This is a genomic window from Streptomyces sp. NPDC028991 (genome assembly GCF_055564775.1).
The window spans coordinates 221,941-279,063 of the sequence record NZ_JBVHVP010000002.1; the positions used below are offsets into that span (position 1 = coordinate 221,941).

Consider the following 57,123-nt stretch of genomic DNA (forward strand, 5'->3'; position numbering starts at 1 on the left):
TGGCTGCCAGGGGGGTGGCCTTGAGGCGGCCTGGCTGCCAGGGGGGTGGCCTTGAGGCGGCCTGGCTGCCAGGGGGGTGGCCTTGAGGCGGCCTGGCTGCCAGGGGGGTGGCCTTGAGGCGGCCTGGTCGCTGCCAGGGGGGCCTTGAGGCGGCCAATGGGCTTCCCGGTCGACTGGGCGGTGCGGCACCTCTCTCTACTACGGTCCCGCGGCGGATCACCTGGTCACCGGCTCGCTCCGCCACGGCAGCTCCGCGGTCACCCGTGTCGGTCCGCCGGCCGGCGAGTCCACCACGAGGATCCCGTCCACCGCGTCGAGCCGCTCGGCCAGTCCCGCCAGCCCCGACCCCGCCGACGCGTCCGCTCCTCCCACGCCGTCGTCCACGACCTGAAGCATCAGTCGGTTCTCCACCCGCCAGACCTCCACGGCGGCCGACGTGGCCCGTGCGTGCTTGCTGATGTTCTGCAGCAGCTCCGACACCGTGAAGTACGCGATCCCCTCGATCGCCGACGCCGGCCGCTCCACCAGATCCACCTCCACCCGCACCGGCACGGTGCAGCGGGACGCCACCGAGGACAGCGCCGCGTCCAGGCCGCGGTCGGTCAGGACGGCGGGATGAATGCCCCGGGCCAGGTCCCGCAGCTCCTGGAGCGCCGTCTTCACCTCGCCGTGCGCCTCGCCCACCATGACCGCCGCCGCGCGCGGGTCCTCCCTCAGCTTCTCCTTGGCCAGACCCAGATCCATGGCCAGGTTGACCAGGCGGGCCTGTGCCCCGTCGTGCAGGTCGCGCTCGATGCGCCGCAGGTCGGCCGCCGCCGTGTCCACCACGACGCCCCGGTCCGACTCCAGCTCCACCACCCGCGTCGCCAGCCGCGACGGCCCGAGCAGCCCGTGCACCATCAGCCGGTCCACCGTGGTCAGCGCCCGGACGATCCACGGCGTCGCCAGCGTGAACAGCAGCCCGACCAGGGCGGTCACGGTGATCTCGAAGGGGTTGTCCAGGTAGACCCGGTGTGTTTCGTCGCCATACAGCTGGAGCCCGTCCTGGCCCGCGTACATGGGGAACACCCAGAACCACAGCGGGTACGTCAGCATCGCCCAGCCGAACGCCCAGACGTTCACGGCCACGACGAACGAGAACACCGACCACGGGAACTGCAGCACCGCGTACAGCAGGCTCCGCCAGGAGGCGCCGCTCTTGAGCACGGCACCTATCCAGCCCATCGCACCCCGCTTCTTCAGCCGCAGCGGCTCCGGGTCGGACACCCGCAGTCCCAGCAGGGCACGGGCCCGCGCCCGCTCCATCGCGCCGAAGCCCCGGCACCCGGCGAGTGCCGCCGCCAGCACCGGGACCCCCAGGAACGTCACCAGCAGGCCCGCTCCCAGCGACACCATCGTGACGGCGTACGTGAAGAGCAGGACGCCGATCGGCAGGCTCAGCAGCACAAAGCCGAACTCGCGCCAACTGCGTGCCTCGAGGGGTGCCCGCAGACCCGCCGGCAGCCGGTGACGTCGAGCACCGGCGTCCCCGTGGCCGGAACCGCTCCCGAACCCGTAATCCTGTCCGTAATCCGTGGCCATCGGTGCCGTCCCTCTCCTCGTCCTACGGCTGTGCCGTCGTAACTCCACCCTCCTCGACCGCACACCCACGGGCCATGGAGCTCGTCGGCGTCTCAGGAGGGGGGTTTTCCCCACCCCGGGGTCGGGAGGCGATGCCCCGCTGCCTCGTGACCCGTCACCCAGGGCCGGAGGCGCGGAGTCACCCAGGGCCGGAGGCGCGGGGTCACCCAGGGCCGGAGGCGCGGGGTCACCTAGGGCCGGAGGCCCGGGAGGCGGCGTCGGCGGTGCTGCCGGCGGCCTCACGGTCGCGCCAGGGCAGCTCGGCCGTCACCGTCGTCGGGCCGCCCTCCGGCGAGTCGACGACGAAGAGACCGTCGACGGCGGTCAGCCGGTCCGCGAGGCCCCTCATACCCGTACCGCCGTCGAGGCGTGCGCCTCCGCGGCCGTCGTCCTCCACCTGTATGAGCAGTCGGTCGGACGACCGCCACACCTCCACGGAGGCGGACCTCGCCCCGCTGTGCTTGCTGACGTTCTGCAGCAGCTCCGAGACGGTGAAGTAGGAGATGCCCTCGATGGCCGCCGCGGGGCGCTCCGCCAGGTCGACGGTCACCTTGACCGGCACGGTGCAGCGGGAGGCGACCGAGGACAGCGCCGCGTCCAGGCCGCGGTCGGTCAGGACGGCGGGGTGGATGCCGCGAGCCAGGTCTCGCAGCTCCCGCAGGGCCAGCTTCACCTCGCCGTGCGCTTCGTCGACCATGGCCGCCGCCGTGTCGGGATCCTCCAGGAGCTTCTCCTTCGCCAGACCCAGCCCCATGGCCAGGTTGACCAGGCGGGCCTGTGCCCCGTCGTGCAGGTCGCGCTCGATGCGCCGCAGGTCGGCCGCCGCCGTGTCCACCACGACCCCCCGGTCCGACTCCAGCTCGGCGATCCGCCGCTCCAGCTCGTCGGAGGGGGACAGCAACCCGCGCACCATCGCCCGGTCGGCGTTGGCCAGGCCCCGCGCGATGAACGGCAGCACCGGCCACAGCACGAACAACGACGTCAACGTGACGACGAAGGTGAGGATGCCCCAAGGGAGCCGTATGAAGTCGTACAGGACGGTGCGCCAGCCCACCGGATCCTTCAACGCCATCCACAACTGTGCGAAGAACCCGTCCCCGCTCCGCCACGGCAGCCGGCTCGGCTCGTCCACCCGCACTCCGAGCAGTGCCCGGGCACGCGCCCGCTCCAGCTTGCCCAACTGCCGCGCGCCCAGAAGCCCGGCCGCCAGCAGCGGCAACCCGATCACCGTGGCCGTCAACCCGGCGCCGACGGCCAGCATCGTCACGACGTACGTGAATCCGATCAGCGATGCCGGGAGATTCGCCAGCAGGTGGGCGATCTCCTTCCAGGTGTGCCGGTCGTAGGCGAAACGGGCCGGCGGCAGGCGGTCTCCGGTCGCTGCGCCGGTGGTACCGGCGGGATTCGATGTCGAGAGGCGTTCGGTCATACGAGTCAGCGTGCCGTGCGGCACGACGCCGCGCCATGAGGTGGACCGCCAGGATGTACTGAGGAAAACCCCACCCCCCGCGTCCCAAGGTGTGACGGGCTGCTTACCGTCTCTTTATCAGGGCCTAGACTCCCGTACGCACAGATCGTCGAACAACAGCGTTCAGGACAGGGAGCGAGGGACGCACGTGCCGGAACCGACCGTCGGGCTCGCCGCGGACTATTTCCAGTCCTACTCGGTCGTCGGACTGCTCGCCGTCGTGGGCGTGCTCTTCGTCGCCGTCGCATTCGGGGCCGGGCGCCTGCTGCGGCCCGTGGTCCCGACTCCCGAGAAGCTGCTGACGTACGAGTGCGGTGTCGACCCCGTCGGCGGCGGCTGGGCCCACACCCAGGTCCGCTACTACGTCTACGCGTTTCTCTACGTCATCTTCGCGGTCGACTCGATCTTCCTCTTCCCCTGGGCGACGGTCTTCGCCGATCCTGGTTACGGAGCGACAACCCTCGTGGAGATGTTCATCTTCCTCGGATTCCTCGCCGTGGGTCTGTTGTACGCATACAGGAAGGGCGTCCTGTCATGGACGTGAATCCCGCCGAACCCGTGCCGCTCCCGGAGCCCAAGCGGCTCGGCGCGCTCGCCCGTCTCGCCCCGGAACCCATGAAGGTCGTCCTGAACTGGGGCCGCCGGTACTCCCTGTGGGTCTTCAACTTCGGCCTCGCCTGCTGCGCGATCGAGTTCATCGCCGCTTCGATGGCGCGCCACGACTTCATCCGGCTCGGCGTCATCCCGTTCGCGCCGGGCCCCCGCCAGGCCGACCTGATGGTGGTCTCCGGCACGGTCACCGACAAGATGGCGCCGGCCGTCAAGCGCCTGTACGAGCAGATGCCCGAGCCGAAGTACGTCATCTCCTTCGGCGCCTGCTCCAACTGCGGCGGCCCCTACTGGGACTCCTACTCCGTGACCAAGGGCGTCGACCAGATCATCCCGGTCGACGTCTACGTCCCCGGCTGTCCGCCGCGCCCCGAGGCGCTCCTCCAGGGGATCCTGAAACTCCAGGAGAAGATCGCGCGCGAGTCGCTGGGGGAGCGGTACGGCACTTCGCCCCGGCCGTCGGCGGCCGCGCTGCGGAGCGGCCTGGTGCGGCCACCTGCCCCGGACACGGCTCCGGACTCGGCTCCGGATACGTCCCCGGATACGTCCCCGGGCCCGGCCCCGGACTCCGCCGTGGACCAGGGCTCGCGCTCGGGGGAGGCCCGATGACCGCGGTCGGCTGGCTGCCCGCCGGCGCCGAGGAACTCTTCGGTACGCAGGCCACGGCCGAGGAGTCGTACGGCCTCCTGACCGTGGACGTGCCGCCGGCATCCTGGATCTCCGCCCTGGAGACCGCGCGTGACCGGCTGGGCTGCACGTACTTCGACTGGCTGAGCGCGGTCGACGAACCGGGCACGGGGTTCCGCGTCGCGGCGCACGTCGCGGCCCTCGGCCCCGTGCGCCGGCTGCTCCTGCGCACGACGGTCCCGCACGAGGCCCCGGTCCTGCCCACCGCTGTCGCGGTGTACGCGGGCGCTGCCTGGCACGAGCGCGAGACCCATGAGATGTTCGGCGTCACCTTCGAGAACCACCCCGCGCTGGACCACCTGCTCCTGCCGGAGGGCTTCGAGGGCCATCCCCTGCGGAAGGACTTCGTCCTCGCCGCCCGCGTGGCCAAGGCCTGGCCCGGGGCCAAGGAGCCGGGCGAGTCCGACCACGGCGGCCCCCGGCGCCGCCAAATGCTGCCGCCTGGCGTCCCCGACCCCAACGAATGGGGCCCGTTGAAGGGACAGCTGCCTCCCGCTCCGGCCCGCCCCGCACGTGGGGCGGGGCGGGCGGCTGGGGAGCGTCCGGCCCGCGCGGCAGGTGACCGCCCGGCCCGCCGGACCCGCACGGCCGGCGAGGGTTCCGCCAGCCAGTCGGTGCCCGGCACCGACGCCCCCGCCACCCCCCGCCGCTCCCGCACGGCCGGCGAGGGTTCCGCCAGCCAGACGCCCCCCGCCACCGAACCGTCTGCCGCCCCACCGGCCCGGCGCGCGCGAAGCGCGAGCGAGGGCTCGGCGTCCCAACGGACGGACGCTCCGGCGGACAAGCCCACCGTGGAGACAGCGGCTGAGCGGGGAACGGCCGAGTCGGCAGCGTCCGGGCGGGAACCGGCTGAGTCGGCAACATCCGGGCGGAACTCGGCTGGGCAGGCGTCGACAGGGCAGGCATCGGCTGGGCAGGAATCTACTGGGCCGGAATCGGCTGGGCAGGGCGTCGGTGGGGAGACCGCCCCGCCGACTCGACGCGCGCGCAGCGCCGGTGAGGGCTCGGCGTCGCAGCGGGCCGGATCGGGCGGTACCGCAGGTTCCCGACGTGCCAGGAGCGTGTCCGAGGGCTCGGTGAGTCAGCGCTCCACCTCCGATGCCGGGGCGCCAGACCAGACGGCCGCCGGTCCGACCACCCCTGTCGGCGACGACCCCGCCACGTCCCCGCGCACCGAGGAACCGGCCCCGAAGGCCGCCCCTTTCACACCCCGCAGCCCGGATGCCCCGTGGCACCACGCCCGTCCTGCCTTCGGCGAGGGCGGGCCGGAGTCGCTTCACGGGTCCGGACCGCGGACGAACAGGGCCCCGGGCGCCACGGCCGAGCAAAGGCCCGGGCACGGGCAAGAGCGGGAACAGGGCCAGGAGCCGGTGCCGGGACACGGGCCGGGAGGACAGGAGCCGGAAGCCGGGCAGGACGCCGAGGCGTCCCCAGGCCCCAAGCCGGCCGCAAGCTCGGAAGCGCCCCAAGCCGCGGGAGCGACGCAAGCGACAGAAACAACGCAAGCGACAGAAGCCACGAACGAGTCCGGCACCACCGACGAGTCCGGCACCTCCGACGAGTCCGGCACTACCGATGAGCCGCAGGCCGCCGGAGAGCCACGAGCTCCCGGAGACCCGCAGACACCCGACGACTCCGACACCCTCCAGAACCACAACCACAACCACAACCACAACCACAACCACAAGCACAACCAAGACCGCCCGAAACCGCCAGGAGGCTCGCAGTGAACGACGCGCTCGACGTCACCCTGCGCCTCCTCGTCGTCTTCGCCGTCTTCCTCACCTTCCCCCTGCTCGTCGGCCAGACCGAGCACAAGGTGATGGCCCACATGCAGGGCCGCCTGGGCCCGATGTACGCGGGTGGTTTCCACGGCTGGGCCCAGCTCGTCGCGGACGGCGTGAAGTTCGCGCAGAAGGAGGACGTGGTCCCCGCCGACGCGGACCGCCGCATCTTCCAGCTCGCCCCCGCCGTGGCCCTGCTGCCGTACCTACTGGTTCTCCTGGCCATCCCCATCGGCCCAGGAGAAGGCGCGGTCGGCCAGGTCGTCGATGCGGGCATCTTCTTCGTCCTCGCCGTCATGGGCGTGGGCGTCCTCGGCTCGCTCATGGCAGGCTGGGCGTCCGCCAACAAGTACTCCCTCCTCGGCGGCCTGCGGACGGCCGCCCAGCTCCTCGCGTACGAACTGCCGATGCTGCTCACTGCGGCCTCGGTGGCCATGGCCGCCGGCACCGTCTCGCTCGTCGGGATCCTCGACGCCTTCGAGTGGTGGTGGCTGCCCTGGCAGATCGTCGGCGCGATCGTCTTCTTCGTCGCCGGGCTGGCCGAACTGCAACGGCCCCCCTTCGACATGCCGGTCGCCGACTCGGAGATCATCTTCGGCGCCTACACCGAGTACACCGGCCTGCGCTTCGCCCTCTTCCTCCTCGCCGAGTACGCCGGGATCGTCGTCCTGTGCGGGCTGACCACCGTCCTCTTCCTGGGCGGCTGGCACGGCCCCTGGGGCGCCGACGGCCTCGGCTGGGTGTGGACCCTGCTGAAGACGGCCGTCCTCGCCTTCGTCGTGATCTGGCTGCGCGTGACCTACCCGCGCCTGCGCGAGGACCAGCTCCAGAGGCTTTCCTGGACCCTCCTCGTCCCCCTCTCTCTCGCCCAGATCGCCCTCACCGGCATCGTCAAGGTGGTGATCCAGTAACCATGTCCCACTCGTCGTCCGACCACCGCCCCGCAGCGACGCCCTCCGGGCCCCGCCTGTCGATCCCCGGCTCGGGCCTGGCCAAGGGCCTGGCCGTCACCCTCCGCACGATGACGAAGAAGACCGTCACCGAGCAGTACCCCGACGCCCAGCCCGAGCTCCCGCCCCGCACCCGCGGTGTGATCGGTCTGTTCGAGGAGAACTGCACGGTCTGCATGCTGTGCGCCCGCGAGTGCCCCGACTGGTGCATCTACATCGACTCCCACAAGGAGACGGTCCCGGCGGCGACGCCCGCAGGACGCGACCGCAGCCGCAACGTCCTCGACCGCTTCGCCATCGACTTCTCCCTGTGCATGTACTGCGGCATCTGCATCGAGGTCTGTCCTTTCGACGCCCTGTTCTGGTCCCCGGAGTTCGAATACTCCGAGACGGACATCCGTGACCTCACCCACGAACGCGACAAGCTCCGGGAGTGGATGTGGACGGTTCCGGCACCGCCCGCCCTCGACCCCGGTGCTGAGGAACCGAAGGAACTCGCCGCAGCCCGCAAGACCGCCGACAAGCTGGCCGCTCAGCAGGAGACCGCTCAGCAGGAGACCGCTCAGCAGGAGTCCGCCCACCAGGAGGCGGACCGGGCGAGCGAACCGCACGCCGACGAGCAGGTCCGCGCCGCCGAGCAGCCAACCCGTCCGATGGGCGCCTCCAAGCAGCAGACGGACCAGCCGAGGCCGACGCCGGATCCGTCCAAGCCCACATCGGACCAGCCGGAGCGGGAGGACTGGGAATGACCCTCGCAACGACCGTCGGCCACCTCGCCGCGGACTACACGACCAAGGCCGCCGAATCCCAGGGCTTTCTCTCCCCGACCGGCGTGGAGATCGCCTTCCTCCTCGTCGGCCTCGTCACCTTCGGCGCCGCCGTCGTCACCGTCACGACCCGGCAGCTCGTCCATGCGGCCCTGTGGCTGGTCGTGGCCCTCGGCGGGCTCGCCGTCGAGTACCTGCTGCTCACCGCGGAGTTCATCGCGTGGGTGCAGGTCCTCATCTACGTCGGTGCCGTCGTCGTCCTCATCCTGTTCGGCCTGATGCTCACCAGGGCCCCCATCGGCCGGTCCCCGGACGCCGACTCCGGCAACCGCTGGGCCGCCCTCACCGTGGCCGTCGCCGCCGCCGCGGCCCTGGTGTGGGTCGTCGTCGACGCTTTCCGTACCACGTGGATCGCCCTGGACGGCCCGGCCGCCGGCTCCACGGCCGTGACCGGGGCGAGTCTCTTCCAGAACTGGGTCCTCCCCTTCGAGGCCCTCTCCGTCCTCCTCCTCGCCGCCCTGGTCGGCGCCATCGTCCTCTCCCGCAAGGCCAAGGCGGACCGCTCGGCCGGCGCCGGCCGAGCAACCGGCACCAGCCGTGCCGCTGCCCCACGCCGTACGACCGACGCCGCCAGTCCTACGACCGGCGCCAGTCCTACGACCGACGCGGCCAGTCCTACGACCGACGCCGGCCGGCCGGCCGACCCGAACGGCTCCGGCCAGGGTGGTGTCCGCTGATGCACCTCGCCTATCCCGCCGTTCTCTCCGTCCTCCTGTTCTGCACGGGCCTGTACGGCGTCCTCGCCCGCCGCAACGCGATCCTGGTGCTGATGTCGGTCGAGCTGATGCTCAACGCCGTCAACCTCAATCTGGTCGCCTTCGACGTCTGGCTCAGCAAGGCCGCCGAGGAGACCCTGCACTCAGGCCAGGCCCTGACCCTGTTCACGATCGCCATCGCGGCCGCCGAGATCGGCATCGGCCTGGCGATCGTGCTCGCCGTCCACCGCAACCGCGGCACCTCCGACATCGACAAGCTCCGCGACACCGCCGAGGGCCAAGAGCCGGACGGCCCCGACACCGATGCCCCCGCGACCGGGACGGCCGCCGAGAAGGCAGAGGCCACCGCGTGACCACGACCACCCTCGCCGTACTCGTCCCCCTTCTCCCCTTCCTAGGGGCAGCCGCCGGCCTCCTCCTGGGACGTACGGCGCCCGGGTTCGTCCGCCCGCTCGCGGTCCTGCCGATGCTGGCGGCTCTCGTCCTCGCCGTGCTGGTCGCGTCCCGTCAGGGCGGTGGCCGGGCCGTCGACGCCGTCACGGAGCTGACGCCCACCGGTTCGGTCCCCATCGAACTCGCCCTGCACATCGACGGCTTCGCCGCCCTCGTCGCCGTACTGGTCGGCTGCGTCGCCACCTGTGTGCAGATCTACTCGACGGGCTACCTGCGCGACGATCCCCGCTACGCCTCGTACGCCGCTCTCGTCTCCCTGTTCACCTCCGCCATGTTCCTCGTCGTCTACTCGGGCGACCTGATGGTGCTGCTGGTCGGCTGGGAGATCATGGGCATCTGCTCGTACTTCCTCGTCGGCCACTACTGGGAGACCCCCGAGGCGCGCGCCGCCTCCCTCAAGGCCTTCCTGGTGACCAAGCTCGGTGACGTCCCCTTCCTGATCGGCCTGCTGGCGCTGGCCACCGAGGCCGGCTCCTTCCGCATCACCACGATCCTCGGCGCGGTCGCGAACGGCTCACTCGACCATCCGACGCTGATCGCCCTGCTGCTCCTGGCCGGTGTCGCGGGCAAGTCGGCGCAGTTCCCGTTGCACACCTGGCTCCCCGACGCGATGGCGGGCCCGACGCCCGTCTCCGCGCTGATCCACGCCGCGACGATGGTCGCCGCCGGCGTCTACTTCGTCGCCCGGCTCCTTCCGCTGTTCCAGGCCTCACGGGCCGCGATGGTCGTCCTCGCCGTGATGGCCGCGGTCACGATGGTCGGCTCGGCCCTCGCCGCGCTCGCCCAGGACGACATCAAGCGCGTCCTCGCCTACTCGACCATCGGGCAGCTCGGTTACATGACCGGCGCCCTCGCCGCCGGCGACCGCGGTGCCGCCGTCTTCCACCTCCTTTCGCACGGCGCCTTCAAGGCGCTGCTGTTCCTCGGCGCCGGCGTGATCATCCACGCCGCCGGCACCAACTCGCTGGCCGCCATGTCCCGCATGCGGGGCCTGCGCGACCGGGTCCCGGACGCCTACTGGACGATGACCGTGGCGCTGCTCGCGCTCGCCGCGATCCCGCCCTTCAGCGGCTTCTTCTCCAAGGAGTCCGTCCTCGGCGCCGCGGAGCACGTCGCCACCGGCCACACCGGGCAGGCGCCCGGCGCCGCGGGCTGGACCGTCCTCGTCGCCGGCCTGGTCACGGCCCTGCTCACCGCTGCGTACGCGACGCGTCTGTGGCTGCTGGTCTTCCGCGGGCGGGGCGCCGAGGCACCCGACCACGGCAAGCAGCCAGTGGCCATGAACGCCGTGCTCTGGGTGCTGGCCCTCCCCTCGCTCGCTCTCGGTGGGCTCGCCTTCCGCCTGCTGCCCGACTGGTTCGACGGTCACGACCTCACTCCCACCCTCACCACCTCCGTGCTCGGCACGGGCGTGGCCCTGGTCGGCGGCATCGTCACCTACGCCGCCTGGCGCCAGACCACGGCGCTCGCGGACCGCACGCCGCTGGGCGCCGTCGCGGCCCACCCGGAGGGCGACGCCGCGCTGGTGGAGGCCGAGGCCATCGCCAGCCACAAACCCGCCTACGGAGACGTCGCCCACGCCCACGACCCGTCGGACCCCGGACGACTCCTGCTGGGGCCGCTGCACCGGCACGCTGCCGTCGGCTTCCACCTGGACACGGTGTACGCGACTCTCTTCGTCCGCCCGGTCCAGGCCGGCGCGAGCCTCGTCCGGTTCCTCGACCGCGAGGTCGTCGACACCTACGTACGCGGGGCGGGAACCCTGCCCCGCTGGCTCGGCGCCGCCGTACGACGGGCCCAGACCGGCAATGTGCAGACCTATGTGAGCGCGCTGCTCGCCGGCACCGTCGTCCTCGCGGTCGCCGCCGTCCTCGTCGCCACGGGAGCGTGAGCAGGCGTGATCGATATCAACGAGTCCGTGATGCAGTTCCTTCTGGCGTTGATCGTCGTCGGCCCGCTCCTGGGCGCCGCCGCCGCTCTCCTGCCGGCCCCGCCCGGGCTGAAGGGGAAGTCGCCCGACCAGGCAGTCCTCCGGCACGGCGTCACCGTCACCGGGGCCGTCCTCATCGCCGCGATCGTCCTCGTCCTCGGCTTCGACCACGACCATCCATCGAAGATGCAGGCCAGCACGGACATCAGCTGGATCCCCGCACTCGACGTACGCATCCACCTCGGCATCGACGGCATCTCCCTCCCCCTGCTGGTCCTGACCGCGCTCCTGACCTTCCTGTGCGCGCTCTACACGTACTTCAAGATGCCCGCGGGCCCGAGCCCGAAGGCCTTCGTCGCACTGCTGCTCGTCCTGGAGTCCGGCACTCTCGCGACCTTCGCCGTCCTCGACCTGATCCTGTTCTTCCTCGCCTTCGAGATGGTCCTCATCCCGATGTACTTCCTCATCGCCCGCTGGGGCGGCGAGGGACGGGCCGGGGCCGCCTGGAAATTCATCCTCTACACGCTCCTCGGCTCCGTCGTCATGCTGCTCGGCCTGCTCCTGATCGGAATCACGGCGGGCACGTTCGACATGGTGGCACTCGCCACTGACAATGGCCGGTCCCTCACCACATCCGTGCAGGTCACCGCCGTTCTGGCGATCGGGATCGGGCTCGCGGTCAAGACCCCGATGTGGCCGCTGCACAGCTGGCTGCCCGACGCCCACACGGCCGCGCCGACCGTCGGTTCGGTCCTGCTGGCCGGTGTCCTGCTCAAGATGGGTACGTACGGTTTCGTCCGGATTCTCCTCCCGGCCGCGCCGGACGGTTTCCAGACCTTCGCGCCCTACCTCGCCGCCTTCGCGGTCGTCGGTATCATCTACGGCTCACTGGCCTGCCTGGCCCTCGCCAAACGGGGCGCGAAGGGCGACCTCAAGCGCCTCATCGCCTACTCCTCCGTCGGCCACATGGGCTTCGTCCTGCTCGGCATCTCGACCATGACCCCGACCGGCGTGAACGGCGCCCTGTTCGCCAACATCGCCCACGGCCTCATCACCGGCCTGCTCTTCTTCGTCGTCGGTGCCCTCAAGGACCGCACCGGCACCACCGACCTCGACACCCTCGCCGAGGAGACCGGAGCAGCCCTGTACGGCAAGGCACCGCGCCTCGGTGGCCTGCTCGCCTTCGCGGCGGTCGCCTCGCTCGGCCTGCCGGGCCTGGCCGGATTCTGGGGGGAGATGCTGGCCCTGTTCGGCGCCTTCGACCCCCACGACGACCTCAGCCGCCCCGCATACCTCACGTTCATGGCCGTCGCCGCGTTCGGCACCCTGCTGACCGCCGCCTACATGCTGATCGTGGTCCGCCGCGTCTGCATGGGCGCCGTACCGCGGGAAGCCCCGAAGATCACCGACGTACGCACGTACGAGTTCGCCGCCTGGACGCCGCTCGTCGCCCTCACCGTCGTCGCCGGACTCTGGCCCAAGGTCCTGCTCGGGCTGACCGACCCGGCCGTGCAGCAGCTCCTCTCAGGAGGCACCCGATGAGCTACCCGGCCCAGCTCGTGGCGGCGCCACCGGCCCAGAACCTCGTCCAGTCCGTCGACTGGCTCGCCATCGCGCCACCCACCATCGCCGCCGTCGTCGGACTCCTCGTCCTGATCGTCGACCTGTTCCTCAAGGACGCCCGCAAGCCGCTGCTCGGCTGGGTTTCGGTCGCCGGACTCGCCGTCGCCGCGCTCATGCTGCTGCCCCTGGTGAACGGCGACCGTTCGACGTTCTGCCTGACCGGCGACGCCGACGTCTGCAGCTACACCGCGGACACCTTCACCCTCGCCATCCAGTTCCTGGTGCTCGGCGGGGCTCTCCTGACCGCCCTGCTGTCCGTCACCGCCGTCAAGGACGCCGACCGCGGACTCCCCGAGGGCGAGTTCTGGTTCCTGCTGCTCTCCTCCGCGGCCGGCGCCGCGCTCCTGCCGGCCTCCCGCGACCTCGCGACTCTCATCGTCGCCCTGGAGGTCGCCTCCCTGCCCGCCTTCGCCCTCGTGGGCCTGCGGCAGGGCGACCGACGGTCCTCCGAAGCGGCCCTGAAGTTCTTCCTGTCGTCGGTCACCGCCACCGCGGTCAGCCTCATGGGCATCAGCTTCGTGTACGCCTCCACCGGCACCCTCTACCTCACCCAGGTGGCCGAACGCATCCAGCACGTCGACGGACAGCTCACCACGCTCGCCCAGAGCGGCGTCGTCCTCACGCTCGTCGGCTTCGCCTTCAAGACGGCCGCAGTGCCCTTCCACTTCTGGGTGCCCGACACATATGTGGGCGCGCCCCTGCCGATCGCCGCCTACCTGTCCGTGGTCGGCAAGGCGGTCGGTTTCACCGGCCTGATCCTCGTCACAGTCATCGCCCTCCCGTCCTACGCCGACGTCTGGGGACCGGCCCTCGCGGCACTGGCCGCGCTCACCATGACCGTCGGCAACGTCGGAGCCCTCCGCCAGCAGGCCACGCGCGCGTACAGCGCGGTACGCCTGCTCGCCTGGTCGTCCGTCGGCCAGGCCGGCTACCTCCTGGTGCCGCTCGCCGCCGCCGCGTACTCCGACGACCCCGAGCGCTCGATCGGCTCCACCGTCGCCTACGCCCTCATGTACGCCGCGGTGAACCTCGGCGCCTTCGCGGTGGCCGCGCTCGTGAGCCGTACGAAGTCCCGGAACCGGGTCGCCGACTACCGCGGCCTGTACGCGTCCAACCCGCTGACCGCCCTGGCCCTGGCGTTCTTCCTGCTCAGCCTCGCCGGACTGCCACCCGGCATCATCGGCCTCTTCGCCAAGGTCACGGTCTTCTCCGCGGCCGTCGACGCGGGGCTCGGCTGGCTGGCCGTCGTCATGGCCGTCAACGTCGTCATCGCGCTGTTCTACTACCTCCAATGGACTGCCCTGCTGTTCCGGGCGCCCGCCGACGCGACCGAGAAGCACCGGGTCCCCGCCCCTCTCACGGCGGCGATCACCGTGACCGCGGTCCTCGCAGTCGCCCTCTCGGGAGCGCCTCAGCTCATCCTGCGCTTCGCCGACACCGGGCTCTTCTGAGCAGCGGCCGCTTCACACACGCGCGCGTCCGGCACCCGGTCTCCACGCGCGCGTGCCGGACGCCGCGCGGCCGTCACCCGTTCGGACCACCCGCGCTGCCGCGGACGCCAGGGAACTGGCGGCCCTCGCCTGGCGTTGACCAGTACGGAAGGGTCCACTGGACGTGACGCCACGGCACCGGTGGCGACGGAGACCAGGAAGCAACCACAGCGAGCGACACCAGCAAGCAAAGGGTTCCCCTGCTGCACCACTTGGAGGGCGTACCGTGCACCGCCGGCACAACGGGCTCAGGACCGCAGTACTCCTCGGGGGACTGTCCGCGCTCATCATCGTCATCGGCAGCTTCTTCGGCCGAGCGGGGCTCGTCGTCGCCGTCCTCGTCGCCCTGGGCACGAACGCGTACGCGTACTGGAACAGCGACAAGCTCGCGCTGCGCGCGATGCGCGCCCGGCCGGTCAGCGAGTTCGAGGCCCCGGCGCTGTACCGCATGGTCCGCGAGCTCTCCACCCAGGCGCGCCAGCCCATGCCGCGCCTGTACATCTCCCCGACGGAGGCACCGAACGCCTTCGCGACCGGCCGCAACCCGCGCAACGCGGCCGTGTGCTGCACCGAGGGCATCATGCGCCTGCTCGACGAGCGAGAACTGCGCGGCGTCATCGGACACGAGCTGAGTCACGTCTACAACCGCGACATCCTGATCTCCTCCGTCGCCGGCGCCCTGGCCTCCGTGATCATGTTCCTGGTCAACTTCGCCTGGCTTATCCCCATCGGCCGCTCGAACGACGATGACGGACCCGGTTTGCTGGGCATGCTCCTCATCATGATCCTCGGTCCGCTCGCCGCCTCCGTCATCCAACTGGCGATCAGCCGCTCCAGGGAGTACGAGGCCGACGCCTCCGGTGCCCAGCTCACGGGGGACCCGATCGCCCTCGCCGGCGCCCTGCGCAAACTGGAACTGGGCACGAAGCAGCTTCCGCTGCCCCCGGAGCCCAGGATCGAGACCGCCAGCCACATGATGATCGCGAATCCGTTCAGGCCGGGACAGGGGCTCTCGAAGATGTTCTCCACCCACCCGCCGATGGCGGAGCGAATCGCCCGACTCGAAAAGATGGCAGGTCGTCAGCAGTGAAGACCATCCTCAACGTCATTTGGCTCGTGCTCAGCGGCTTCTGGCTGTTCCTCGGCTACCTGGTCGCGGGCGCGCTGCTCTGCATCACGATCATCGGAATCCCATTCGGCATCGCGGCCTTCCGCATCGGTGTCTACGCGCTGTGGCCCTTCGGGTACACGGCGGTCGAGCGCCGCGACGCGGGAGCACCCTCCTGCATCGGCAACGTGCTCTGGCTGGTCCTCGCCGGCTGGTGGCTCGCCATCGGCCACATCGTCACCGGCATCGCGTTGTGCGTCACGATCATCGGCATCCCGCTCGGCATCGCCAACTTCAAGCTGATCCCGGTCTCGCTGCTCCCGATGGGACGCGAGATCGTCCGGACGGACCAGCCGTTCACGGCTACCGCCGGTACGCAAAGGACCGGCTGGTAGGAACCCGTCGCTTCTGCACAACCGCAGGGTTGTCCACAGGCCCGCCCGACTGTCGGTGGCGACCTGCATCATGAGCCCATGACCGAGAACGAGCAGTTGCTGGCACGGGTGGCCGCCAAGGCACGCAACACCCGTTCGTGGGGCTGGGCTTCCCTGCCCGAGCCCGTGGACGAGGCGACGTCGGCCCGTGCCGAGGCCGCCCTGGGCTTCTCCCTCCCACCCCTGCTCGCCGAGCTCTACTCGCGGATAGGGGACGGTGGGTTCGGCCCCGAGTACGGTCTGCTGCCCCTGCTCGACAGCTCGCCTTCAGGCGAGCCCGCCGCGGTGGCCCAGTACCTCGCCAACCGCGAGGGCGCGCTGAAGGACCCAGACTGGCCCTGGCCCGAGGGAGTTCTGCCGATATCCCACTGGGGCTGCGCGATGTACGCGTGCGTGGACTGCCGCTCCCCGCAGGCCACCGTTCTGCTCTTCGAGCCCAACCCCGGAGACGTCGACCAGGCCTGGTTCGTCGACGCCCCGAGCCTCTCGGACTGGCTGCGCGCCTGGATCGAAGGCACGGGCTGGTACGAGGAGGCCAACGAGGGACTGGAGCTGGCTCCGTGGACCGACTTCCCCACCCGCACGGCGAGAAGGCCCACGACGACACCTACAGCGCCCGTGCGGGCACCCTGAGACACGGCACGGCCGACAGGAGCCCGGCCGGTGATCACACCACACTGATCAGCGCAACCACCGGGCGTGATCGGAACGTCTTCCTCACCAGCAGGACATGAACACGCGCGGAGGACGAGCCCACAGCGAGGGGACAGCGCGGGCACAGCGAGAAAGGGCAGGGACACGGCATGACCGTCATCGGCTGGATCATCCTCGGACTGTTGGCCGGAGCCATCGCCAAGTTCCTGCTGCCGGGCCGCGACCCGGGAGGGCTCGTGGGCACGACCCTCATCGGCATCGCAGGGGCGTTCACCGGCGGCTGGATATCGGCCCGCTGGCTGGACCACCCGGTCAGCAAGGACTTTTACGACGGTGCCACCTGGGCGGCGGCCATCGGCGGTTCCCTGGTGCTCCTGATCGCCTACCGGCTCCTGTTCGGCAACTCCCGCGACTGACCACGCCGGAACCACGGCCGGCCGACGGACAGCGGCCGAGCACCGGGACGAACACCGGGACGAACACCGGACGAGGAAGGGCAGGCACCTATGTGCCCGCCCTTCCTCGTCAGCGGGGGCCGTTCCCGCGCCTGGCGTTTCGCGCGTCGTCGAGGCGCCGGCTCAGCAGCTCACCGGTAGTTCACGAACTGCAGAGCGAAGTCGAAGTCCTGGCCCTTCAGCAGGGCGATCACGGCCTGCAGGTCGTCCCGGCTCTTGGAGGTGACCCGCAGCTCCTCGCCCTGCACCTGGGCCTTCACACCCTTGGGGCCCTCGTCGCGGATGAGCTTGGCCACCTTCTTCGCGTTCTCCTGGGAAATGCCCTCCTCGATCGACGCGAAGATCTTGTACTCCTTGCCGGAGAGCTGGGGCTCGCCCGCGTCCAGAGCCTTCAGCGAGATGCCGCGCTTGATCAGCTTGGACTGGAAGACGTCGAGGACAGCGTTCACCCGGTCCTCGGAGTTGGCCTCCATGAGGATCTTCTCGCCGGACCAGGAGATCGAGGCGCCCACGCCCTTGAAGTCGTAGCGCTGCGAGATCTCCTTGGCGGCCTGGTTGAGGGCGTTGTCGACCTCCTGCCGCTCGACCTTCGAGACGATGTCGAAACTGGAGTCGGCCATGTCCTGTGGCTCCTTGTATCTGGGTGCGTGTCGGGCCGCGTATCGGCTCCGTACCGGCGTACAACGGCGGCCGCCGAGCCCCGCAGGGGTCCTCGGCCGCATTCGGACCAGCCTAGCCACCCGCCGCCACTCCAGCGGCGATCAATCGGGTGGCGAAGCACCCCTCCACATCAGGTATTGTTTACGTCGTTGCCACGGAGCACCGCCGGAAGGCGGGTCGACGGGCAGCGAACCCCGGCGGTGTGCCCGAGCGGCCAAAGGGAGCAGACTGTAAATCTGCCGGCTCAGCCTTCCCAGGTTCGAATCCTGGCGCCGCCACACGGGAACGAGAGGCCCCGTGACCTGCCTGAACGGTAGGTCACGGGGCCTCTCGTCATGGGTGGGCGCGATGTGGTGTCCCGAAACGGAGCTCGTGCTGCGGGCAGACTGGTGCCATGGCCGACTCCTCCTCCCGTCGCAGAACCTGCCCCGAGTGCCGTCGCGAGATCGCCGTCGTCGCGGGGCGGTACGCGCGTCATGATCCGCCCGGGGTGCGGCGGAGCGGCGAGCTGGTCTCCTGCCCGGGGTCGCGTCGGCCGGCGCAACTCGATGCGGTGCAGCCGTCTCTGGACGGGTACGTAGTCCCTGACTTTCCAGGGCAGTTGCCGCTGTTCTGACCGTCCGTGCCGGGGAGCTCCGCGCACCTCGTGCGCTCAGTTGCCGGCCACCGACTTCACCGCCACCGACACGGGCGTCGAACCGCTGATCAGCTCCAGAGTCAGGCCGTTCGTGGCCGGGGTGTCGACCAGTTCCGCCAGTACTGCGGCCACGTCGTCGCGCGGGACCGGGCCTCGGCCGGTGTGGGCCTCCAGGCGTACGAGGCCGGTGCCGGCGTCGTCCGTCAGCGCGCCCGGGCGCAGGATCGTCCAGTCCAGCGCGTCCAGCGAACGCACGTATGCGTCGGCCTCGCCCTTGGCGCGCTGGTAGACGTCGAAGATCTCGTCTCCCTCGTGGTGCGGGTCCGCGCCCATGGAGGACACGACCACCAGGCGCCGCACGCCCGACCGGACCGCCGCGTCCGCGAAGAGGACGGCTGCCGCCTTGTCCACGGTGTCCTTGCGGGCCGCTCCGCTTCCGGGGCCCGCGCCGGCCGCGAAGACCGCCGCGTCCGCGCCCTCCAGCCGCTCCGCGACCTCCTCGACCGAGGCCGACTCCAGGTCGAGCACGACCGGTTCGGCGCCGACCGCACGCAGATCGTCGGCCTGCTCGGCCTTGCGGATGATGCCCGCCGCCTCGTCGCCACGCGCGGCGAGCAAGCGCTCCAGCCGCAGCGCGATCTGTCCATGACCACCAGCGATGACAATGCGCATGTCTTCGACCGTACGCCCCGACGGCCGCCCGCGCCGCACGACTTCGGCCGCATCCCACCGGACTCCGCATGCCACCGGACTCCGCATGCCACGGGACGCCGCATGCCACGGGACACCGCATCCCCACCGGACGCCGCACCCCCACCGGACGCCGCATCCCATCGCATCGGAGCGTTGTCCGTTCCCAACGCACCGCAGGGACGCCCGTCCCCGCCGCACCGGACGCCCGCGTCCCACCGGACGCGCACCGCGCTCCCTCAGGACGCTTCCCCACAGCCCCCACGTCCCCCGCGCCCCTGCCGAGGCAGCCCGAGATCCGTCGCGGTCGTCGAGTCGCCGTACTCCCGTACCGCGCTGGTCCGCGCCACCACGCGCCCCCGGTGCACCACGATCCGGCTGTACGCCAGTGAGAGCGCCCCCGCCAGGCGGTCACCGCGTACCGCGAGGAGCTCGGCCGGAAAGCCCGCCTCGACCCGTACCTCGGGCAGCCCCAGGGCCGCCCGCGCCGCCGCGCTCACCGCGTCGTACGCGTCCTCGGGGCCCAGCCCGTGGCACGAGGCCAGCAGGTAGGCCGCCTCCAGGGGGTCACCGCGCCCGACCGGGTTGGACACATCCCGCAGCGCACCGCTCCCGGCGGCGACCCGTACCCCGGCCGCACGCAACAGCCGTACCGGAGCGGTGCCGTCGCGGTGGTCGACGGCTCCGCAGACGCCCTGCGGCAGGCACACGACCGTCACTCCGGCCGCCGCGAGCTGGTCCGCGGCCCGGGAGGCCGCCTCGGCGGGCAGCCGGCCCAGGCCGTCGCACGGGCCGAAGGTCACTCCGGGGCGCAGCCCGCCCGCCATCGCCGTCAGCCGGGCCAGCCGCGCCGGGTCGGCGGCGTCCGTGTGCAGGTCGACCGGACAGCCGTGCTCGGCGGCGACCTCCAGGGCAGCTTCCACGTACCCGGTCGGATCGGGGTCCAGGTCCGGACACCCGCCCACCACGTCCGCGCCCATCTTGACCGCGTCCCGCAGTATCGCTACCCCGTCGGCCCCCGCCACGCCGGTCAGCACCCGGGGCATCGCCACCGCGGTCAGCTCCGCCAGCCCGCGCAGCGAGCGCCGCGCCCGCAGTACGGCGGTCAGCGCGCCGAGCCCCGCGACGTCGCCCACACGCACGTGGGCCCGTAGCGCGGTCGCCCCGTGCCCCAGCTGGAGCAGGGCGGCCTCGGTGGCCCGGCGCTGGACGTCCAGGGGGTCGTAGGAGACGGGGCCCGCGGTGCCGGCCGTCAGTGCCGTGTCGCCGTGGACGTGGGGTTCGGCCGGGGCGGGGAGGAGCAGGTAGCCGGTGAGGTCCACTCGGGCGCCGGGGCCGGGCGGGTGCGCCGGCGTCAGACTGCCGGCCGTGCCGACCGCCTCGATGCGCCCGCCGTACAGCCGTACGTCCACGGTCCGGCCGTCGGTGAGCCGCGCCCCGGACAGCAGGAGCGAGCCGCGGTCGGCGGGGTCCGAGGGGGAGGGCGAGTGGGGCGGCTGCGGCTGGCTGTCGGGCATCGCGCTCCTCTGGGCTCGGGACTGCGCAGTGGTGGGACGCAAGATCACGCAGAGTGAGGCGAGCCTAGGACGGTGATCAGCCCGTGGCGCGGAGGAGCGCAATAGTCGTACCGGTGCGGTCCGCTGTGTCGATGGCCCGCTGGAGGCCCCCCGGGGACGGGTGGGCGGGAGGCCGACAGGTCTGGGCGGGGAGGGCGGGGGCAAGGAGGGGGCGGGGCGAGGCGAGGCGTGGAACGGGACTGGGACGGGGCGAGGACGAGGCGAGGACGGACGGGGGGACGGGCTGGGACAGGGGCGGCGAAACGGATTTGGGCGAACGGCGGGCGACCGTGTAATGTCTTCATCGCTCGCCCCAATAGCTCAGTCGGCAGAGCGTCTCCATGGTAAGGAGAAGGTCAACGGTTCGATTCCGTTTTGGGGCTCTGGTGTGAGAGGTACCCGTCGCGAGGCGGGGCCCGATCGCATCACAGCGGTGTAGCTCAGTCGGTAGAGCAAGCGGCTCATAATCGCTGTGTCACCGGTTCAAGTCCGGTCACCGCTACTTTCAGTAGCCGATTGCGGGGTCGGTCCTTCAATCGGCTACTCTTTCCTGCGTTAATACCATCAATCCGTTCGTCAAGGAGCACTCACGTGGCTGCCACCGACGTCCGCCCGAAGATCACGCTGGCCTGCGTGGAGTGCAAGGAGCGGAACTACATCACCAAGAAGAACCGGCGTAACAACCCGGACCGACTGGAGATGAAGAAGCACTGCCCGCGTTGCAACGCGCACACCGCGCACCGCGAAACGCGATAAAACAGGCTCGTACACGAGGCCGTCCCCGAGGCTTGGGGGCGGCCTCGTGTCGTTTTGGGCAACGGTGCCGAGGCGGCACCGGCACCCGCAGGCCGGCCACCCCAACCCATAGTTCACCTAGCTCACCCAGCTCACCAATAGCCGCAAGCGAGCAGCAGGAGGTTGCGAGTCCATGGCGCTCGACCAGTCGTTCGTGGGGCGGACGTATCCGCCGACCGCGCCCTACGAGGTGGGCCGGGAGAAGATCCGCGAGTTCGCGGAGGCGGTGGGTGACGCCAACCCGGCGTACACGGACACGGCGGCCGCGAAGGCGCTCGGTCATCCGGACGTGATCGCTCCGCCGACCTTCGTGTTCTCGATCACGTTCAGGGCGGCGGGTCAGGTCATCGAGGACCCGCAGCTCGGCCTGGACTACAGCCGGGTGGTGCACGGCGACCAGAAGTTCGCTTACGCCCGTCCGGTGCGCGCCGGTGACCGGCTCACGGTCACCTCGACCATCGAGGCGATCAAGTCGATGGCGGGCAACGACATCCTGGACATCCGCGGCGAGGTCCACGACGAGGCCGGCGAGCACGTCGTGACCGCCTGGACCAAGCTCGTGGCCCGCGCGGCAGAGGAGGCGTGAGCGTCCCATGACACAGCCATCGACACAGCCCACGACACAGCCCACGGCGCAGTCCGTGAAGCAGCCCGGGACGGCTCCCATGACGGCGAAGGTCGCGTACGCCGACGTCGAGGTCGGCACCGAACTGCCCGTGCGGAGCTTCCCCGTGGACCGCGCCACCCTCGTGCGGTACGCGGGCGCCTCCGGCGACTTCAACCCGATCCACTGGAACGAGAAGTTCGCCAAGGAGGTGGGCCTGCCGGACGTCATCGCGCACGGCATGTTCACCATGGCCGAGGCGATCCGTGTGGTCACCGACTGGACCGGCGACCCGGGTGCGGTCGTGGAGTACGGCGTCCGGTTCACCAGGCCCGTCGTGGTCCCGGACGACGGCCAGGGCGCCGTGATCGAGGTCAGCGGCAAGGTGGCGGCCAAGCTCGACGACAACGCGGTTCGCGTCGACCTGACGGTCACCAGCGCCGGCCAGAAGGTCCTCGGCATGTCCCGGGCGGTCGTACGACTCGCCTGAGACCGCCAGCGGCGGGCCCTCCTGCTCCTGGTAACGACGGGAGCAGGAGGGGCTGGCGGGTACGGCAGAGGGTTGACGGGTGCAGGCTGAGGCCAACCGGTGTGGCCGAGGCCGACGGGGGCCCATCCGGGCCCGCCCCGCTCCCTGGGCGACCGATGAGTTCGGACGGCGGACCGGGTCTGCCCTGACATGACCCGAATCATCGCTGACATCTCGGTCTCCCTCGACGGCTTCGTCACCGGGCCCGACCCCGGCCCGGGCGCGGGTCTGGGCGCCGGCGGAGAAGCCCTGCACACCTGGGTGTTCTCCGATGACCCCGACGACCACCGGGTCGTGCGTGATGCGACCGCCCGCTCGGGTGCCGTCGTCCTCGGCCGTCGGCTCTTCGACGTGGTCGACGGGCCGAACGGCTGGGACGACACGTTCGGATACGGCGCCGGTGAGGTCGGCAAGCCCGCGTTCGTCGTCCTGACGAGCTCGCTGCCCGAGTCGGTGCGCCTCACGGGCCTCGACTGGACGTTCGTCACCACCGGTATGCCAGACGCCCTCACCGCCGCGCGCGAGCGTGCCGAGGCGGCGGCTTCGGACAGCGGCAAGGAGCTCGACGTCGTCCTCATGGGCGGCGGCGCCACGATCGGCTCGGCGCTCGACGCCGGCCTGGTCGACGGCCTGACACTGCACCTCGCGCCCGTGGTGCTGGGGGCCGGGACGCCGCTGTTCACCGGAGGAGTACCCCGCACGCTGGTGCAGCGCAGCGTGATCCCGACAACGACCGCGACGCACCTGACCTACGACATCCTGTGAGTCGGCACCCTGTGAGGAGGGCGGTTGACCACGGCGGTTGCCGAGGCGATTGACCAGGTGATCGACGAGGGCGGCCGGGTGCATCCGCAGGCGGTAGTGGGAGGTAGCGGGCAGTTGTGCGGCCGGCCCGGGTCTGCTGATTGACACAGTTAGTGATTGAGCACTAACTTACTCGCATGGTCAGGATGAGCGCAGAGGAGCGGCGTGAGAGCGTCATTCGCGCGGCGATGAGCGAGTTCGCCCGGGGCGGCTATCACGGCACGTCCACGGACGCCATCGCCAAGCGGGTGGGAGTCTCCCAGCCGTACCTCTTCCGGCTCTTTCCGGGCAAGAAGGCGATCTTCCTCGCGGTGGCGGAACGCTGTCTCCAGGACATGCGCCGGGTCTTCGAGGTGTCGTCCGAGGGCCTGCACGGCGAGGACGCCCTGCAGGCCATGGCCGAGGCCTACACGCGGCTGATCAGCGAGCAGCCCGAGCAGCTCCAGATGCAGTTGCAGGTGTACGTCACGGTCGCGGCGGCGGAGGCGGCAGGGGATCGCGAGTTCGGGGAGATGGTCCGCAGGGGCTGGCTGGATCTCTGGGACGCCGTACGTCTGCCCCTGGGCGGCGATGTCGGCGAGGCGACGACCTTCATGGCGTACGGCATGCTCATCAACGCACTGGCCGGCATGGGCTTCCCGCCGGAGCACCGGATCTGGGACGGCCTCCACATCTCGGCGCAGGTCAGGCGGAGTGGGGAAGACGCGTAGGGATGCATCGGTGCGCGACACGCACGGAGGCATGCGGATCTGCGTGGATCTGCGTGGATCTGTGCGGATGCGGAAGCGGAAGCGGAAGCGTGCCGGCGGGCAGGGAACTGCCGGATTGAGCCCTTTCGTATGCGCCAGAAAATTAGTTATTGATCACTAATCAAAATGACCGCAAGCAGTGAGCACCTTGTGGGGGAGAGATGTCACGACAAAGCGCACGTCGCGGGGGAGCGGGATGGGCCCTCGTCATCACCAGCGTCGCCGGTTTCATGGCGGCCCTGGACAACCTCGTCGTCACCACCGCCCTGCCATCCATCCGGGAGGATCTGGGCGGGGAACTGCACGACCTGGAATGGACCGTGAGCGCCTACACGCTCACCTTCGCGGTGCTGCTGATGTTCGGCGCGGCCCTCGGTGACCGCTTCGGCCGCCGCAGGCTCTTCGTGGTCGGTCTCACCGTCTTCACCGGCGCATCGGCCGCCGCGGCCCTGGCGCCCGGCATCGACTCGCTCATCGCCGCCCGCGCGGTCCAGGGCGTCGGTGCGGCGATCATGATGCCGCTCACGCTGACCATCCTGACGGCCGCCGTGCCCGCCGAACGGCGCGGAATGGCATACGGAATCTGGGGCGCCGTCAACGGGCTCGCCGTGGCGTCCGGCCCGCTGGTCGGCGGCAGCCTCACCGAGCACATTTCCTGGCAGTGGATCTTCTGGCTGAACGTTCCGCTGGGGCTCGCCCTGCTGCCGCTCGCCCGCCTCCGCCTCTCCGAGTCGTACGGCACCGGCGCCCCGCTCGACATTCCCGGCACGTTGCTCGCCAGCGGCGGACTCTTCGGCATCGTCTACGGGCTGGTCCGCGGCCCCGTCGACGGCTGGACCGGCCCTGTCGTACTGACCGCTCTGTTCGCCGGCGCGGCGCTGCTGACCGGCTTCGTCCGTCACGGCATCAACAGCAAGAACGCCATGCTCCCCATGAGGCTCTTCCGATCCCGTGCCTTCTCCGGAATCAACGCGGCGAGCCTGCTGATGTTCCTGGGGATGTTCGGTTCGATCTTCCTTCTCAGTCAGTACATGCAGTACGTGCTCGGCTACACGCCCACCGAGGCGGGGCTGCGCATGCTGCCCTGGACCGGCATGCCGATGTTGGTCGCTCCGATCGCCGGCATCCTGTCGGACCGGATCGGAGGGCGTCCGGTCCTCGCCACCGGACTCTTCCTCCAGGCGGCCGGCCTCGGCTACCTCGCCTCCGTGATCACGGCGGACGCCTCCTACGCCGTCCAGTTGCCGGGGCTGATCCTCAGCGGCATCGGCATGGCCCTGTTCTTCGCACCCGCCTCCGCCCTGGTGATGTCCAGCGTCGTCCCGAAGGAGCAGGGCGTCGCCTCCGGCGCCAACAACGCCCTGCGGGAGGTGGGCGGTGCGCTCGGCATCGCGGTCATGGCCTCGATCTTCGCGGCACAGGGCGGCTACGAGTCCGGGCAGTCCTTCGTCGACGGGCTGCGGCCGGCGGTCGCGGTGGGCGCCGGGCTGGTGGCACTGGGAGGCCTCGCGGCACTGCTGGTCCCGTCCCGCCGCCGGGACGGCCAAGCGCCCATGGACGAGCAGGGGCCCGCGGACGAGCACGGGCCGGAGTCGGTGACCGAGCCGGCGCTCGTCGCGGCCGGTGGAGCGACCGGTGCACCGGCCGGTGGAGCGACGGGTGCAACGGCCGGTGCAACGGCCGGTGCGCCGGCCGGTGGAGCGGCCGATGGAGCGCCCTCCCGCTGACCGCCTGACATCCGAGAGCCAGGACATGGACGGCACACGGACGACCCACGGAACGAACCGCAGAAGCACCCACGGAACGAACTACGGAACGAACCGCAGAACAACCGCAGGACAAACCACGGAACAAGCCGCAAAAGGAGCCCGAGATGCCCACCCTCCCCTGGACCGTGCCGAACCGGCCGCCGCAGGCCACCGAGGTCCACGTCTTCGCCTCCCGTTTCGAGACCCGCTCGCTGTGGGGAGCGCTGAGGTTCCTGGCGCGCACGCCGGGTGTGTGGCGCCAGATCAGGGGCGCGCCCGGAGCGTACGGCGCTTCCCTGAAGGCGGAACCCTTCAAGCGGACCTTCTGGACGCTGTCCGCGTGGGAGTCGCCCGAGGCGCTCAAAGCGTTCGCCCACTCCGGTGCCCACGCGCCGATCTCCCGCGGGCTGTCCGCGCAGATGCGGGACTCGAAGTTCGCCTCCTGGCCGGCACCGAGCGACGAGCTCCCGGTGAGCTGGGCCGAGGTACGAGAGCGCCTGAAGTGAGAGCCGGCTGCGGACGGATATGAGGACGGAAACGCCCCGGCCGACCGGTCGGGGCGTTTCCCGCTGCCCGGGGCTGTCGGTGCGGTCTCGTAGTCTTGAGCGCGTGCAGGAACTCCACGACGCTCCCCTCGCCCCGCTGACCACCTTCCGGCTGGGAGGACCGGCGACCCGGCTGGTCACGGCCACGACCGACGCCGAGGTGATCGCCGCCGTCCGCGAGGCCGACGACACCGGCGCGCCCCTGCTCCTCATCGGCGGTGGATCCAACCTGGTCATCGGCGACAAGGGCTTCGAGGGCACCGCCCTGCGCATCGCCACGCGCGGCCTCTCCCTCGACGGCACGACGCTGGAGCTTGCGGCCGGCGAGACCTGGACCGACGCCGTCGCCCGTACCGTCGAGGCCGGGCTCGCCGGCGTCGAGTGCCTGGCCGGCATCCCCGGCTCGGCGGGCGCCACCCCCATCCAGAACGTCGGCGCGTACGGCCAGGAGGTCTCCTCCACGATCACCGAGGTGATCGCGTACGACCGCAGGTCCCGCGAGACGATCGCCCTCACCAACACCGACTGCGGCTTCTCCTACCGCCACAGCCGATTCAAGGCGGAGCCCGAGAGGTACGTCGTCCTGCGCGTCCGCTTCGAGCTGGAGAACGCCGACGGGCTCTCCGCGCCCCTCCGATACGCCGAGACGGCCCGCGCCCTCGGTGTGGCGCCCGGCGAGCGGGTACCGCTGGACGAAGCCCGTGACACCGTGCTGAAGCTGCGGGCCGGCAAGGGCATGGTCCTGGACCCCGAGGACCACGACACCTGGTCGGCCGGGTCGTTCTTCACCAACCCGATCCTCACGGAGGAGGAGTTCGCCGCCTTCCGCGCCCGCGTGGACGAGCGCCTCGGCACCGGCGTCGAGCCGCCCGCCTTCCCGGCCGGGGAGGGCCGTATCAAGACCTCCGCGGCCTGGCTGATCGACAAGGCCGGCTTCACCAAGGGCTACGGCACCGGCCCCGCCCGCATCTCCACCAAACACACCCTCGCCCTCACCAACCGCGGCGAGGCGACCACGGAGGACCTGCTCGCACTGGCGCGCGAGGTCGTCGCCGGGGTCCGTGAGGCCTTCGGCGTCACACTGGTCAACGAACCGGTGACGGTCGGCGTCAGCCTCTAGCCGAGTCCCGAGTCCCGAGTCCCGAGTCCCGAGTCCCGAGTCCCGAGTCCCGAGGGCGTCAGTAGGCCACCCCCACGCCCTGCTTGACGGTCCCCGCGTCCTCGACCATCGCGAGCATCGCGTGGGCGACGTCGGCGCGGCCCACGAAACGGCCCTTGGACGGGAAGCCCCCGACCACCGTCCGGTACCGGCCGGACAGGGGCTTGTCCTGCAGCCGCGGTGGCCGGAGAGCCGTCCAGTCGGTGGCGCTGCGCGCCAGTTCGGCCTCCATGGCGCGCAGATCGGCGTAGACGTCCTTGAGGAGGGCGGACACGACGCCGCGTGCGCCCCGGTCCAGCAGGCCGGCGTCCCGCGGCTCGGGCCCGACCGGGGCGGCACTGACGACCAGCAGCCTGCGCACGCCTTCCGCCTCCATCGCTCCGAGCACCGTCCGGGTCAGCCTGGTCGCGACCCCGGCGTCGGCGCGGCGGCGCGGGCCGAGCCCGGACAGCACGGCATCGCGCCCGGCCACCGCCGGCCGTACCGCTGCCGCGTCGCCCGGATCCGCGCGGAAGACCTCCAGGCGCTCGCCGGTCACGGACAGCCGCGCGGGATCCCGCACGACGGCCGTGACCTGGTGTCCGGCACCGAGTGCCTGCCGGACGACCTCCTGGCCGATGCCTCCGGTGGCACCGAAGACGGTGAGCTTCATGGCGTACTCCGTTCCGCGCGGCGGCGTGGCCGCGCTCTGACTGATGCGCCTGGCTGGCGTTCCTCAGTGGGTGAGTACTCACTCACCACTCGCTACCTTAGGGTGAGTAAGTACTCACCCATTCGTCAAGCCCGACTGGAGCAGTCATGCCGCCCGCCAAGCCGGTCCGGGAACGCATCCTGGACGCCGCCCACGAGCTGATGCTGACCGTCGGGCTGGCCCGCGCCACCACGAAGGAGATCGCGAGGGGAGCCGACTGCTCCGAGGCCGCGCTGTACAAGCACTTCGCGAGCAAGGAGGAGCTCTTCATCCGCGTGCTGTCCGAACGGCTGCCGCGGCTGACCCCCCTGCTCCGAGGCCTCGCCGCCGAGCCGGACCGTGCCGACCTGGAGGAGAACCTCACCGAGATCGCCCGCCAGGCCGCTCTGTTCTACGAGCAGAGCTTCCCGATCGCCGCCTCGTTGTACGCCCAGACGCAGCTCAAGCGACGGCACGACGACGCGATGCGCGAGTTGGGGACCGGGCCGCACCTGCCGATCGAGGGCCTCGACGCCTACCTGCGCACCGAGCAGGCCGCGGGGCGCGTCCGCGCCGACGCGGACACCTTCGCCGCCGCGTCGCTGCTGCTGGGTGCCTGTTCGCAGCGGGCGTTCGCGTACGACGCGACGCGGAGCGGTGTCCGGCCGCCGGTGGACGAGTTCGCGCGGCGGCTGGCCCGGACACTGCTCGCGGGGATCTCCTGAACTGACGCCCGGCGCGGGTGCGGGGCCCGGACGCGGCCCGGAACGCGAGACGGACGAGGACGGACCCGGACGGACACGGACGGACGCGGACGGACGCGGGACGGTCACTACTCGGTCAGCCAGGCGTCCACCCCCGCCAGCAGCTTCCCCTTCACATCCTCCGGAGCGGCCGACCCCCGCACCGACTGGCGGGCCAGTTCCGCCAGCTCCGCGTCCGTGAAGCCGTGGTGGTCCCGTGCGATCTCGTACTGGGCGGCCAGCCGCGACCCGAACAGCAGCGGATCGTCCGCGCCCAGCGCCATCGGCACCCCCGCCTCGAACAGGGTCCGCAGCGGCACGTCCTCGGGCTTCTCGTACACGCCCAGGGCGACGTTCGACGCCGGGCACACCTCGCACGTCACCTGCCGGTCCGCCAGCCGCTTCAGCAGCCGGGGGTCCTCCGCCGCCCGCACCCCGTGCCCGATCCGGTCGGCCTCCAGGTCGTCCAGGCAGTCCCGCACGGACAGCGGCCCGGTCAGCTCGCCCCCGTGCGGCGCGGAGAGCAGCCCGCCGTCCCGCGCGATCGCGAACGCCCGGTCGAAGTCCCGGGCCATGCCCCGCCGCTCGTCGTTGGAGAGCCCGAACCCGACCACGCCCCGGTCCGCGTACCGCACCGCGAGCCGGGCCAGCGTCCGCGCGTCCAGGGGGTGCTTCATCCGGTTCGCGGCGACCAGCACCCGCATCCCGATCCCGGTGTCCCGCACGGTCGTCTCCACCGCGTCGAGAATGACCTCCAGCGCCGGGATCAGCCCACCCAGCCTCGGCGCGTACGACGTCGGGTCCACCTGGATCTCCAGCCACCCCGACCCGTCGCGCAGGTCCTCCTCCGCGGCCTCCCGGACCAGCCGCTGGATGTCCTCCGGCTCTTGCAGGCACGACCGCGCCGCGTCGTACAGCCGCTGGAAGCGGAACCAGCCCCGCTCGTCCGTCGCCCGCAGCTTCGGCGACTCCCCGCGGCCCAGTGCCTCGGTCAGCGTCTCGGGCAGCCGCACGCCGTGTTTGTCGGCCAGTTCCAGCAGGGTCGCGGGCCGCATCGATCCGGTGAAATGCAGGTGGAGATGGGCCTTCGGCAGTTCAGAGACATCACGTACACGCTCCATTCCGTGATCCTGCCGCACGACACGCCCGGACCGACAGCACTTTCCCCGTACGTGGTCTTGCTCGCACAAAGAAACAGGGGCCGCACCTCGACGCCGAGGTGCGGCCCCTGCCGGGGAAGCGGGAGAAGCGGTGCTCAGTCCCGCGCCTCCGCCAGCAGCTTCTGGATCCGGCTCACGCCCTCGACGAGGTCCTCGTCCCCGAGCGCGTACGACAGCCGCAGGTACCCGGGCGTGCCGAACGCCTCACCCGGCACCACCGCGACCTCGGCCTCCTCCAGGATGAGCGCGGCCAGCTCGACCGTGTTCTGCGGGCGCTTGCCGCGGATCTCCTTGCCGAGGAGCGCCTTCACCGACGGGTACGCGTAGAACGCGCCCTTGGGCTCCGGGCACAGCACGCCGTCGATCTCGTTGAGCATCCGCACGATGGTCTGACGGCGCCGGTCGAAGGCCTCCCGCATCTTCGCCACGGCGTCCAGGTCCCCGGAGACCGCGGCGATCGCCGCCGCCTGGGCCACGTTGGACACGTTGGACGTGGCGTGCGACTGGAGGTTCGTCGCGGCCTTGACGACATCCTTCGGGCCGATGACCCACCCGACCCGCCAGCCGGTCATCGCGTACGTCTTCGCCACACCGTTGACCACGATGCACTTGTCGCGCAGCTCGGGCAGCAGTGCGGGCATGGACACGGAGAAGGCGTCGCCGTAGACGAGGTGCTCGTAGATCTCGTCGGTGAGCACCCACAGACCGTGCTCGACGGCCCACTGGCCGATCGCCTCGGTGTCGGCCTCGCTGTACACGGCACCCGTCGGGTTCGACGGCGACACGAAGAGGACGACCTTGGTCTTCTCGGTGCGCGCGGCCTCCAGCTGCTCCACGCTGACCCGGTAGCCGGTCGTCTCGTCGGCGACGACCTCGACCGGGACACCGCCGGCCAGCCGGATCGACTCCGGGTACGTCGTCCAGTACGGCGCCGGGACGATGACCTCGTCGCCCGGGTCGAGGATCGCGGCGAACGCCTCGTAGATGGCCTGCTTGCCGCCGTTGGTGACCAGGATCTGCGACGGGTCGACCTCGTAGCCGGAGTCGCGCAGCGTCTTCGCGGCGATGGCGGCCTTCAGCTCGGGCAGCCCGCCGGCCGGCGTGTAGCGGTGGTACTTCGGGTTCTTGCACGCCTCGATGGCGGCCTCGACGATGTAGTCCGGGGTCGGGAAGTCGGGCTCACCGGCGCCGAAGCCGATCACCGGACGTCCGGCGGCCTTGAGGGCCTTGGCCTTGGCGTCCACGGCGAGGGTGGCGGACTCGGAGATCGCACCGACTCGGGCGGAGACCCGGCGCTCGGTGGGAGGGGTTGCAGCGCTCATGGACCCATCGTTCCAGACCGGAAACTCCCCGGGTACACGGGTTTCACGGACTGAACAGGACACGGCACCGGGCGGGTCAAGGGCGGGGCACGGGCGGTGGACAGCCCTGAACACCAGTCCGGACGTGCTTTCTGTTCGACGCCCGGCCGTTGAGCACGTACACTCTCACCTCGTTGGCCTTCAGCGGTCCGCGCCCACCCGGTGCACTCCAAGCATCCGGGCGTATGCGGTACGTTGGGGGACACACAAAGGGTCGTAGCTCAATTGGTAGAGCACTGGTCTCCAAAACCAGCGGTTGGGGGTTCAAGTCCCTCCGGCCCTGCTACACACACCTTCGCCAGGATGTGTGCGCATGTACGTACAGCAATGCACCGCCGTGCGGCTCCAACCGGGCGCGGCACGGCCACGACCCGGAATCAGGTGAGGACGAGTGACGGACGCCGTGGGCTCCATCGACATGCCTGATGCCGAGGACGAGGCGCCGGACTCCAAGAAGAAGTCCCGCAAGGGCGGCAAGCGTGCCAAGAAGGGCCCGCTGAAGCGCCTCGCGCTTTTCTACCGCCAGATCGTCGCGGAGCTGCGCAAGGTCGTCTGGCCCAGCCGTAACCAGCTGACGACGTACACCACCGTCGTGATCATCTTCGTGGTCATCATGATCGGCCTGGTGACTCTGATTGACTATGGCTTCAGTCACGCCGCCAAGTACGTCTTCGGCTGAGTCGAGAGCGAAGGGCGCCGAGGTACCCGGCGCCCCTTTCGCGTGTTCCACCCCTATGTATCCAGGAAGAAGCAGCCACCGTGTCTGACCCGAACGTGAACGACGCCATCGAGCCGGTCGAGTCCGTCAAGGACGAGCCCGGCACCTTCGAGGGCGCCGACAACGAGGACACCGAGGCCTCCGCCGAGGCCGAGGCTGCCGACGACGCCGTCGTCGCGGACGCGGACGAGACCGCTGAGGCCGAGGGCGAGCCCGCCGAAGACGAGACCGCCGAGGCCGCGGACGAGTCCGCCGAAGCGGAGACCGCAGAGGCCGCGGAGCCCGGGGCCGAGGCAGAGGCCGCGGAGCCCGAGGCCGAGGTCGACCCGATCGAGGCGCTCCGCCAGGAACTGCGCGTCCTGCCCGGCGAGTGGTACGTGATCCACACGTACGCCGGTTACGAGAACCGCGTGAAGACCAACCTCGAGCAGCGCGCCGTCTCGCTGAACGTCGAGGACTACATCTTCCAGGCCGAGGTGCCGCAGGAAGAGGTCGTCCAGATCAAGAACGGCGACCGCAAGACGATCCGGCAGAACAAGCTGCCCGGCTACGTCCTCGTCCGCATGGACCTGACCAACGAGTCCTGGGGTGTCGTCCGCAACACCCCCGGCGTCACCGGCTTCGTCGGCAACGCCTACGACCCGTACCCGCTGACGCTGGACGAGATCGTCAAGATGCTCGCCCCGGAGGCCGAGGAGAAGGCCGCCCGCGAGGCCGCCGAGGCCGAGGGCAAGCCGGCTCCGCAGCGCAAGGTCGAGGTCCAGGTCCTGGACTTCGAGGTCGGCGACTCGGTCACCGTCACCGACGGCCCGTTCGCGACGCTCCAGGCCACGATCAACGAGATCAACGCCGACTCGAAGAAGGTCAAGGGTCTCGTCGAGATCTTCGGCCGCGAGACCCCGGTCGAGCTCAGCTTCGACCAGATCCAGAAGAACTAGTACCTCTCACCGGTACTCCTCTGGACGTACTGCTTCCGAGCAGGTCAGGCAGACGCTCGCGCGTCGTCTGACCTGCTCGGTTTTTGGCCGCACATCCATACCCGTTATCGTTGTGCGGTATGCCTGTGTCCGGGTCGCCCCCGGACGCGGGCAGGACCCGAATCGAAAGGACCCGGAGAGCTATGCCTCCCAAGAAGAAGAAGGTCACGGGGCTCATCAAGCTCCAGATCCAGGCCGGTGCCGCGAACCCGGCCCCGCCGGTCGGCCCCGCGCTGGGTCAGCACGGCGTCAACATCATGGAGTTCTGCAAGGCCTACAACGCCGCGACCGAGTCGCAGCGCGGTTGGGTCATCCCGGTGGAGATCACGGTCTACGAGGACCGCTCCTTCACCTTCATCACGAAGACGCCGCCGGCCGCCAAGATGATCCTCAAGGCCGCGGGCGTGGAGAAGGGCTCCGGCGAGCCGCACAAGACCAAGGTCGCGAAGATCACGCGTGACCAGGTCCGCGAGATCGCCACCACCAAGATGCCCGACCTCAACGCCAACGACCTGGACCAGGCGGAGAAGATCATCGCCGGTACCGCTCGTTCCATGGGCGTCACGGTCGAGGGCTGACCTCCACCCCCGTAAGCAAGCCGCGCGGCGGTAGCCGCAAGGCCAGGACAGTGTGGCAGGGCCTGCTCGGCCCGGACCACGACTCCTAAGAAGCCACCAGGAGCAGTAGTGAGCAAGCGCAGCAAGTCTCTCCGCGCTGCGGACGAGAAGATCGACCGGGACAAGCTCTACGCCCCGCTCGAGGCCGTCCGTCTCGCCAAGGAGACCTCCACGACCAAGTTCGACGGCACCGTCGAGGTCGCCTTCCGCCTGGGTGTCGACCCGCGCAAGGCCGACCAGATGGTCCGTGGCACCGTGAACCTCCCGCACGGCACCGGTAAGACCGCCCGGGTCCTGGTCTTCGCGACCGGTGACCGTGCCGAGGCCGCGACCGCCGCGGGCGCCGACATCGTCGGCTCCGACGAACTGATCGACGAGGTGTCGAAGGGCCGTCTGGACTTCGACGCCGTCGTCGCCACCCCGGACCTCATGGGCAAGGTCGGCCGCCTCGGCCGCGTCCTCGGCCCGCGTGGTCTGATGCCGAACCCGAAGACCGGCACCGTGACCCCGGACGTGGCCAAGGCCGTGACCGAGATCAAGGGCGGCAAGATCGAGTTCCGCGTCGACAAGCACTCGAACCTGCACTTCATCATCGGCAAGTCGTCCTTCGACGACACCCAGCTGGTGGAGAACTACGCCGCGGCGCTGGAGGAGATCCTCCGCCTGAAGCCGTCCGCCGCCAAGGGCCGCTACATCAAGAAGGCCGCCATCAGCACCACGATGGGCCCCGGCATCCCGGTCGACTCCAACCGCACCCGCAACCTCCTCGTCGAGGAGGACCCGGCGGCGGTCTGAGCCCACGGCTCGCCCAACCGGTTCACGGGCCCCGCACCTTCCGAGGTGCGGGGCCCGTTCCCTTTTCCCGTACGGGTGCCCGATCGCTGGGCTAGCGTGCGGACAGCGCGGCATCGCGCAGGGGCACGCGGGGACAGCACGGGCACACGGGGACAAGGGGTGGGCGTATGACGGGCACGACGGCACGCCGTACGGTCGTCTGGATGGCGGTGACGGCCGCGCTGGCGTGCGTCACCGCCTGCACCTCCTCCGGCGGGTCCGCCGACTCCACCGATTCCCCCCACGCCACCGACCGGTCGACGCGGTCGCTGCGCTCCGTGGAGCGGGCCACCGGACGGGCGGGTTCGGCGAGGGTCGAGTCCACGACCGTCATGGGCCGCGAGCTGTCCCTGGACGCCGTCGGCGCCCTCGGCTGGAGCGACGGCCTCACCGGCACCCTGACGATCACGTACACCGGCGGCACCACCGCCGCGGCCATGCGCCGGCTCGGCACCACCGCCATGGAGGCCCGGTACCTGCCCGACGCCTACTACGCGAAGATGGGCGACGAGTTCGCCGACCGGGTGGGCGGCAGGCACTGGATCAGGTACGTCTACGCCGACCTGGAGGGCCTGGACGGCGGCACGGGTGCCGGCTTCGCGGACCAGATGCGCGAGACCACGCCCCATCAGACGGTGAAGCGGCTGCTGGCCGCCGACGATGTCCGCGAGGTCGGCGAGGAGACGACCCGCGGCCGGCGCACCACGCACTGGACCGGCACGGTGGACGGCGCGGTGGACGGCACGATGGCCCAGACCGTCGACATCTGGGTCGACGACCGGGACCTGCTGGTCAAGAAGGTCGAGCGGGGGCGGACGGAGACCGGGGCGCTGACCCAGACCGCGTACTACAGCGACTACGGCGTCGCCGTGTCCGCGAAGCGGCCTCCCGCCGCCGACACGGCGGACTTCAAGGAGCTCCTGAAGGCGCAGGGCGACGGCTGATCCACACAATCCACAAGACTGTTCGAACCGGCTTGGGTACGCTCGCGTCCTGTTGGGTGAGAGCTGTTTCTCGCTGTGTTCCGTGGGGGGAATCCATGAAGACTTCCGTACGCGTGCCCGTGGGTGCCGGGCTGGCCGCGCTGCTGCTCGCCGCAGGCGCGGTGGGCTGCTCCAAGGACGAGGGGGCCGAGAAGTCCCCGAAGATGTCGCCGGCGGCGGCCGTCGCCAAGGCGGCGAAGAACACGGAGGAGATCGACTCCCTCCGCTACCGCATGACCGGGCGTGCCCCCGAGGAGGGGAGGGTCGAGGCCGAAGCCGAGATGCAGCTCAAGCCCACGCTCGCGATGAGCATGAAGATGACGGCGCTCGACCAGGGCGCCGACGCCAAGGCGGAGATCCGGCTCGTCGGCAAGGCCATGTACATCGGCGGCGGCGCCGAGGCGGCCAAGGAGATGGACGGCAAGAGCTGGATCAAGTTCGACCTGTCCGCGCTGGGCGCCGACAAGGAGCTGAACCAGCTCGGCGGCGCCTCCCAGGCAGACAAGAACCCGGCGGCCGAGTCCACCTTCCTCACCGGCGCCAAGGACGTGGAGAAGGTCGGCACCGAGACCGTCGACGGCGTGCAGACCACCCACTACAAGGGCACGGTCACCCTCGCCGACCTGGAGAAGTCCCTCGGCGACGAGGACGAGGCCACCCGGGAGAAGCGCCAGAAGAGCCTCGAGCAGTACGAGAAGATGGGCGTCGACAAGCTCGCGATGGACATGTGGATCGACGGCGACGACCAGACCAAGCAGTTCCGCATGCGCGGCGACGCCGACAAGGGTCCGCTGGACATGACCATCACCTTCCTCGGCTTCAACGAGCCCGTGAAGGTCACCGCCCCGCCCGCCGAGGACACCGTGGACCTGGCCGAGATGATGCAGGAGTCCCAGCAGGGCTGAGTCGCCGTACGGGCGGATTTGCTTGACACTGCCCCGTTCACGTACTCTTCCCGAGAAGCCAAAGACCGCTGGTCGTTGCCGTGTGCTCGCGAGAGGGCACGGTGGCCGAAGGATCCGCTGAACTGCGGACGACCCGCGCAGGTGACTGTGGATGAGCTCCCGGAGTCCGCGCCTCGTGCGTATGACACACGGTCGAGCCACGCCCCGTGCGCCTGCGCCGGGGCGTTTCGTTTTCCCCAGTCCTCCTTCGGGTCCGCGCGGTCCGAATCACCCGGAAGGAGGCCGAGGCTCTATGGCGACGCCCGAAAAGGCTGCCGCGGTTGCCGAGCTGACGGACAAGTTCCGCAGCTCGAACGCCGCCGTGCTGACCGAGTACCGCGGTCTCACCGTGGCGCAGCTCAAGACGCTGCGCCGGTCGCTCGGTGAGAACGCCCAGTACGCCGTGGTGAAGAACACGCTGACCAAGATTGCGGCCAACGAGGCCGGGATCACGCTCGACGACCAGCTCTTCGCTGGTCCGACGGCCGTCGCCTTCGTCACCGGTGACCCGGTGGAGTCGGCGAAGGGTCTGCGCGACTTCTCCAAGGACAATCCGAATCTCGTCATCAAGGGCGGAGTCCTTGACGGCAAGGCGATGTCCGCCGACGAGATCAAGAAGCTTGCGGACCTCGAGTCCCGCGAGGTTCTGCTCTCCAAGCTGGCGGGTGCCTTCAAGGGCAAGCAGTCCCAGACTGCGCAGCTCTTCCAGGCGCTTCCCTCGAAGCTCGTCCGCACCGTGGACGCGCTCCGTGCCAAGCAGGACGAGCAGGGCGGTGCCGAGTAACTCGGCTCGCTTTCCGATCCTCGCCGCATGAACCGCATGAGGTGAGGGTCGACGCGGGCCCGACGTACGCCCGCCTCACCCCGTACATCCGGCACCTGCCGAATTAGTGGAAGGACCGCCATCATGGCGAAGCTCAGCCAGGACGACCTGCTCGCCCAGTTCGAGGAGATGACCCTCATCGAGCTCTCCGAGTTCGTGAAGGCCTTCGAGGAGAAGTTCGACGTCACCGCCGCCGCTGCCGTCGCCGTCGCCGGTCCGGCCGGCCCGGCCGCCCCGGCCGAGGCCGAGGCCGAGCAGGACGAGTTCGACGTCATCCTCACCGGTGCCGGCGACAAGAAGATCCAGGTCATCAAGGTCGTGCGCGAGCTGACCTCCCTGGGTCTGAAGGAGGCCAAGGACCTCGTGGACGGCGCCCCGAAGCCCGTCCTGGAGAAGGTCGCCAAGGACGCCGCCGAGAAGGCCGCCGAGTCCCTCAAGGGCGCCGGCGCCTCGGTCGAGGTCAAGTAAGACCGCGAAGGCACCACGGATCCGTCAGGATCTGTAACGCCTCAGCACCGAAGAGCGATCATCCATCCGGGTGGTCGCTCTTCGGCGTATCCGGGGGTCCGGCGGCGGCTGCCTTGCACGCGCGACGGCGAAGAGTATGGTGATCTTCGTCGTGCCGTCGCCGGGGCCCTGAGAGCCCCTTGGCGGCAGGCGGTTCGGGCAAGGGGGGCCTTGACGAACCGCACGCAGCGCGCGATTCTCAGGACGCGTCGTCAACAAGGATCCGAATCCGAGGCATGGATCCGCGGCGAAGAGGGCAGTATCACGGTGCGTTGAGGGCGAGGCCTTGCCGCAGGTGGTGAGAACAACGAGGAGCGAACACGGTCCCGGAGACCTTCACTGGACATCAGTGTGCCATGTGGCTACACTGACCCTTTGCGCTGCCTGTTAGTTGCCCCCTGCCCGTCACCAGGGGTCTGCCCTCGCCCGAGCACCGACGACCAGAGCATGTCTGACCTGGCTCTTCAGCCACATCAGACGCCCCCTGTCTTCGTGCCCGGAAGAGGGGCCGGTACGCGCGTAGTGAGTCCGAGCCCTCGGAAGGACCCCCTCTTGGCCGCCTCGCGCAATGCCTCGACCGCGAATACGAACAACGCTGCCAGCACCGCCCCGCTGCGCATCTCCTTTGCAAAGATCAAGGAGCCCCTCGAGGTTCCGAACCTTCTCGCGCTGCAAACCGAGAGCTTCGACTGGCTGCTCGGCAACGACGCGTGGAAGGCTCGCGTCGAGTCGGCTCTGGACTCCGGTCAGGACGTCCCCACCAAGTCCGGTCTGGAAGAGATCTTCGAGGAGATCTCGCCGATCGAGGACTTCTCCGGGTCGATGTCGCTGACGTTCCGCGACCACCGCTTCGAGCCCCCCAAGAACAGCATCGACGAGTGCAAGGACCGCGACTTCACGTACGCGGCCCCGCTGTTCGTCACCGCAGAGTTCACCAACAACGAGACCGGCGAGATCAAGTCCCAGACGGTCTTCATGGGCGACTTCCCGCTCATGACCAACAAGGGCACCTTCGTCATCAACGGCACCGAGCGTGTCGTGGTGTCGCAGCTGGTCCGTTCGCCGGGTGTCTACTTCGACTCCTCCATCGACAAGACGTCCGACAAGGACATCTTCTCCGCCAAGATCATCCCGTCCCGGGGTGCCTGGCTGGAGATGGAGATCGACAAGCGCGACATGGTCGGTGTGCGCATCGACCGCAAGCGCAAGCAGTCCGTGACCGTCCTGCTCAAGGCTCTCGGTTGGACCACCGAGCAGATCCTCGAGGAGTTCGGCGAGTACGAGTCCATGCGCGCCACCCTGGAGAAGGACCACACCCAGGGCCAGGACGACGCGCTGCTCGACATCTACCGCAAGCTGCGTCCGGGCGAGCCCCCCACGCGTGAGGCCGCGCAGACGCTGCTCGAGAACCTCTACTTCAACCCGAAGCGCTACGACCTCGCCAAGGTCGGCCGCTACAAGGTGAACAAGAAGCTCGGCGCCGACGAGCCGCTGGACGCCGGGGTGCTCACCACCGACGACGTCATCGCCACCATCAAGTACCTGGTGAAGCTGCACGCCGGTGAGACCGAGACGGTCGGCGAGTCGGGCCGGGAGATCGTCGTCGAGACCGACGACATCGACCACTTCGGCAACCGCCGCATCCGCAACGTCGGCGAGCTGATCCAGAACCAGGTCCGTACGGGTCTCGCCCGTATGGAGCGCGTCGTGCGCGAGCGCATGACCACCCAGGACGTCGAGGCGATCACGCCGCAGACCCTGATCAACATCCGGCCGGTCGTCGCCTCCATCAAGGAGTTCTTCGGCACCAGCCAGCTGTCCCAGTTCATGGACCAGAACAACCCGCTGTCGGGGCTGACGCACAAGCGTCGTCTGAACGCCCTCGGCCCGGGTGGTCTCTCCCGTGAGCGGGCCGGCTTCGAGGTCCGTGACGTTCACCCGTCGCACTACGGCCGCATGTGCCCGATCGAGACGCCCGAAGGCCCGAACATCGGTCTGATCGGCTCGCTCGCCTCGTACGGCCGGATCAACCCGTTCGGCTTCATCGAGACGCCCTACCGCAAGGTCGTCGACGGCCAGGTCACGGACGACGTGGACTACCTGACCGCCGACGAGGAGGACCGCTTCGTCATCGCGCAGGCCAACGCCACGCTCAACGACGACATGCGCTTCTCCGAGGCCCGCGTCCTGGTCCGCCGCCGTGGCGGCGAGGTCGACTACGTCCCCGGTGACGACGTCGACTACATGGACGTCTCGCCGCGCCAGATGGTGTCGGTCGCGACCGCCATGATCCCGTTCCTCGAGCACGACGACGCCAACCGTGCCCTCATGGGCGCGAACATGATGCGTCAGGCGGTGCCGCTCATCAAGAGCGAGTCCCCGCTCGTCGGCACCGGCATGGAGTACCGCTCCGCAGCCGACGCCGGCGACGTGGTCAAGGCCGAGAAGGCGGGTGTGGTCCAGGAGGTCTCCGCGGACTACATCACCACCACCAACGACGACGGCACGTACATCACGTACCGCCTGGCCAAGTTCTCCCGGTCCAACCAGGGAACCTCGGTCAACCAGAAGGTCGTCGTCGCCGAGGGCGACCGGATCATCGAGGGCCAGGTCCTGGCCGACGGTCCGGCCACCGAGAACGGCGAGATGGCGCTCGGCAAGAACCTGCTGGTCGCGTTCATGCCGTGGGAGGGTCACAACTACGAGGACGCGATCATCCTGTCGCAGCGCCTCGTGCAGGACGACGTCCTCTCCTCGATCCACATCGAGGAGCACGAGGTCGACGCCCGTGACACCAAGCTCGGCCCCGAGGAGATCACCCGGGACATCCCGAACGTCTCCGAGGAGGTCCTCGCCGACCTCGACGAGCGCGGCATCATCCGCATCGGTGCCGAGGTCGTCGCCGGCGACATCCTCGTCGGCAAGGTCACGCCCAAGGGTGAGACCGAGCTGACGCCGGAGGAGCGCCTGCTCCGTGCGATCTTCGGTGAGAAGGCGCGCGAGGTGCGCGACACCTCGCTGAAGGTCCCGCACGGCGAGATCGGCAAGGTCATCGGCGTCCGCGTCTTCGACCGTGAGGAGGGCGACGAGCTTCCCCCCGGTGTGAACCAGCTGGTGCGCGTGTACGTGGCGCAGAAGCGCAAGATCACCGACGGTGACAAGCTCGCCGGCCGGCACGGCAACAAGGGCGTCATCTCCAAGATCAACCCGATCGAGGACATGCCGTTCCTGGAGGACGGCACCCCGGTCGACATCATCCTCAACCCGCTGGGTGTCCCGTCCCGAATGAACCCGGGACAGGTCCTGGAGATCCACCTCGGCTGGCTCGCCAGCCGCGGCTGGGACGTCTCCGGCCTCGCGGAGGAGTGGGCCGAGCGCCTCCAGGCCATCGGCGCCGACAAGGTCGAGCCCGGCACCAACGTCGCCACCCCGGTCTTCGACGGTGCGCGTGAGGACGAGCTGGCCGGTCTGCTCCAGCACACCATCCCGAACCGCGACGGCGAGCGCATGGTGCTCCCGTCCGGCAAGGCGCGGCTGTTCGACGGCCGCAGCGGTGAGCCGTTCCCGGAGCCGATCTCGGTCGGGTACATGTACATCCTCAAGCTCCACCACCTGGTCGACGACAAGCTGCACGCCCGGTCGACCGGTCCGTACTCGATGATCACCCAGCAGCCGCTGGGTGGTAAGGCCCAGTTCGGTGGCCAGCGCTTCGGTGAGATGGAGGTGTGGGCGCTGGAGGCTTACGGCGCCGCGTACGCCCTCCAGGAGCTGCTGACCATCAAGTCCGACGACGTGACCGGCCGCGTGAAGGTCTACGAGGCCATCGTCAAGGGCGAGAACATCCCTGAGCCCGGCATCCCCGAGTCCTTCAAGGTGCTCATCAAGGAGATGCAGTCCCTGTGCCTCAACGTGGAGGTGCTGTCCAGTGACGGTATGTCCATCGAGATGCGTGACACCGACGAGGACGTCTTCCGCGCGGCGGAGGAGCTCGGCATCGACCTGTCCCGGCGCGAGCCGAGCAGCGTCGAAGAGGTCTGACGGGAGTCCGGCGGGGCTCATGCCCATGAGTCCCGCCGGCCCCAGGACCCCCGTTTCAGACCCCAAGACTTACAACCCTGAGAGGGATTGACGCATAGTGCTCGACGTCAACTTCTTCGACGAGCTCCGGATCGGTCTGGCCACCGCTGACGACATCCGTCAGTGGAGCCACGGCGAGGTCAAGAAGCCCGAGACGATCAACTACCGCACGCTCAAGCCCGAGAAGGACGGACTCTTCTGCGAGAAGATCTTCGGTCCGACCCGGGACTGGGAGTGCTACTGCGGCAAGTACAAGCGTGTCCGCTTCAAGGGCATCATCTGCGAGCGCTGTGGCGTCGAGGTCACGCGCGCCAAGGTGCGCCGTGAGCGGATGGGCCACATCGAGCTCGCCGCCCCCGTCACCCACATCTGGTACTTCAAGGGCGTTCCGTCGCGGCTGGGCTACCTGCTCGACCTCGCCCCGAAGGACCTGGAGAAGGTCATCTACTTCGCGGCGTACATGATCACGTACGTCGACGAGGAGCGCCGCACCCGCGACCTGCCCTCGCTGGAGGCCCACGTCTCCGTCGAGCGCCAGCAGATCGAGCAGCGCCGCGACTCCGACCTGGAGGCCCGGGCCAAGAAGCTCGAGACCGACCTGGCCGAGCTCGAGGCCGAGGGTGCCAAGGCCGACGTGCGCCGCAAGGTGCGCGAGGGTGCCGAGCGTGAGATGAAGCAGCTGCGCGACCGTGCGCAGCGCGAGATCGACCGCCTCGACGAGGTGTGGAGCCGGTTCAAGAACCTCAAGGTCCAGGACCTGGAGGGCGACGAGCTGCTCTACCGCGAGCTGCGTGACCGCTTCGGCACGTACTTCGACGGCTCCATGGGCGCCGCTGCCCTGCAGAAGCGCCTGGAGTCCTTCGACCTCGACGAGGAGGCCGAGCGCCTCCGCGAGATCATCCGTACCGGCAAGGGCCAGAAGAAGACCCGTGCGCTCAAGCGCCTCAAGGTCGTCTCCGCGTTCCTGCAGACCAGCAACAGCCCCAAGGGCATGGTGCTGGACTGCGTGCCGGTCATCCCGCCGGACCTGCGTCCGATGGTGCAGCTGGACGGTGGCCGCTTCGCGACCTCCGACCTGAACGACCTGTACCGCCGCGTGATCAACCGCAACAACCGCCTGAAGCGGCTTCTCGACCTCGGTGCGCCCGAGATCATCGTGAACAACGAGAAGCGCATGCTCCAGGAGGCCGTGGACGCCCTCTTCGACAACGGTCGTCGTGGCCGTCCGGTGACGGGCCCCGGCAACCGTCCGCTGAAGTCGCTGTCCGACATGCTCAAGGGCAAGCAGGGCCGCTTCCGTCAGAACCTGCTCGGCAAGCGAGTCGACTACTCGGCGCGTTCCGTGATCGTCGTCGGCCCGCAGCTGAAGCTGCACCAGTGCGGTCTGCCCAAGGCCATGGCGCTGGAGCTCTTCAAGCCGTTCGTGATGAAGCGCCTGGTCGACCTGAACCACGCGCAGAACATCAAGAGCGCCAAGCGCATGGTCGAGCGCGGCCGCACGGTCGTGTACGACGTGCTGGAAGAGGTCATCGCGGAGCACCCGGTTCTGCTGAACCGTGCGCCCACGCTGCACCGCCTCGGCATCCAGGCCTTCGAGCCGCAGCTGGTCGAGGGCAAGGCCATCCAGATCCACCCGCTCGTCTGCACCGCGTTCAACGCGGACTTCGACGGTGACCAGATGGCCGTGCACCTGCCGCTCTCCGCGGAGGCGCAGGCCGAGGCCCGCATCCTGATGCTGTCCTCGAACAACATCCTGAAGCCGGCCGACGGCCGTCCGGTGACGATGCCGACCCAGGACATGGTCCTCGGTCTGTTCTTCCTCACCACCGACGGCGAGGGCCGCGACCTCAAGGGCGAGGGCCGTGCCTTCGGTTCCGCCGCCGAGGCGATCATGGCGTTCGACGCGGGCGACCTGTCGCTCCAGTCGAAGGTCGACATCCGCTTCCCGGTGGGCACCATCCCGCCCCGCGGCTGGGAGCCCCCGGCCCGCGAGGAGGGCGAGCCGGAGTGGCAGCAGGGTGACACCTTCACCCTGAAGACCACGCTGGGCCGCGCGCTCTTCAACGAGCTGCTGCCCGAGGACTACCCGTTCGTCGACTACGAGGTCGGCAAGAAGCAGCTCTCCGAGATCGTCAACGACCTCGCCGAGCGCTACCCGAAGGTCATCGTGGCGGCGACGCTCGACAACCTGAAGGCTTCCGGCTTCTTCTGGGCGACCCGTTCCGGTGTCACCGTGGCCATCTCCGACGTCGTCGTTCCCGAGGCGAAGAAGGAGATCGTCAAGGGCTACGAGGCGCAGGACGAGAAGGTCCAGAAGCAGTACGAGCGCGGTCTGATCACCAAGGACGAGCGCACGCAGGAGCTCATCGCGATCTGGACCAAGGCGACCAACGAGGTCGCCGAGGCGATGAACGACAACTTCCCGAAGACCAACCCGATCTTCATGATGGTGAACTCGGGCGCACGAGGCAACATGATGCAGATGCGTCAGATCGCCGGTATGCGTGGTCTGGTGTCGAACGCGAAGAACGAGACGATCCCGCGTCCCATCAAGGCGTCCTTCCGTGAGGGCCTGTCCGTGCTGGAGTACTTCATCTCCACGCACGGTGCCCGTAAGGGTCTGGCGGACACCGCTCTGCGTACCGCCGACTCGGGCTACCTCACGCGTCGTCTGGTCGACGTCTCCCAGGACGTCATCATTCGCGAGGAGGACTGCGGCACCGAGCGCGGTCTCAAGCTGCCGATCGCCACGCGCGACGCCGACGGGACGCTGCGCAAGGCCGAGGACGTCGAGACCAGCGTGTACGCCCGCATGCTCGCCGAGGACGTCGTCATCGACGGCAAGGTGATCGCGCCGGCCAACGTCGACCTCGGTGACGTGCTGATCGACCAGCTCGTGCACCACGGTGTCGAGGAGGTCAAGACCCGTTCGATCCTGACCTGCGAGTCCCAGGTCGGCACCTGCGCCATGTGCTACGGCCGCTCGCTGGCCACCGGCAAGCTGGTCGACATCGGTGAGGCGGTCGGCATCATCGCCGCCCAGTCCATCGGTGAGCCCGGTACCCAGCTGACGATGCGTACCTTCCACACCGGTGGTGTGGCCGGTGACGACATCACCCAGGGTCTGCCGCGTGTCGTCGAGCTCTTCGAGGCCCGTACTCCGAAGGGTGTCGCCCCGATCTCCGAGGCCTCCGGCCGCGTCCGGATCGAGGAGACCGAGAAGACCAAGAAGATCGTCGTCACCCCGGACGACGGCAGCGACGAGACGGCGTTCCCGATCTCGAAGCGTGCCCGTCTGCTGGTCGGCGAGGGCGATCACGTCGAGGTGGGCCAGAAGCTCACCGTGGGTGCCACCAACCCGCACGACGTGCTGCGCATCCTGGGTCAGCGTGCCGTCCAGGTCCACCTGGTCGGCGAGGTCCAGAAGGTCTACAACTCGCAGGGCGTGTCGATCCACGACAAGCACATCGAGATCATCATCCGGCAGATGCTGCGCCGCGTGACGATCATCGAGTCCGGCGACGCCGAGCTGCTGCCCGGCGAGCTGGTCGAGCGGACCAAGTTCGAGACCGAGAACCGTCGTGTGGTCCAGGAGGGCGGTCACCCGGCCTCCGGTCGTCCGCAGCTGATGGGTATCACCAAGGCCTCGCTGGCGACGGAATCCTGGCTGTCGGCCGCCTCCTTCCAGGAGACGACCCGAGTTCTGACGGACGCGGCGATCAACGCCAAGTCCGACAGCCTCATCGGCCTCAAGGAGAACGTCATCATCGGTAAGCTCATCCCGGCCGGTACGGGTCTGTCCCGCTACCGCAACATCCGGGTCGAGCCGACCGAGGAGGCCAAGGCCGCGATGTACTCGGCCGTCGGCTACGACGACATCGACTACTCGCCGTTCGGCACGGGCTCCGGCCAGGCCGTTCCGCTGGAGGACTACGACTACGGTCCGTACAACCAGTAAGCGGGTCTTCGCCTGATACGCCGAAGGGCGGTCACCCCGGGAGGGGTGGCCGCCCTTCGGCGTGTACTCGACGAGGTGCTTACGGCACGCCCAGCTCGAAGATGACGTAGTGCGCGTACCAGCCGGAGGCGAGGGAGGCCGTGGCGAAGAAGACCACCAGGCTCGGGAGCCTCAGGCGGCCGAGGGCCGCGGCCGGGGCGAGGAGCAGGGGGAAGGCGGGCAGCAGGTAGCGCATCGTGTTGCCGAACATCTGCTGGGTGCCGAGGACGGTGACGATCGTCGCCAGGGTGTAGGCGACGAGCACCAGCGGGGGCTTCTTGCGCAGCATCAGGGCGATCAGGAAGGGCAGCGCCAGGACCAGCTGGAGCGAGAGCAGGTCCGGGGTGGAGAAGGCGAAGTGGTAGTCGCCCTTGCCGACCGCGAGGTTGCGCAGCACGTCCAGGGTGTAGGCGCCGTAGTCGAAGAAGTGAGCCCAGCCCTCGCGCTGGAGGGTGAAGTACGCGGTGGCCTCGCCGGTGCGGTAGCCGACCCAGGCGATGTAGCCGAGCAGGCCCAGGGGAGCCACGATCATGGCGTAGACCGGGCCGCGTACCCCGTGCTCGCGCCGGCCGGCCGGGCGCGCGAGGGTCACCAGCGCGGCGAGTCCCACGGCGCCTATCAGGACGGCGGACGTGGGGCGGTTCAGGCCCGCGGTGAAGGCGAGCAGGCCGGCCGTCACCCAGCGTCCGGTCATCACGGCGTAGCAGGCCCAGGCGGCGATGGCGACGAACAGGGACTCGGAGTACACCGCCCACTCGACGCCCGCGCCGGGGGCCACGGCCCACAGCCCGGCGGCGATGGTGCCCGCACGGGCCCCGGCGACGAGGCGGACCACGGCGAAGACGCCCGCCGCCGCGACGAACGACGAGACGACGGAGACGAGGATCCCGGAGCCGTAGAGGCCGAGGCCGGTGGACTCCGAGACCATGCGGATCAGGGCCGGGTAGAGCGGGAAGAAGGCGACCGAGTTCTGCTGGACCGTGAACAGGCCGTCCGAGTCGAGCCGCACGAGGGAGGGGCTGTAGCCGTGCTCGGCGACCTGGAGGTACCACCAGCCGTCCCAGGTGGCCAGGACGTCCCACCAGTGGGCGCCGCCGCCGAAGCGCGGGTTCTTCCCCTTGTAGTCCCCGGCGTACTCCAGCAGTGAGGCGAAGACCGCGAGGCCGACGAGCTTCGTGACGCCGTACAGGGCGAGCGGCGCGAGGTAGGGTCGCGCGGCGGGCGGCAGGGCCGGGGGCCAGGTCCGCCAGGAGCGTCCCCCGCGCTCGTCGGACAGCCGTTGTTCCCGTGCGCCGGCCGACGCGTCGGTCACCGTGTCGTCGGCAGCCGTGTCCATGGCTGTCATCCCCCTCAGTCCACCCTCAACCGTCAATTGCTGCCATAAGATCGCACAAGAGTCGCACATCTGTGCTCGCTGTTCGGGGGAGGGGAGGCGCGGTGCCCGAGGAACGGGACGAGGAACTGCACGAACCGATCGTGTTGTCGGTCGTCATTCCGATGTACAACGAGGAAGAGGCGCTGCCCGCGCTGGTCAGCAGGCTGCGCCCGGTCCTGACGGAGCTGGGCGTTGCCCACGAGGTCGTGGCGGTGGACGACGGCAGCGGCGACCGTACGGCGGAACTGCTCGCCGCCTTCCGGCTGGGCTGGCCGGAGCTGCGCGTGGTCGCGCTGCGGCGCAATTCCGGCCATCAGGCGGCCCTCACCGCCGGCCTGGACCGGGCGTGCGGGGCCTACGTGGTGAGCCTGGACGCCGACCTCCAGGATCCGCCGGAGAAGATCCCCGACATGCTGGCGCTGGCCCGTGCCGAGCGGCTCGACATCGTCTACGGGGTCCGCGCCGACCGGAGCAGCGACTCCGGGTTCAAGCGCTGGAGCGCGGGCCTCTACTACCGCCTCATGCGGCGCCTGGCGGGCCCGACGGTCCCCGCGCAGGCGGGCGACTTCCGGTTGCTCAGCCGCGCCGCCGTGGACGCCCTGAAGGCCCTGCCGGACCAGCAGCGGGTCTACCGCCTCCTCGTGCCCTGGCTGGGCTTCCCGAGCGGGCAGGTGACGTACGAGCGCGCGCCGCGCACCGCGGGCCGCACCAAGTACCCGCTGGGCCGGATGATCCGCCTCGCGGTCGACAGCGTCACCGGCTTCTCCGCGGCCCCGCTGCGCATCGCCACCTGGCTGGGCGCCGGCGCCTTCGTGGTCTGCCTGGGGCTGCTCGTCTACACCCTCACGGCCTTCGCCCTCGGCCGCACGGTGCCCGGCTGGACGTCGCTCTTCACCGGCATCGTCTTCATCGGCGCCGTACAGCTGATCTGCGTCGGCCTGCTCGGCGAGTATGTCGGGCGCATATACACGGCCGTGCAGAACCGGCCGACGTACTTCGTCCGGGACGACACGGCGGCCGAGAAGAGCGAGGTCCGGGTGCCTGTCCCACGTTCGTGAGCCCGGGCGCCGACCGGGAGGAAGCCGGATGAACCGGGCGCCGCCGCCGGTCCCGCGCATTTGTTTTGACCGCAGCGAATGCGATAGGTACGCTCAGACCTTGTGCCTGGGGTGTGCCCTGGCCCTCGTGCGTGCCTTCAACCGCAGTGAGGGTCGTCACCGGCCACCGCGATCCACGCTTTCTTCCGCCTGGCGGCAGGGGTTCGCAGGATTCGACACACCCGACCGCGTGGGTCGGCAATGTTCCAGGTTAGCTTCACCATTCGGCACACAGAAACCGGAGAAGTAGTGCCTACGATCCAGCAGCTGGTCCGGAAGGGCCGGCAGGACAAGGTCGAGAAGAACAAGACGCCCGCACTCGAGGGTTCGCCCCAGCGTCGTGGCGTCTGCACGCGTGTGTTCACGACCACCCCGAAGAAGCCGAACTCGGCCCTGCGTAAGGTCGCGCGTGTGCGTTTGACCAGCGGGATCGAGGTCACCGCTTACATTCCGGGTGAGGGGCACAACCTGCAGGAGCACTCCATCGTGCTCGTGCGCGGCGGCCGTGTGAAGGACCTGCCGGGTGTTCGCTACAAGATCATCCGCGGTTCGCTTGACACCCAGGGTGTGAAGAACCGCAAGCAGGCCCGCAGCCGCTACGGCGCCAAGAAGGAGAAGTAAGAATGCCTCGTAAGGGCCCCGCCCCGAAGCGCCCGGTCATCATCGACCCGGTCTACGGTTCTCCTCTGGTGACCTCCCTGATCAACAAGGTGCTGCTGAACGGCAAGCGCTCCACCGCCGAGCGCATCGTCTACGGCGCCATGGAGGGCCTGCGCGAGAAGACCGGCAACGACCCGGTCATCACGCTGAAGCGCGCTCTCGAGAACATCAAGCCGACCCTCGAGGTCAAGTCCCGCCGCGTCGGTGGTGCGACGTACCAGGTGCCGATCGAGGTCAAGCCCGGTCGCGCCAACACCCTCGCGCTGCGCTGGCTGGTCGGTTACTCCCGCGCCCGTCGCGAGAAGACCATGACCGAGCGTCTGCTCAACGAGCTCCTCGACGCCTCCAACGGCCTCGGTGCCGCTGTGAAGAAGCGCGAGGACACGCACAAGATGGCCGAGTCCAACAAGGCCTTCGCGCACTACCGCTGGTAGTCGCTACCCACATCGAGACCGAGAGAAGACTGAAGCCTTATGGCTACCACTTCACTTGACCTGGCCAAGGTCCGCAACATCGGGATCATGGCCCACATCGACGCGGGCAAGACGACCACCACCGAGCGGATCCTGTTCTACACGGGCGTGTCGTACAAGATCGGTGAGGTCCACGACGGCGCCGCCACGATGGACTGGATGGAGCAGGAGCAGGAGCGTGGCATCACGATCACGTCTGCTGCGACCACCTGTCACTGGCCGCTCGAGGACAACGACTACACGATCAACATCATCGACACCCCGGGGCACGTCGACTTCACCGTCGAGGTGGAGCGTTCCCTGCGTGTGCTCGACGGTGCCGTGACCGTGTTCGACGGTGTCGCCGGTGTCGAGCCGCAGTCCGAGACGGTGTGGCGTCAGGCCGACCGTTACGGCGTGCCGCGCATCTGCTTCGTCAACAAGCTGGACCGTACCGGCGCCGAGTTCCACCGCTGTGTGGAGATGATCTCGGACCGCCTGGGTGCCCAGCCGCTCGTCATGCAGCTCCCGATCGGTGCCGAGGCCGACTTCAAGGGCGTCGTGGACCTGGTCCGCATGAAGGCGCTCGTGTGGTCCGCCGAGGCCGCCAAGGGCGAGATGTACGACACCGTCGACATCCCGGCCACGCACACCGAGGCCGCCGAGGAGTGGCGCGGCAAGCTGGTCGAGGGCGTCGCGGAGAACGACGAAGAGATCATGGAGCTGTTCCTGGAGGGCCAGGAGCCCACCGAGGAGCAGCTGTACGCCGCGATCCGTCGCATCACCATCGCCTCCGGCAAGTCCGAGGACACCACGGTCACCCCGGTGTTCTGCGGCACCGCGTTCAAGAACAAGGGCGTTCAGCCCCTGCTCGACGCGGTCGTGCGCTACCTGCCGACCCCGCTCGACGTCGAGGCCATCGAGGGCCACGACGTCAAGGACCCCGAGGTCGTCGTCAAGCGCAAGCCGTCCGAGGACGAGCCGCTGGCCGCGCTCGCGTTCAAGATCATGAGCGACCCGCACCTCGGCAAGCTCACCTTCGTCCGGGTCTACTCGGGCCGCCTGGTGTCCGGCACCGCGGTGCTGAACCCCGTCAAGGGCAAGAAGGAGCGCATCGGCAAGATCTACCGCATGCACGCCAACAAGCGTGAGGAGATCGAGTCGGTGGGCGCCGGTGACATCGTCGCCGTCATGGGCCTGAAGCAGACCACCACCGGTGAGACGCTGTCCGACGACAAGAACCCGGTCATCCTGGAGTCCATGGACTTCCCGGCGCCGGTCATCGAGGTCGCCATCGAGCCCAAGTCGAAGGGCGACCAGGAGAAGCTCGGCGTCGCGATCCAGCGTCTGGCCGAGGAGGACCCGTCCTTCCAGGTCCACTCCGACGAGGAGACCGGCCAGACCATCATCGGCGGCATGGGCGAGCTGCACCTCGAGGTGCTGGTCGACCGTATGCGCCGTGAGTTCCGCGTCGAGGCCAACGTCGGCAAGCCCCAGGTCGCGTACCGTGAGACGATCCGCAAGGCCGTCGAGCGCGTGGACTACACCCACAAGAAGCAGACCGGTGGTACCGGTCAGTTCGCCAAGGTGCAGATCGCGATCGAGCCGATCGAGGGTGGCGACACCTCGTACGAGTTCGTGAACAAGGTGACCGGCGGCCGCATCCCGAAGGAGTACATCCCTTCGGTGGACGCCGGCGCCCAGGAGGCCATGCAGTTCGGCATCCTGGCCGGCTACGAGATGACGGGCGTCCGCGTCACGCTCATCGACGGTGGCTACCACGAGGTCGACTCCTCCGAGCTGGCGTTCAAGATCGCCGGTTCGCAGGCGTTCAAGGAGGCCGCGCGCAAGGCTTCGCCCGTGCTCATGGAGCCGATGATGTCCGTCGAGGTCACCACTCCCGAGGACTACATGGGTGAGGTCATCGGCGACATCAACTCCCGCCGTGGCCAGATCCAGGCCATGGAGGAGCGGATGGGTGCCCGTGTCGTGAAGGGCCTCGTGCCCCTCTCGGAGATGTTCGGCTACGTCGGCGACCTCCGCAGCAAGACGTCGGGTCGCGCAAGCTACTCGATGCAGTTCGACTCCTACGCCGAGGTTCCCCGGAACGTCGCCGAGGAGATCATCGCGAAGGCCAAGGGCGAGTAACGGACTACTCCGTTTAACGGACCCCGTTCACACGCTTTAGGCTTGACCCCGGAGCCTGCATGAGGCATTCCGCCGTCAACCCGGCGGAATGCCCCCGGCACCCCGGGCTTTCCAGCAAAGATCACCTGGCGCCGATGAGTAAGGCGTACAGAACCACTCCACAGGAGGACCCCAGTGGCGAAGGCGAAGTTCGAGCGGACTAAGCCGCACGTCAACATCGGCACCATCGGTCACATCGACCACGGTAAGACGACCCTCACGGCCGCCATTACCAAGGTGCTGCACGACGCGTACCCCGAGCTGAACGAGGCCTCGGCCTTCGACCAGATCGACAAGGCTCCCGAGGAGCGCCAGCGCGGTATCACGATCTCGATCGCGCACGTCGAGTACCAGACCGAGACGCGTCACTACGCGCACGTCGACTGCCCCGGTCACGCGGACTACATCAAGAACATGATCACGGGTGCGGCGCAGATGGACGGCGCCATCCTCGTGGTCGCCGCCACCGACGGCCCGATGCCGCAGACCAAGGAGCACGTGCTCCTGGCCCGCCAGGTCGGCGTTCCGTACATCGTCGTCGCGCTGAACAAGGCCGACATGGTGGACGACGAGGAGATCCTGGAGCTCGTCGAGCTCGAGGTGCGCGAGCTCCTCTCCGAGTACGAGTTCCCGGGCGACGACCTGCCGGTCGTCAAGGTCTCCGCCCTGAAGGCCCTCGAGGGCGACAAGGAGTGGGGCAACTCGGTCCTCGAGCTCATGAAGGCCGTGGACGAGGCCATCCCGGAGCCCGAGCGCGACGTCGACAAGCCGTTCCTGATGCCGATCGAGGACGTCTTCACGATCACCGGTCGTGGCACCGTCGTCACCGGCCGCATCGAGCGCGGTGTCCTCAAGGTCAACGAGACCGTCGACATCATCGGCATCAAGACCGAGAAGACCACCACCACGGTCACCGGCATCGAGATGTTCCGCAAGCTGCTCGACGAGGGCCAGGCCGGTGAGAACGTCGGTCTGCTCCTCCGTGGCATCAAGCGCGAGGACGTCGAGCGCGGCCAGGTCATCATCAAGCCCGGTTCGGTCACGCCGCACACCGAGTTCGAGGCCCAGGCCTACATCCTGTCGAAGGACGAGGGTGGCCGTCACACCCCCTTCTTCAACAACTACCGTCCGCAGTTCTACTTCCGTACGACGGACGTGACCGGCGTCGTGACCCTCCCCGAGGGCACCGAGATGGTCATGCCGGGTGACAACACCGAGATGAAGGTGGAGCTCATCCAGCCCGTCGCCATGGAAGAGGGCCTGAAGTTCGCCATCCGCGAGGGTGGCCGGACCGTGGGCGCCGGCCAGGTCACCAAGATCAACAAGTAAGCTCTCCGCTTGCTTGTCGGTCCGATGACCTGACATGGGCTGATGCCTGAACGAAGGGGCCCGTACGACTTCGGTCGTACGGGCCCCTTTGCCGTGGCCGCCCCGGACCCCCGGTCCGTGTCCCGGGCCCGTGTCCCGGGCCCGTGCCGTGGTCACTCCCGTACGCCCGCGGCCTCCCCCGCGCGGCGGCGCAGAGCCAGACCGGCCGGGACGACGGAGGACACGACCGCGAGCACGGCACAGACACCCGCGGCCGTACCGACGGCCGCCCACGGCAGTTCGAGCGGGGGACGCACCGAGAGCAGGCCCAGCGCCGCCCACATCCCGGCCAGGTTGGCCCCGGTGACCACCAGCCCGAGGAACGCGCCGACCGCGACGACCATCAGCGACTCGGCGCCCACCAGCCGCAGCAGCTGACCCTGGGTGGCCCCGGCCAGCCGCAGTACCGCCAGCTCGCGCACCCGGTCGGAGGTCGCCATCACCATGGTGTTGACCAGGGAGATGCCGGTGTAGAGCAGGGCGATGCCGAGGACGAGCAGCAGCCCGGCCCGGGTCGGACGGTTGGTCTCCGGGTACGTGGCCGCGACCCACTCGTCCGTGCCGAACACCTGCCCGCCGGCCGGCCGCACCGCCTCGCGCAGCCCGGCCGCCACGGCCCCGGCGCCGGCGCCGTCGGCGAGGGCGACGTCCACCCGGTCGACGGGGGCGCCGGGCGCGTTGGCGGGGGTGACGTAGACGCCGTTGCCGCCGGTGCCGGTGCGCAGCACGGCGGCGATGCGCAGGGTCTTCTGCGTGCCGTCCCCGAGCCAGACCCGTACGCGCTCGCCGACGGTGTGCCGCTCCCACTCCTCGTTGACGATGATCGAACCGTCGTCGAGGCCGGACACGCCGCCCGCGGCGAGCGGCAGCCGGGTGGTGGCGGCGAGGGACTCGGGACTGCCGACCGCACGGGCCTCCGACCTGATGAGCGCGACGCCCTCCTCCAGTACGTACACCGCGCCCGCCGAGCTCGGTGACACCTCGGCCGTCCCGGGCACGGCACGCAGCCGCTCCACCGTCCGCGCGTCGAGACCGGTGCCGCCGTCCGGCGCGGTGACCACGAAGGCGGCGCGGGTGCGTTCGCGGGTCTCGGCGGCCTTCGCCTCGTTCAGCGTCGCGGTGGCGCCGAGCAGCGAGCCCGCGAGCGCGACCGTGACCAGGACGGGCGCCGCGACGGCCGCGGTACGCCGCACGGCGGCGGCCGCGTTCTCCCGCACCAGCATGCCCGCCGCCCCCGGCAGCCGGGCCGGCAGCCAGGCCAGCAGCCGGGTGAGCGGGCGCACCACGACCGGGGCGAGCAGCGCCACCGCGGTGATCAGCAGCATCGGCCGGCTCACGTACGTCTTGCGGTGCAGCAGGTCGCCGGGGTCGCCGGCCAGGGAGACACCGAGCGTCACCAGGGCGGTGGCCAGCAGCGCGAGGCCGGACAGCCAACGGCCCCGGGTCATCGCCCCGGCGTCCACGGAGGCCTCGCGCAGCGCCTCCACGGGGCCGGCGCGTCCCGCACGCCAGGACGCCGCGGCCACCCCGCACAGGGCGACGAGGAGCCCGGTCCAGAACGCCGCGTGGTACGGCCAGGTGTGGTCGCCGACGGTGAACCAGGCCGGCGCCAGTCCCTCGTCGACCACCCACTCGGCGAGCGGCGGCGCACCGTACCCGCCCAGTACACAGCCCGCGGCCGAGGCGAGTACGCCGACCATGAGCGCCTCGGTGAACACCATGCGGCGGACCTGGCCCGGCGTCGCCCCGGCCGTGCGCAGCAGCCCGAACTCCCGCCGCCGCTGGGCGACCGCGAAGGCGGACGTGGACGCCACGACGAACACCGACACGAACGCGGTGACCCCGCCGGCCGTGCCGAACAGGGCGTTCATCGCGGTCAGCGCCTCGCTGTCCCGGTCGGGCTCGGCGTCGGCGTACCGCCGGTCGTCCCCGGTGAGCACCCGGACCCCGGCGCTGCCGCGTACCGCGTCCCGCACGGCGGGCCCGGCCGCGTCGACCACCAGCTGCACGCTGAGCGGGGCGAGCCGGGCGGCCCGCGCGTCGGTGAAGAACACGGCGTCCTCGAAACCGCGGTCGGGCACGGTGCCCACCACCCGCACGGTGCCGCGGTCCGTCCGCACCCGCTCGCCCGGCGCGGCCCAGCCGCCGGTGACGACGACCTCGTCGGCCGTGCGGGGCGCGCGGCCCGCGTCGAGGGCGTACGGGGCGAACGCGGCGGTGGACCAGGGGTGGCCCACCAGACCGGCGGGCCCGCCGGGAGCCCGTACGGGGAAGGACCGGTCCTCGACGACCGTGCCGAGCCGCTTCAGCTTCGCCACGGTCGGGGCGGGCACCGCACGCGGCCGCGCGAGCTCCTCCGTACGGTCGCCGGCCGGCGTCGGCACCAGGCGGTCGAGGCCGCCGCCTACTTCGTGGTCTGCGAGGCCCTCGCCAACGTCGCCAGGCACAGTGGCGCCGACCGCGCCGAGGTGACCGGCGGGCATCACGACGGCCGGCTGCTCCTCCAGGTCCGCGACGACGGCCGGGGCGGCGCCGTGGCCGGGGCGGGCAGTGGACTGACCGGGCTCGCCGACCGGGTGTCCGTACTGGATGGCAGACTCGCCCTGTCCAGTCCGCCGGGCGGACCGACCCTGTTGCGCGTGGAGGTTCCTTGCGAGTGGACCGAACGCTTCGCGTAGTGCTGGCCGAGGACAGCGTGCTGCTGCGGGACGGGCTGACCGGCCTGCTCGGCCGCTGCGGACACGAGGTGGTGGCGGCCGTCGGCGACGCGGAGGCACTCGTCGCGGCCGTGGAGGAGCACACCCCGGACATCGTCGTGACGGACGTCCGCATGCCGCCCGGCTTCCAGGACGAGGGCCTGCACGCGGCCGTGCGGCTGCGCCAAAAACGCCCCACCCTGCCCGTCCTCGTCCTCAGCCAGTACGTGCAACGGGCCTACGCGGCCGAACTGCTGGACTCCGGCGACGGCACGGGCGTCGGCTACCTGCTCAAGGACCGCGTCGGCCAGGTCGAGGAGTTCGTCGACGCGCTGACCGAGGTCGCGGACGGCGGCACGGTCGTCGATCCGGAAGTGGTACGCCAGTTGCTGCGCCGTCGCCGGGACCCCCTGGAGCGGCTCAGCCCGCGCGAGCGGGAGGTGCTGGCCCTGATCGCCGAGGGCAGGTCCAACGGCGCCATCGCCCGCGAACTGGTCGTCTCCGAGGCGGCCGTGGGCAAGCACATCGGCGGCATCCTCACCAAACTCGACCTGCCCCCGGCGGACGGGACGCACCGCAGGGTGCTGGCGGTCCTGGCGTATCTGCGGGCCTGATCGGCTTTCGGACCCGCCCGAACCGCTGTCGGAGCCGCCCGTACGGCCACCGGAGCCGCCCGAACGGCTATCGGAGCCGCACCGGTTGCATCACGTTTCCCCCACGACGCTGTGCGTCCCCTCCAAGGGGAGGAAACACTGGTCAACGCCTTTGTGACCGTCGAAGAGAGTGAACGCGTGAGCACCGTCCCGCCCCACGAGCGCCCGGACGACCCGTCGGAGAGACCGTCCGCCTCCATATCCGACGACGAGTTGGAGTCCTTCCTCCGCGAGGCCGCCGAAGGCGGTGGCGCACCGGCGCCCGAGGAGCCGTCCGCGCGGGCGCGGATGGTGACCGCACGGCTGCGGGCACAGGAGGAGGCGGCGCGGCGGGCGCCGGGCGGCGGCGGTCGTGGAAAGTGGCCGCGCCGGAAGCGGAGGACGACGGGGGCGTCGGCCGGGACCCCGGAGGGCTGGCGCACCGGCCCGGCGTGGCAGGAGATGAACGGCGCCCGCACGCGACGCCGCCGGGTCGGCGCGGTGATCGGGGTGGCACTGGCCGTGGCGTTGGCCGCGGTCGCCGTGCGCCCCTCGCTGGTGACCGACCGCCTTCCCGGCGGGGAGGCCGAGGCCGCCGTCTCCCCGACGCCGCTGCCCGCCGAGACGGCGCTGCCGTCCGGGGCCCCCGGCCAGGCGGACGGGGCGGGCGGACCCACCCGTGAGCATCCGTTCCGCGGCTCGCCCGCCCTGCGTTGGGCCGACGGGGCGGAGGCCATCGAACTGCCGGAGGCCAAGGCGGTCGCCGGGATGACCAAAGCCGATGTGGAGCTGGCCCTGCGGCGCACCAAGGAGCTCCTGGTCGCGGCCAACCTCGACCCCGGCGTGATCGCGGGCGGTCAGCCCGAGAAGGCGCTGGCCCTGCTCGACCCCAAGGCACCGGAGCTGCTGCCGGACCTGCGGCGGGCGCTGCGCGAGCCGACGCGCGACCACGATCCGGTCG

At 70.0% G+C, this 57,123-nt stretch carries 51 protein-coding genes, 4 tRNA genes and 1 pseudogene (1 of these 56 only partly in view); 46 read left to right on the forward strand and 10 right to left on the reverse strand.

Annotated features, from left to right (window positions below; genetic code table 11):
- Window positions 1-216: 216 nt before the first annotated feature.
- Window positions 217-1,581 (reverse strand): sensor histidine kinase, encoded by a 1,365-nt coding sequence (locus ACZ4V1_RS05080; RefSeq protein WP_468329525.1) that lies wholly within the window; start codon window positions 1,579-1,581, stop codon window positions 217-219.
- Window positions 1,582-1,807: 226 nt separating this feature from the next.
- Window positions 1,808-3,049, reverse strand: a complete 1,242-nt coding sequence (locus ACZ4V1_RS05085; RefSeq protein ID WP_468329528.1) for a sensor histidine kinase — start codon at window positions 3,047-3,049, stop codon at window positions 1,808-1,810.
- 187 nt (window positions 3,050-3,236) lie between these two features.
- On the opposite strand from ACZ4V1_RS05085, the gene ACZ4V1_RS05090 reads away from it, so the two are divergent.
- The 14 genes from ACZ4V1_RS05090 (at window position 3,237) to ACZ4V1_RS05155 (ending at window position 16,769) form a co-directional block, all read left to right on the forward strand.
- Complete coding sequence (locus ACZ4V1_RS05090) at window positions 3,237-3,632, forward strand: NADH-quinone oxidoreductase subunit A (RefSeq protein ID WP_468329531.1); 396 nt, start codon at window positions 3,237-3,239, stop codon at window positions 3,630-3,632.
- The gene (locus tag ACZ4V1_RS05095) at window positions 3,623-4,306 is read left to right on the forward strand and encodes an NADH-quinone oxidoreductase subunit B (RefSeq protein WP_468329534.1); all 684 of its coding nucleotides are present in this window, start codon (window positions 3,623-3,625) and stop codon (window positions 4,304-4,306) included. Before ACZ4V1_RS05090 ends, ACZ4V1_RS05095 begins: the two co-directional genes overlap by 10 nt.
- Window positions 4,303-6,114, forward strand: a complete 1,812-nt coding sequence (locus ACZ4V1_RS05100) for an NADH-quinone oxidoreductase subunit C (RefSeq protein ID WP_468329537.1) — start codon at window positions 4,303-4,305, stop codon at window positions 6,112-6,114. Before ACZ4V1_RS05095 ends, ACZ4V1_RS05100 begins: the two co-directional genes overlap by 4 nt.
- Window positions 6,111-7,079, forward strand: coding sequence for a complex I subunit 1/NuoH family protein (locus ACZ4V1_RS05105; RefSeq protein WP_468329540.1), 969 nt, complete (start codon window positions 6,111-6,113; stop codon window positions 7,077-7,079). Before ACZ4V1_RS05100 ends, ACZ4V1_RS05105 begins: the two co-directional genes overlap by 4 nt.
- A 2-nt stretch (window positions 7,080-7,081) precedes the next feature.
- Window positions 7,082-7,867 carry a NuoI/complex I 23 kDa subunit family protein gene (locus tag ACZ4V1_RS05110; protein ID WP_468329543.1) on the forward strand — a complete coding sequence of 262 codons (786 nt, stop codon included), beginning with the start codon at window positions 7,082-7,084 and terminating at the stop codon, window positions 7,865-7,867.
- Complete coding sequence (locus tag ACZ4V1_RS05115) at window positions 7,864-8,622, forward strand: NADH-quinone oxidoreductase subunit J family protein (RefSeq protein ID WP_468329545.1); 759 nt, start codon at window positions 7,864-7,866, stop codon at window positions 8,620-8,622. Before ACZ4V1_RS05110 ends, ACZ4V1_RS05115 begins: the two co-directional genes overlap by 4 nt.
- Window positions 8,622-9,014, forward strand: a complete 393-nt coding sequence (nuoK, locus tag ACZ4V1_RS05120) for an NADH-quinone oxidoreductase subunit NuoK (protein ID WP_468329548.1) — start codon at window positions 8,622-8,624, stop codon at window positions 9,012-9,014. Before ACZ4V1_RS05115 ends, nuoK begins: the two co-directional genes overlap by 1 nt.
- Window positions 9,011-11,005 (forward strand): NADH-quinone oxidoreductase subunit 5 family protein, encoded by a 1,995-nt coding sequence (locus ACZ4V1_RS05125; protein WP_468329551.1) that lies wholly within the window; start codon window positions 9,011-9,013, stop codon window positions 11,003-11,005. Before nuoK ends, ACZ4V1_RS05125 begins: the two co-directional genes overlap by 4 nt.
- Window positions 11,006-11,011: 6 nt before the next feature.
- Window positions 11,012-12,586 (forward strand): complex I subunit 4 family protein, encoded by a 1,575-nt coding sequence (locus ACZ4V1_RS05130; RefSeq protein WP_468329554.1) that lies wholly within the window; start codon window positions 11,012-11,014, stop codon window positions 12,584-12,586.
- Window positions 12,583-14,118, forward strand: a complete 1,536-nt coding sequence (locus tag ACZ4V1_RS05135) for an NADH-quinone oxidoreductase subunit N (RefSeq protein ID WP_468329557.1) — start codon at window positions 12,583-12,585, stop codon at window positions 14,116-14,118. The genes ACZ4V1_RS05130 and ACZ4V1_RS05135 overlap by 4 nt, the downstream gene beginning before the upstream one ends.
- Before the next feature lie 265 nt (window positions 14,119-14,383).
- Window positions 14,384-15,247, forward strand: coding sequence for a zinc metalloprotease HtpX (gene htpX / locus ACZ4V1_RS05140; protein WP_468329560.1), 864 nt, complete (start codon window positions 14,384-14,386; stop codon window positions 15,245-15,247).
- A complete protein-coding gene (locus ACZ4V1_RS05145) occupies window positions 15,244-15,660 on the forward strand; it encodes a YccF domain-containing protein (RefSeq protein ID WP_468329563.1) in 417 nt (138 codons plus the stop codon). Before htpX ends, ACZ4V1_RS05145 begins: the two co-directional genes overlap by 4 nt.
- 78 nt (window positions 15,661-15,738) lie before the next feature.
- On the forward strand, window positions 15,739-16,332 hold the full coding sequence (locus ACZ4V1_RS05150; protein ID WP_468329566.1) for an SMI1/KNR4 family protein: 594 nt from the start codon (window positions 15,739-15,741) through the stop codon (window positions 16,330-16,332).
- 170 nt (window positions 16,333-16,502) lie between these two features.
- Entirely contained in the window at window positions 16,503-16,769 is a 267-nt protein-coding gene (locus ACZ4V1_RS05155; RefSeq protein WP_468329569.1) for a GlsB/YeaQ/YmgE family stress response membrane protein, read from the forward strand.
- Window positions 16,770-16,939: 170 nt separating this feature from the next.
- Here ACZ4V1_RS05155 and ACZ4V1_RS05160 read toward each other — a convergent pair whose 3' ends face one another.
- Window positions 16,940-17,428 (reverse strand): YajQ family cyclic di-GMP-binding protein, encoded by a 489-nt coding sequence (locus tag ACZ4V1_RS05160; RefSeq protein WP_468329573.1) that lies wholly within the window; start codon window positions 17,426-17,428, stop codon window positions 16,940-16,942.
- A gap of 236 nt (window positions 17,429-17,664) precedes the next feature.
- Here ACZ4V1_RS05160 and ACZ4V1_RS05165 point away from each other — a divergent pair.
- A tRNA-Tyr gene (locus ACZ4V1_RS05165) sits at window positions 17,665-17,746 on the forward strand.
- 116 nt (window positions 17,747-17,862) lie between these two features.
- On the forward strand, window positions 17,863-18,084 hold the full coding sequence (locus ACZ4V1_RS05170; RefSeq protein WP_468329576.1) for a hypothetical protein: 222 nt from the start codon (window positions 17,863-17,865) through the stop codon (window positions 18,082-18,084).
- 36 nt (window positions 18,085-18,120) lie between these two features.
- On the opposite strand, the gene ACZ4V1_RS05175 is transcribed toward ACZ4V1_RS05170, so the two are convergent.
- Window positions 18,121-18,777: an NAD(P)H-binding protein gene (locus tag ACZ4V1_RS05175; protein WP_468329579.1), complete on the reverse strand. Its 657-nt coding sequence runs from the start codon at window positions 18,775-18,777 to the stop codon at window positions 18,121-18,123.
- A gap of 257 nt (window positions 18,778-19,034) precedes the next feature.
- Window positions 19,035-20,312, reverse strand: coding sequence for an amidohydrolase family protein (locus ACZ4V1_RS05180; RefSeq protein WP_468329582.1), 1,278 nt, complete (start codon window positions 20,310-20,312; stop codon window positions 19,035-19,037).
- Window positions 20,313-20,661: 349 nt separating this feature from the next.
- Here ACZ4V1_RS05180 and ACZ4V1_RS05185 point away from each other — a divergent pair.
- The 10 genes from ACZ4V1_RS05185 (at window position 20,662) to ACZ4V1_RS05230 (ending at window position 27,245) form a co-directional block, all read left to right on the forward strand.
- Window positions 20,662-20,734, forward strand: a tRNA-Thr gene (locus ACZ4V1_RS05185).
- Between the two features lie 46 nt (window positions 20,735-20,780).
- Window positions 20,781-20,853 (forward strand) — tRNA-Met (locus ACZ4V1_RS05190).
- A gap of 89 nt (window positions 20,854-20,942) precedes the next feature.
- Window positions 20,943-21,107 carry a 50S ribosomal protein L33 gene (gene rpmG, locus ACZ4V1_RS05195; RefSeq protein WP_003948671.1) on the forward strand — a complete coding sequence of 55 codons (165 nt, stop codon included), beginning with the start codon at window positions 20,943-20,945 and terminating at the stop codon, window positions 21,105-21,107.
- 172 nt (window positions 21,108-21,279) lie between these two features.
- Complete coding sequence (locus ACZ4V1_RS05200) at window positions 21,280-21,732, forward strand: FAS1-like dehydratase domain-containing protein (protein ID WP_468329585.1); 453 nt, start codon at window positions 21,280-21,282, stop codon at window positions 21,730-21,732.
- 79 nt (window positions 21,733-21,811) lie between these two features.
- Window positions 21,812-22,240: a MaoC family dehydratase gene (locus ACZ4V1_RS05205; protein WP_468329588.1), complete on the forward strand. Its 429-nt coding sequence runs from the start codon at window positions 21,812-21,814 to the stop codon at window positions 22,238-22,240.
- A gap of 189 nt (window positions 22,241-22,429) precedes the next feature.
- Window positions 22,430-23,044 carry a dihydrofolate reductase family protein gene (locus ACZ4V1_RS05210; protein WP_468329591.1) on the forward strand — a complete coding sequence of 205 codons (615 nt, stop codon included), beginning with the start codon at window positions 22,430-22,432 and terminating at the stop codon, window positions 23,042-23,044.
- A 176-nt stretch (window positions 23,045-23,220) separates the two neighbouring features.
- Window positions 23,221-23,793 (forward strand): TetR/AcrR family transcriptional regulator, encoded by a 573-nt coding sequence (locus ACZ4V1_RS05215; protein ID WP_468329594.1) that lies wholly within the window; start codon window positions 23,221-23,223, stop codon window positions 23,791-23,793.
- Between the two features lie 200 nt (window positions 23,794-23,993).
- Entirely contained in the window at window positions 23,994-25,559 is a 1,566-nt protein-coding gene (locus ACZ4V1_RS05220; protein WP_468329597.1) for an MFS transporter, read from the forward strand.
- A gap of 146 nt (window positions 25,560-25,705) precedes the next feature.
- Window positions 25,706-26,086 (forward strand): DUF3291 domain-containing protein, encoded by a 381-nt coding sequence (locus tag ACZ4V1_RS05225; protein WP_468329600.1) that lies wholly within the window; start codon window positions 25,706-25,708, stop codon window positions 26,084-26,086.
- 19 nt (window positions 26,087-26,105) lie between these two features.
- On the forward strand, window positions 26,106-27,245 hold the full coding sequence (locus tag ACZ4V1_RS05230) for a UDP-N-acetylmuramate dehydrogenase (protein WP_468329603.1): 1,140 nt from the start codon (window positions 26,106-26,108) through the stop codon (window positions 27,243-27,245).
- 58 nt (window positions 27,246-27,303) lie between these two features.
- Here the strand turns inward: ACZ4V1_RS05230 and ACZ4V1_RS05235 are convergent, their stop codons facing one another.
- Complete coding sequence (locus ACZ4V1_RS05235) at window positions 27,304-27,936, reverse strand: NAD(P)-dependent oxidoreductase (protein WP_468329606.1); 633 nt, start codon at window positions 27,934-27,936, stop codon at window positions 27,304-27,306.
- A 146-nt stretch (window positions 27,937-28,082) separates the two neighbouring features.
- On the opposite strand from ACZ4V1_RS05235, the gene ACZ4V1_RS05240 reads away from it, so the two are divergent.
- Complete coding sequence (locus tag ACZ4V1_RS05240; protein WP_468329609.1) at window positions 28,083-28,679, forward strand: TetR/AcrR family transcriptional regulator; 597 nt, start codon at window positions 28,083-28,085, stop codon at window positions 28,677-28,679.
- A 107-nt stretch (window positions 28,680-28,786) separates the two neighbouring features.
- On the opposite strand, the gene ACZ4V1_RS05245 is transcribed toward ACZ4V1_RS05240, so the two are convergent.
- Window positions 28,787-29,818 carry an adenosine deaminase gene (locus tag ACZ4V1_RS05245; protein ID WP_468329612.1) on the reverse strand — a complete coding sequence of 344 codons (1,032 nt, stop codon included), beginning with the start codon at window positions 29,816-29,818 and terminating at the stop codon, window positions 28,787-28,789.
- A gap of 134 nt (window positions 29,819-29,952) precedes the next feature.
- Window positions 29,953-31,179, reverse strand: coding sequence for a pyridoxal phosphate-dependent aminotransferase (locus tag ACZ4V1_RS05250; RefSeq protein WP_468329615.1), 1,227 nt, complete (start codon window positions 31,177-31,179; stop codon window positions 29,953-29,955).
- A gap of 249 nt (window positions 31,180-31,428) precedes the next feature.
- Between ACZ4V1_RS05250 and ACZ4V1_RS05255 the strand changes: the two genes are divergently transcribed.
- The 11 genes from ACZ4V1_RS05255 to ACZ4V1_RS05305 all read left to right on the forward strand — a co-directional run bounded on the left by ACZ4V1_RS05255 (window position 31,429) and on the right by ACZ4V1_RS05305 (window position 45,656).
- Window positions 31,429-31,501, forward strand: a tRNA-Trp gene (locus ACZ4V1_RS05255).
- A 108-nt stretch (window positions 31,502-31,609) separates the two neighbouring features.
- Complete coding sequence (gene secE / locus ACZ4V1_RS05260) at window positions 31,610-31,897, forward strand: preprotein translocase subunit SecE (protein WP_453843230.1); 288 nt, start codon at window positions 31,610-31,612, stop codon at window positions 31,895-31,897.
- Between the two features lie 80 nt (window positions 31,898-31,977).
- Entirely contained in the window at window positions 31,978-32,874 is an 897-nt protein-coding gene (nusG, locus tag ACZ4V1_RS05265; RefSeq protein ID WP_468329620.1) for a transcription termination/antitermination protein NusG, read from the forward strand.
- Window positions 32,875-33,056: 182 nt separating this feature from the next.
- The gene (gene rplK / locus ACZ4V1_RS05270; protein ID WP_003974315.1) at window positions 33,057-33,491 is read left to right on the forward strand and encodes a 50S ribosomal protein L11; all 435 of its coding nucleotides are present in this window, start codon (window positions 33,057-33,059) and stop codon (window positions 33,489-33,491) included.
- 108 nt (window positions 33,492-33,599) lie between these two features.
- Complete coding sequence (rplA, locus tag ACZ4V1_RS05275; RefSeq protein WP_468329623.1) at window positions 33,600-34,325, forward strand: 50S ribosomal protein L1; 726 nt, start codon at window positions 33,600-33,602, stop codon at window positions 34,323-34,325.
- A 167-nt stretch (window positions 34,326-34,492) separates the two neighbouring features.
- On the forward strand, window positions 34,493-35,308 hold the full coding sequence (locus ACZ4V1_RS05280) for an SCO4651 family lipoprotein (RefSeq protein ID WP_468329626.1): 816 nt from the start codon (window positions 34,493-34,495) through the stop codon (window positions 35,306-35,308).
- 95 nt (window positions 35,309-35,403) lie between these two features.
- Window positions 35,404-36,252, forward strand: coding sequence for an SCO4651 family lipoprotein (locus ACZ4V1_RS05285; protein WP_468329629.1), 849 nt, complete (start codon window positions 35,404-35,406; stop codon window positions 36,250-36,252).
- A gap of 292 nt (window positions 36,253-36,544) precedes the next feature.
- A complete protein-coding gene (gene rplJ / locus ACZ4V1_RS05290; RefSeq protein WP_366849100.1) occupies window positions 36,545-37,075 on the forward strand; it encodes a 50S ribosomal protein L10 in 531 nt (176 codons plus the stop codon).
- A 123-nt stretch (window positions 37,076-37,198) separates the two neighbouring features.
- Entirely contained in the window at window positions 37,199-37,582 is a 384-nt protein-coding gene (gene rplL, locus ACZ4V1_RS05295; protein ID WP_104785523.1) for a 50S ribosomal protein L7/L12, read from the forward strand.
- 591 nt (window positions 37,583-38,173) lie between these two features.
- Window positions 38,174-41,659, forward strand: coding sequence for a DNA-directed RNA polymerase subunit beta (rpoB, locus tag ACZ4V1_RS05300; protein ID WP_468329633.1), 3,486 nt, complete (start codon window positions 38,174-38,176; stop codon window positions 41,657-41,659).
- Between the two features lie 97 nt (window positions 41,660-41,756).
- Window positions 41,757-45,656: a DNA-directed RNA polymerase subunit beta' gene (locus tag ACZ4V1_RS05305; RefSeq protein WP_468329636.1), complete on the forward strand. Its 3,900-nt coding sequence runs from the start codon at window positions 41,757-41,759 to the stop codon at window positions 45,654-45,656.
- A 79-nt stretch (window positions 45,657-45,735) separates the two neighbouring features.
- Here the strand turns inward: ACZ4V1_RS05305 and ACZ4V1_RS05310 are convergent, their stop codons facing one another.
- Entirely contained in the window at window positions 45,736-47,031 is a 1,296-nt protein-coding gene (locus tag ACZ4V1_RS05310; RefSeq protein WP_468329639.1) for a hypothetical protein, read from the reverse strand.
- A 101-nt stretch (window positions 47,032-47,132) separates the two neighbouring features.
- On the opposite strand from ACZ4V1_RS05310, the gene ACZ4V1_RS05315 reads away from it, so the two are divergent.
- The 5 genes from ACZ4V1_RS05315 (at window position 47,133) to tuf (ending at window position 52,795) form a co-directional block, all read left to right on the forward strand.
- Entirely contained in the window at window positions 47,133-48,128 is a 996-nt protein-coding gene (locus ACZ4V1_RS05315) for a glycosyltransferase family 2 protein (protein ID WP_468329642.1), read from the forward strand.
- Between the two features lie 288 nt (window positions 48,129-48,416).
- Entirely contained in the window at window positions 48,417-48,788 is a 372-nt protein-coding gene (gene rpsL / locus ACZ4V1_RS05320) for a 30S ribosomal protein S12 (protein ID WP_003948652.1), read from the forward strand.
- Between the two features lie 2 nt (window positions 48,789-48,790).
- Window positions 48,791-49,261, forward strand: coding sequence for a 30S ribosomal protein S7 (gene rpsG / locus ACZ4V1_RS05325; RefSeq protein WP_003974303.1), 471 nt, complete (start codon window positions 48,791-48,793; stop codon window positions 49,259-49,261).
- A gap of 39 nt (window positions 49,262-49,300) precedes the next feature.
- Complete coding sequence (gene fusA, locus ACZ4V1_RS05330; protein WP_468329645.1) at window positions 49,301-51,427, forward strand: elongation factor G; 2,127 nt, start codon at window positions 49,301-49,303, stop codon at window positions 51,425-51,427.
- Between the two features lie 174 nt (window positions 51,428-51,601).
- Window positions 51,602-52,795, forward strand: coding sequence for an elongation factor Tu (tuf, locus tag ACZ4V1_RS05335; protein ID WP_351389576.1), 1,194 nt, complete (start codon window positions 51,602-51,604; stop codon window positions 52,793-52,795).
- A gap of 152 nt (window positions 52,796-52,947) precedes the next feature.
- On the opposite strand, the gene ACZ4V1_RS05340 is transcribed toward tuf, so the two are convergent.
- Window positions 52,948-55,317 carry an ABC transporter permease gene (locus tag ACZ4V1_RS05340; RefSeq protein WP_468330912.1) on the reverse strand — a complete coding sequence of 790 codons (2,370 nt, stop codon included), beginning with the start codon at window positions 55,315-55,317 and terminating at the stop codon, window positions 52,948-52,950.
- Between ACZ4V1_RS05340 and ACZ4V1_RS05345 the strand changes: the two are divergent.
- From ACZ4V1_RS05345 to ACZ4V1_RS05355, 3 genes and pseudogenes are all read left to right on the forward strand, one after another.
- Window positions 55,210-55,512 (forward strand): annotated as a pseudogene (locus ACZ4V1_RS05345) (sensor histidine kinase); the annotation flags it as partial. The gene ACZ4V1_RS05340 and the pseudogene ACZ4V1_RS05345 overlap by 108 nt on opposite strands.
- The gene (locus ACZ4V1_RS05350; protein ID WP_468329650.1) at window positions 55,485-56,144 is read left to right on the forward strand and encodes a response regulator transcription factor; all 660 of its coding nucleotides are present in this window, start codon (window positions 55,485-55,487) and stop codon (window positions 56,142-56,144) included. The pseudogene ACZ4V1_RS05345 and the gene ACZ4V1_RS05350, both read left to right, overlap by 28 nt.
- 177 nt (window positions 56,145-56,321) lie before the next feature.
- A protein-coding gene (locus ACZ4V1_RS05355; protein ID WP_468329653.1) for a hypothetical protein crosses the window boundary here: on the forward strand, window positions 56,322-57,123 show its 5' portion. It continues 434 nt past the right edge of the window; the window shows 802 of its 1,236 coding nt (coding positions 1-802); its start codon is at window positions 56,322-56,324; its stop codon lies beyond the right edge, outside the window.

Bases quoted from the DNA above. Each gene is read 5' to 3' on its own strand.
- ACZ4V1_RS05340 (WP_468330912.1), bottom strand. From the start codon at position 55,317: ATGCCCGCCGGTCACCTCGGCGCGGTCGGCGCCACTGTGCCTGGCGAC.
- ACZ4V1_RS05110 (WP_468329543.1), top strand. From the start codon at position 7,082: ATGTCCCACTCGTCGTCCGACCACCGCCCCGCAGCGACGCCCTCCGGG.
- ACZ4V1_RS05100 (WP_468329537.1), top strand. From the start codon at position 4,303: ATGACCGCGGTCGGCTGGCTGCCCGCCGGCGCCGAGGAACTCTTCGGT.
- ACZ4V1_RS05115 (WP_468329545.1), top strand. From the start codon at position 7,864: ATGACCCTCGCAACGACCGTCGGCCACCTCGCCGCGGACTACACGACC.
- ACZ4V1_RS05245 (WP_468329612.1), bottom strand. From the start codon at position 29,818: ATGGAGCGTGTACGTGATGTCTCTGAACTGCCGAAGGCCCATCTCCAC.
- ACZ4V1_RS05155 (WP_468329569.1), top strand. From the start codon at position 16,503: ATGACCGTCATCGGCTGGATCATCCTCGGACTGTTGGCCGGAGCCATC.
- ACZ4V1_RS05285 (WP_468329629.1), top strand. From the start codon at position 35,404: ATGAAGACTTCCGTACGCGTGCCCGTGGGTGCCGGGCTGGCCGCGCTG.
- ACZ4V1_RS05235 (WP_468329606.1), bottom strand. From the start codon at position 27,936: ATGAAGCTCACCGTCTTCGGTGCCACCGGAGGCATCGGCCAGGAGGTC.
- ACZ4V1_RS05240 (WP_468329609.1), top strand. From the start codon at position 28,083: ATGCCGCCCGCCAAGCCGGTCCGGGAACGCATCCTGGACGCCGCCCAC.
- ACZ4V1_RS05310 (WP_468329639.1), bottom strand. From the start codon at position 47,031: ATGGACACGGCTGCCGACGACACGGTGACCGACGCGTCGGCCGGCGCA.
- ACZ4V1_RS05200 (WP_468329585.1), top strand. From the start codon at position 21,280: ATGGCGCTCGACCAGTCGTTCGTGGGGCGGACGTATCCGCCGACCGCG.
- ACZ4V1_RS05180 (WP_468329582.1), bottom strand. From the start codon at position 20,312: ATGCCCGACAGCCAGCCGCAGCCGCCCCACTCGCCCTCCCCCTCGGAC.
- ACZ4V1_RS05225 (WP_468329600.1), top strand. From the start codon at position 25,706: ATGCCCACCCTCCCCTGGACCGTGCCGAACCGGCCGCCGCAGGCCACC.
- ACZ4V1_RS05250 (WP_468329615.1), bottom strand. From the start codon at position 31,179: ATGAGCGCTGCAACCCCTCCCACCGAGCGCCGGGTCTCCGCCCGAGTC.
- nuoK (WP_468329548.1), top strand. From the start codon at position 8,622: ATGCACCTCGCCTATCCCGCCGTTCTCTCCGTCCTCCTGTTCTGCACG.
- ACZ4V1_RS05080 (WP_468329525.1), bottom strand. From the start codon at position 1,581: ATGGCCACGGATTACGGACAGGATTACGGGTTCGGGAGCGGTTCCGGC.
- ACZ4V1_RS05160 (WP_468329573.1), bottom strand. From the start codon at position 17,428: ATGGCCGACTCCAGTTTCGACATCGTCTCGAAGGTCGAGCGGCAGGAG.
- rplL (WP_104785523.1), top strand. From the start codon at position 37,199: ATGGCGAAGCTCAGCCAGGACGACCTGCTCGCCCAGTTCGAGGAGATG.
- ACZ4V1_RS05210 (WP_468329591.1), top strand. From the start codon at position 22,430: ATGACCCGAATCATCGCTGACATCTCGGTCTCCCTCGACGGCTTCGTC.
- ACZ4V1_RS05230 (WP_468329603.1), top strand. From the start codon at position 26,106: ATGAGGACGGAAACGCCCCGGCCGACCGGTCGGGGCGTTTCCCGCTGC.
- ACZ4V1_RS05220 (WP_468329597.1), top strand. From the start codon at position 23,994: ATGTCACGACAAAGCGCACGTCGCGGGGGAGCGGGATGGGCCCTCGTC.
- ACZ4V1_RS05170 (WP_468329576.1), top strand. From the start codon at position 17,863: ATGGCCGACTCCTCCTCCCGTCGCAGAACCTGCCCCGAGTGCCGTCGC.
- ACZ4V1_RS05150 (WP_468329566.1), top strand. From the start codon at position 15,739: ATGACCGAGAACGAGCAGTTGCTGGCACGGGTGGCCGCCAAGGCACGC.
- rplK (WP_003974315.1), top strand. From the start codon at position 33,057: ATGCCTCCCAAGAAGAAGAAGGTCACGGGGCTCATCAAGCTCCAGATC.
- ACZ4V1_RS05135 (WP_468329557.1), top strand. From the start codon at position 12,583: ATGAGCTACCCGGCCCAGCTCGTGGCGGCGCCACCGGCCCAGAACCTC.
- rplJ (WP_366849100.1), top strand. From the start codon at position 36,545: ATGGCGACGCCCGAAAAGGCTGCCGCGGTTGCCGAGCTGACGGACAAG.
- ACZ4V1_RS05205 (WP_468329588.1), top strand. From the start codon at position 21,812: ATGACGGCGAAGGTCGCGTACGCCGACGTCGAGGTCGGCACCGAACTG.
- ACZ4V1_RS05215 (WP_468329594.1), top strand. From the start codon at position 23,221: ATGGTCAGGATGAGCGCAGAGGAGCGGCGTGAGAGCGTCATTCGCGCG.
- rpsG (WP_003974303.1), top strand. From the start codon at position 48,791: ATGCCTCGTAAGGGCCCCGCCCCGAAGCGCCCGGTCATCATCGACCCG.
- ACZ4V1_RS05085 (WP_468329528.1), bottom strand. From the start codon at position 3,049: ATGACCGAACGCCTCTCGACATCGAATCCCGCCGGTACCACCGGCGCA.
- ACZ4V1_RS05175 (WP_468329579.1), bottom strand. From the start codon at position 18,777: ATGCGCATTGTCATCGCTGGTGGTCATGGACAGATCGCGCTGCGGCTG.
- fusA (WP_468329645.1), top strand. From the start codon at position 49,301: ATGGCTACCACTTCACTTGACCTGGCCAAGGTCCGCAACATCGGGATC.
- ACZ4V1_RS05280 (WP_468329626.1), top strand. From the start codon at position 34,493: ATGACGGGCACGACGGCACGCCGTACGGTCGTCTGGATGGCGGTGACG.
- ACZ4V1_RS05095 (WP_468329534.1), top strand. From the start codon at position 3,623: ATGGACGTGAATCCCGCCGAACCCGTGCCGCTCCCGGAGCCCAAGCGG.